Here is a 57,349-nt window from a genome sequence, read left to right on the forward strand (position 1 = left end):
CATCCTGATTGAGCACGGCGTCAAGCACGCCTTCCCGCAGCGCATTGGCGGTGTTTTCCGTCAGTTCATGGGCAATGACAGACAGCGACCTTTCACCGCCGGCGGCTCGGAGCGCCCGGATGAGGCCGCGATTGCCGGCGCCGAGACTGTAGATGCCGGAGAGTGCAGCATTGCCAAGCGCTCCGGCAACCAGCGCCTCGACGGTTGCCGGGTCATCCTTGCCCTCCAGCACCGGCAGAAGCCGCAATTGCGGAAATTCGGCTTCGATGACCGCGCGAAAACCCTCCAGACGTTCGCGATGGTCGCGCACCAGCATGGAACCGGCGACAACAGCGATATCGCCACCGCAGCTGGAGAGGAAACGTCCCATCAGGCTCGCCGCCGTGCGTCCCGCCGCGGCATTGTCGACACCGGCATAATGGTCGCGGCGCGAGCCGGAAAGATCGGACACCAGCGTCACCGTGGCAATGCCGTCTTCCGCCAGCCGGTCTGCCGCTTCCGCCACATCTTGCGAATCCGTGGCGACGAAAGCCACGCCCGACGGTTTTTCCCGCCGTGCCACCTCCAGAGCCTCGGTCAGCGCCGCGGCATTAAAGGGCGGCACCTCGATGATGCGGATCGCCGTGCGTTCCAGATGGGAGCGGGAGGCGGCGGCCCGAACCTCGGCCCTCAGCGTTGCCATGAAGGAATTGTCGTTGCCCGGCAGGATGAAGACCAGCGAATAATTACGGCCCTTGGCCAGATTGGCAGCGGCGATATCGCGCACATAACCAAGCTCGGCAATCGCCGCCTCCACGCGGGCGCGGGTGGCGGCGTGAACGCCCGGACGCATGTTCAGCACCCGGTCGATGGTGGCGAGGCTGACGCCTGCGCGCTCGGCAATATCATGAACTGTCGGCTTCATGGCTCCTCCCCTCGCCTTTGAATATCCAGCTTTGAGGCCGAGGTAAACCGAAAAATGATGTACGTACCTCATATTTCTTCGGAAGGCGGTATCGGGTTGGCGGCTCTTGGCGAAACGGTGCCGCGCGTTTCTTCTCCCCGCCGGGGAGAAGGTGGCCCGAAGGGTCGGATGAGGGGGCTAGCTCTCGGTCTATCGCTACCGTCGCCCCCTCATCCCGCTGCCGCGGACTTCTCCCCGACGGGGAGAAGAAATGTGCCGCCCCCCGCTCGCTCCATATTCAAAACAAAAAAGGGGCCGTCATTTTCGACGGCCCCAGCTCTGCGGTGGATGGGAGGGGATTTTTATCAGTGCGCCGCATCTGGCGGCGGCGCTGCCTTGGGTTTCTGGATCAGGATTGTCATGAAGATGAGGCTGCCGAACAAAAGCGTCAGCGCGAAGAACACATCCGCGAAGGCCAATATCCATGCCTGCTGCGAGACCATGCCGACCAGTTTCTTGATCGCGACGGAAGCGCCGTCCAACCCGTAGGAATCGTAGTTCGCGCCGACATTGTTCAGCCATTCCAGCGCCTGCGGATTGGAATAGCTGATATGTTCCGCCAGCCGCACATAATGATCGTCGGTGCGCTGCGACAGCAGGGTGTTGATGACGGCAAGGCCAACCGCGCCGCCGAGGTTACGGGTGAGGTTGAACAGGCCCGATGCATTGCGGATACGGGCGGGCGGCAGCGTGCCGAGCGCGATGTTGTTGATCGGCACCATGCACATCATCAGGCCAAAACCGCGCAGGATCTGCGGGATCAGCAGTTCATAGAAGTCCCAGTCGGTCGTCACATAGGTCATGATCCACGTGCCGCAGCCGAAGCTGATGAAGCCGATGGCCATCATCGCCCGCGGGTCGAGCTTGGTGGAGACCTTGCCGGCAATCGGCGCGGTGAAGAACATCGCAAGGCCGGAGACGAACATGGTCTCGCCGATCATCAGCGCATCATACCCCCTCACCCGGCCGAGATAGAGCGGGTAAAGATAGGTCAGCCCGTAAAGCCCGATGCCCATGACGAAGGAAAACAGCGAGCCGATGGAGAAGTTTCGGTCGGCGAAGGCGCGAATATCGACGACCGGGAATTCCACCTTGAAGGCGCGCCAGAAGAACACGACGGCACCGATGACCATGGCGACGGAGCCAAGGACGATATGCTCGTCGTTGAACCAGTCCTTGTTATTGCCCTCTTCCAGCACATATTCCAGCGAGCCGAGGAAGACCGCCATGGAGATCAGCCCCCACCAGTCGAACTTCTTCCAGAGCGACTTTTCCGGCTTGTCGAAATCGATCAGGCTCCAGGTGAGGATGGTGACGATGATGCCGGGGATGATGTTGACGAGGAACAGCCAGTGCCAGGAAAAGGCATTGGAGAGATAACCGCCGACCGTCGGCCCGATGGTGGGCGCAAGCGTGGCGACGAGACCGATGATCGGCGAGACGACTGAGCGCTTCGAGGGCGGGAAGATCGTAAAGGCGGCAGCAAAGACCGACGGGATCATGCCGCCGCCGATAAAGCCCTGGATCGCGCGGTAGACGATCATCTGGTCAATATTGGTGGCGGTGGCGCAGAGCGCGCTCGAAAGCGTGAAGCCGGCCGCACAGGTGGCGAAAAGCACGCGCGTGGAGAGAATGCGCGCCAGCGTGCCGGACAGCGGGATCATGATCACTTCGGCGATCAGATAGGAGGTCTGCACCCAGGCGATCTCATCCGAGCCGGCGCCGAGGCCGGCCTGGATTTCCGCCAGCGAGGCGGAAACGATCTGAATATCGAGAATGGACATGAACATGCCGAAGACCATCGCGAAGAACGCGATGAGCCTGCGCCTGTCCATCGGAGGATCGGCGGGGATCGACGCCCCGCCCGTACCGACAACCGTAGCCGCCATGATCTTGCCCTCGACGACGCTTTACTTGGCTTGCGCCGTTTTCGTATTTTCAGGCGCCGTGCGCGTGTCGACATCAACGACAACGCTCAGGCCCGCACGCAGATTGTGCTTTGCAAGATCGTCCTTCGAGAAGACGATACGAACAGGCACGCGCTGGATGACCTTTGTGAAGTTGCCCGTGGCATTTTCCGGCGGCAGCATGGAGAAGACCGAACCGGAGCCGGGCGAGATCGACTGCACCGTGCCTTCAATGGTCGCATCATCGAAGGCGTCCACATGGACACGAACCTTCGAGCCGGGAACAACGCTGGCCAGCTGCGTTTCCTTGAAATTGGCGTCGATATAAAGCTCATTCATCGGCACCAGCGAAGCCAGACGCTTGCCGACTGAGACGAGATCACCCGTCTGCACCGCCAGATTGCCGATGACGCCATCATAGGGCGCTTTCAGCACGGTGAAGGACAGGTCGCGAGCAGCCTTGTCGCGGGAAAGCTGCAGCGAGCGGATGGTGCTTTCGGCCTCTTCGCGTTGGGCGCGCAGAAGCTCGACATTGGCTTTCGCGGAAGAGATCGCCGCATCACCGGCCACGACATTCGCCTTGGCCTGATCGAGCGCAACCTGGGCATTGTCGGAAGCGGCAACGGTGCCGACGTCCTTCGCCTGCAATTCGCTGGCACGCTTCTGGGTGATTTCCGCGCCGCGAAGGGCGGCATCCAGCGCACCCTTCTGGGCAACGGCCTGTTCCTGCGATGCCTCGCCGCCAATGATCTGCGCATCGATACGCTTCAGCGACAGCTCCTCTGTGCGGATCTGCGCCTCAGCCTGTTCAAGCGCAATGCGATAGTCGCCATCATCCAGCGTCACCAGCGGATCGCCCGCCTTGACTTCCTGGTTTTCAACCACGTTCACCTTGGCAACGTAACCCGACACCTTGGGCGCGATGACCGCGATGTCACCTTCTATATAGGCATCATCGGTCGAGACCATGAAGCGGCCATCGATCCACCAGTTGTAACCGTACCAGCCGGCACCGGCGAGAAGGGCGACGGCGATGACCGGCAGAAGCTTCGAACGCTTCTTCTGCTTCGGAGCAGCGGTTGTCTGGGGCGGCTGTTGCGGCGGGGCATCAGCCGGCTTTGCCGGAGAGGTCTCGGCCTTGGCGGAGATATCCGCCTCTTCCGCATCGTTGACGGCGCGAACCGCGCTATTCTTCTGGGCCGACATGAGAGTATACCGTGATAGATTGAAGAAAGTTTTTCGAACTGAACCGTTCGGTTCGATTGACTTAATCTCTTTCCTGACACATATCAAGTGTTATCGAACCGATTGGTTCGACGTCTGGTTAATTTTTTTTACGCCATTGTGGTGCTAGGAGGCGATAACGATGGCAGGGGGAAACATGGATATGGAAGCGGACATGGAAACGGGCTGTCCCGGAAACCCCGCCGGGCGCTTTGCGGCGGGTGAGGACCCGGCAAAGCGCGAGCAGATTCTGGCCGGCGCCTGGCGCGTTTTCAAGCGCAAGGGCTTCGACGCCGCCAGCATGAACGACATCACCCGGGAAGCGGGCGTTTCCAAGGGTACGATCTATGTCTATTTCTCCAACAAGGAAGATCTTTTCGCCGCCCTCGTCGATCAGCACCGGCAGGAATTCGCCACCTCCATGCGCAACATTCTGGCCGGCACCGAAGAGGTGCGCGAAGGCCTGAAGCAGTTCGGCAAGGCCTTCGCCAACAAGATGATCTGTTCGGACATGGTCCCTGCCATGCGCTCGGTCATCGGCGTCATCGACCGCATGCCGAAGCTGGCGCAGCGTTTCTTCATTGCGGCGCCCAATAATGTGCGCACCGTGCTTCAGGATTTCATCGAGCACCACGTGGCGCTCGGACACCTGAAAGTGGATGATGTCGAGCTTGCCGCCCGGCAATATATAGAGCTTTCCACCGGCACCTTCTTCAAGCTGCGCCTGTTCGGAGAAATCGACGGCCCGGTTCCCGAAGAGGAACTCGACCGGGTGATCAACAGCGCCATCACGGTATTCATGGCGGCTTACGGAACCAACAGGGCCTGATTTCATTCAGCAACGGCACCAGCGCCGACACCCGGCCTGCGCGAAATTTCGATGAAATCTTGCGTGGTGGGGGCCTCATGCGCTTGTTTCTCGCGTATTGCGCTATAAATTCCACCCACCGAATGTTTCGGCTGGCCTTGTTGCTGAAAGGAAAACTTACCTGATGGAGTCCATTCTCCCTCTTCTATCTGACCCCGCCGCCTGGGTGGCGCTCGTCACGCTGATCGTCATGGAGGTCGTGCTCGGCATCGACAACCTGATCTTCATCTCCATCCTCACCAACAAGCTGCCGCCTGAACAGCGCGAAAAAGCCCGCAAGATCGGAATCGGCCTTGCCCTCGTCATGCGTCTCGGTCTGCTCGGCACCGTTGCCTGGATCGTGCAGCTCACCACACCGGTGTTTGAAGTCTTCGGCCACGCCTTCTCGTGGAAGGACATGATCCTGATCGCCGGCGGTCTCTTCCTCGTGTGGAAGGCCACCAAGGAAATCCACCACAATGTCGATCCTGAAGATCACAAGGAAGACATGGTGGGTGGCCCGGTGGCGATGAACTTCGGCGCGGCGATCGGCCAGATCCTGCTGCTCGACCTCGTCTTTTCGGTCGACAGCATCATCACCGCCGTTGGCATGACGCCGCACCTGCCGATCATGATCGTCGCCGTCGTCGTCGCCGTTGCCGTCATGCTGCTCGCCGCAACCCCGCTCGCCAACTTCATCGAGCGCAACCCCACCATCGTCATGCTGGCGCTCGCCTTCCTGATGATGATCGGCACGACGCTGATCGCCGAAGGCATGGGCTTCCATGTTCCCAAGGGTTATGTCTATGCCGCCATGGCGTTTTCGGCGCTGGTGGAGGTGCTTAACATGTTTGCGCGCAATGCGCGGCAGCGCAAGAAGGCAGAAGCTTCGGGCGACACCCGGCATTAACGCCCGGATATCAACGCCATTGTCCCTGTCATGCCGGATCAAGCCCCGGCATGACAGGAGAGATATGAAGCTCCGGCCCGGAACCGCATGACCCCGCCTTGCGTTCTTCGACACCATCACCGATAGAGCCCTCTATCGGCGCCTCTCCTTCGAAAGCATAGGCAAGCATGACGACTGACCAGATCCTCGCCTTCACCGTGATCGCCGGCATGATGGCAGCATTCATCTGGGACAGGTTCCGTTACGACGTCATCGCCTGCAGCGCATTGCTGGTGGCGGTGGCGCTTGGCGTCGTGCCTTTCAACAAGGCTTTCTCCGGTTTTTCCGACGATATCGTCATCATCGTCGCAAGCGCGCTGATCGTCAGTTCGGCCGTGGCGCGTTCGGGGGTCGTCGATATGACGATCAAGAAATATTTCCCGGAAATGCATTCCAAGGGCCTGCAACTGGCCTTTCTGATGATCGTCGTCGCCATCATGTCGGCCTTCATCAAGAATATCGGCGCACTTGCCATCATGATGCCCGTCGCCTTCCAGTTTGCCCGCAAATCCGGCAGCCCCGTTTCTTATTATCTGATGCCGATGGCCTTTGCCGCGCTGCTGGGCGGGTTGATGACGCAGATCGGCACCTCGCCCAACATCGTCGTTTCCCGGCTGCGGGAGGAAATGACCGGCCAGAGCTTTTCGATGTTCGACTTCACCCCCGTCGGTGCGGGGCTGACCGTGATCGGCATCATCTTCCTGACCTTCGGTTACCGGCTGCTGCCGGTGCGCAACCGCCAGCAGGCATCGGTGGAGGATGCTCTCGACCAGGCGACCTACACGGCGGAGGCAACGCTGCCGGCCGACAGCACCTTTGCCGACAGGCCGCTGCGCGAACTTTTGAAACAGGCCGATGGCGACGTGATCGCCAGCACCATCCTGCGCGGACCGCGGCGCATCTCCCCCTTCCCCGACGTCAAGCTGAAGGCCGGAGACACGGTTCTGCTTGAAGGCAGCCCCGAAGGGTTGGACCGCATCGTTTCGCAGGCGAAACTGCTGCTGTCCGGCAAACCGCTAACCGAAAACGGCCAGAAAACCGGCGATCTCATCTCCATGGAAGCGGTGATCAGCAATGAATCGGTGCTAACAGGCATTTCAGCCCGCGAACTTTCCCTGTCCTACACGCGCGGCGTCAATCTGATCGCCGTCAGCCGTCGCGGCCAGCGCGTCAGCCAGCGGCTTTCCGACCTGACCTTGCAGGCGGGCGACGTCATCCTGCTGCAGGGCAGCCGCAAGAACCTGCCGCACGTATTGCAGGAGTTCTCCCTTCTGCCCTTGGCCCAGCGGGAAATCCTGCTCGGCGTGCAGCGCCGTGCGCTTCTGCCCGTCATCGTGCTGGCCGCGGCCATGCTTGCCGCCGGCAGCGGGCTGGTGCCGGTCTCGGTCGCCTTTTTCGCCGCCGCCTTCCTGATGATCGTCGTCGGCGCCATTCCGCTTGCCGAAGTCTATAAATCGATCGACGGGCCGATCCTCGTCATGCTCGCCGCCCTTATTCCCGTCAGTGACAGTCTTCGCACCAGCGGCGCCAGCGAATTGATCGCCGCCTGGCTGGGCCAGGCAGCGCAAGGGCTGCCGCCTTTCGCGGCGCTCGGCATGATCCTCTTGACCGCCATGGCAGTGACGCCCTTCCTCAACAATGCCGCCACCGTGCTGGTCATGGCCCCCATCGCCGCCGGTTTCGCCACCACGCTCGGGTTCCGGCCGGAGGCCTTCCTGATGGCGGTGGCGATCGGCGCCGGCTGCGATTTCCTCACCCCCATCGGCCACCAGTGCAACACGCTGGTCATGGGCCCCGGCGGTTACCGCTTCAGCGACTATCCGCGCCTCGGCCTGCCGCTGTCGATCATGATCGTCATTGCCAGCATTCCCATGCTCCTTTACGTCTGGCCAGTGAACTAGGACTCTGGGCCAGGACGCTGAACCAGCGCGTCCCGTCGCCGTGCGAAGACAGCGCAGGCTTCGTATTTCCTTGACGCCTGCGGCAGAATATGGCCTAAGCCGAAGCCGAACGGGAATGTGCAAAAGACGCTTTCATTGCGTCTTCCAACATGATTTCCTGCCGCATCCAAACGAAAACATCGTGACAGAGGGATGAAACCGCCCCGATGTCACTGCCACGTCACGACGAGTGAATTTCATGACCACTTCCGGCGTTCGCGTCCGCATCGCACCTTCCCCCACCGGCGAGCCGCATGTCGGCACCGCCTATATCGCGCTGTTCAACTATCTCTTCGCCCAGAAACATGGCGGCGAGTTCATCCTGCGCATCGAGGATACCGACGCCACCCGCTCGACCCTTGAATATGAGCAGAAGGTGCTGGAAGCCCTGCGCTGGACCGGCCTCACCTGGTCGGAAGGCCCCGATGTCGGCGGACCTTACGGTCCCTACCGCCAGTCCGAGCGCAAGCCGATGTACTGGCCCTATGCAGAAGAACTGCTGGAAAAAGGCCATGCCTTCCGCTGTTTCTGCACGCCCGAGCGGCTGGAAGAAATGCGCGAAGCGCAGCGCGCCGCCGGCAAGCCGCCGAAATATGACGGCCATTGCCTTAACCTGAAGGCCGAGGAAGTCACCGCCCGCGTCGCCGCCGGCGAGGCCAATGTCGTGCGCATGAAAATCCCGACCGAAGGCTCGTGCGATTTCCATGACGGCGTTTATGGCGATGTCTCGATACCCTGGGATTCGGTTGACATGCAGGTGCTGATCAAGGCCGATGGCATGCCGACCTATCACATGGCCAACGTCATCGACGACCATCTGATGAAGATCACCCATGTGGCGCGCGGCGAGGAATGGCTGGCCTCCGTGCCGAAGCACATCCTGCTTTACCGTTATTTCGGCTGGCAGGAGCCGGTGTTCATGCATCTTTCGCTGATGCGCAACGCCGACAAGTCCAAGCTTTCCAAGCGCAAGAACCCGACCTCGATCTCCTATTATTCTGCGCTCGGTTACCTGCCGGAAGCGCTGATGAACTTCCTTGGCCTGTTCTTCATCCAGATCGCCGAAGGCGAAGAACTTCTGACCATGGACGAGCTGGCGGCGAAGTTCGATCCCGAAGCGCTGTCCAAGGCCGGCGCCATCTTCGACATCCAGAAGCTGGACTGGCTGAACGGCCGCTGGCTGCGCGAAAAGCTTTCGCCGGAAGAATTCATTTCCCGCACGCTGGAATGGGCGATGGAAAATGCCCGTCTGACCGAAGGCCTGAAGCTTGCGCAGAGCCGCATTTCAAGACTCGGCGAATTGCCGAACCTTGCCGGCTTCCTGCTCGCAAGCGATGTCGGCCTGACACCGGCCTCCTTTGCGGGCCTGAAGAGCAAGCCGGAGGAAATCCACGAAATCCTCACCACGGTTGCCGCAGACCTCGAAAAAATGCCGGACTGGAATGTGGAAGCGATCGAGGCCGAGCTGCGCGATGTGGCCGAACGGACCGGCAAGAAGCTGCGCGTCGTGACGCCGCCGCTGTTTGTGGCCATGTCCGGTTCCTCGCGCTCGCTGCCGCTGTTTGACTCGATGGCGCTGCTTGGCCGCTCCGTGGTGCGCCAGCGGTTGAAGATGGCGATTGCCGTTGTGGCCACGATGGTTGGCAGCGGAAGCTGATAGTTATGTGCTGGCGGCGACGGCAGCATTCTAGAATACCCGAAATACCCCCCTCTGCCCTGCCGGGCATCTCCCCCACAAGGGGGGAGATCAGATGCCGCACCCGCTCGTTCCATGGGCAAGGTGTAAGCCACTTGTCGATCTCCCCCCTTGTGGGGGAGATGCCCGGCAGGGCAGAGGGGGGTAACCGCAACGAACAAAGCCCTCTTAAGGCAAAAAACAATGACCGACACCAAGACCGAAACCACCGCCCTCTCCTCCGACGCCACCGAAGTGCGCCGCCAGAAACTTGCGCTGCTGCGCGAGCAGATCGGCGATGTCTATCCGGCGCATTTCCACCGCACGCTGACCAATGCGGAGCTTTCGGAAAAATACGCCGATATCGAAGCCGACGTTGAAACCGGCGATACGGTGACGGTGGCCGGCCGCGTTTATTCCTCGCGCAATTCCGGCATGTTCATGGATATCCATGACGCCTCGGGCAAGGTGCAGATCTTCTCCCACAAGGATACGACGCCGGAAGCGGCGCGCAACCTGCTGCCGATGATCGATATCGGCGACATCATTGGCGTGACGGGCAAGGTGCGCCGCACCAAGCGCGGCGAGCTGACGATCAATGCCGAAGAAATCACCATGCTGACGAAGTCGCTGCTGCCGATGCCGGAAAAGTGGCACGGCGTCTCCGACATCGAGCTGCGTTACCGCAAGCGTCATCTGGACATTCTCTCCAACGAAGAATCCAAGCTGCGCTTCCTGCAGCGCTCGAAGATCCTCTCCGGCATCCGCCGCTTCATGGAGGCAGAAGGCTTCCTCGAAGTGGAAACACCGATGCTGCAGACCATCTATGGCGGCGCGACGGCCGATCCGTTCAAGACCTTCCACAACACGCTGAAGATGGACATGTATCTGCGCATCGCGCCGGAACTGTACCTGAAGCGCACGCTGGTTTCGGGCCTGACCGACAAGGTCTTCGAAATCAACCGCAACTTCCGTAACGAAGGCGTTTCCACAAGGCACAATCCTGAATTCACCATGATGGAGTGCTATTGGGCCTATGCCGACTACGAAGACATCATGGGTCTCGTGGAGCGGCTGTTCGAGACGCTGGCAATAGCCTTGCACGGCACGACCGAAGTTGAATTCCAGGGCCAGACGATCTCCTTCAAGGGCCCGTTCAAGCGCGTACCGATGCCTGATGCTGTGAAGGAAGCGACCGGTATCGACTTCCTTGCCATCAAGACCGACGAAGAAGCCCGCGCTGCCGCCAAGGCTGCAGGCTTTGCGGTGGAGAAGGACTGGACATGGGGCGAATGCCTTGCCTTCATCTTCGAAGAGAAGGTGGAAGGCACGCTGATCCAGCCGAGCCACGTCACGCATTTCCCGAAGGACATTTCGCCGTTTGCCAAGGAAGTGCCGGGCGAGCCGCGCCTCGTCGAGCGTTTCGAAAGCTATTGCAACGCCTGGGAAGTGGGCAACGCCTTCTCCGAACTCAACGATCCGGAAGAACAGCGCCGCCGCATGGTGGAACAGCTGGAACAGGCGCACGCCCGCGGTGAAAAGGACAAGCAGCTGGACGAGGAATTCCTCGATGCCATCGACCAGGGCATGCCGCCCGCCGGCGGTCTCGGCATCGGCGTCGATCGCCTGATCATGCTGCTCACCAACGCCCCGTCGATCCGTGACGTCATCCTCTTCCCGGCCCGCCGCAACAAGGCGGATTGAACGCACGAAAACGAAGGCGGCCTCACGGCCGCCTACTCCGGATGAGATTTTCTTCATCGCCATGCTTGGGACAGGCCCACTGCTGTCCGGTTTAAATTTTCGCGCGCCGCCTATAACATAGATTTTTAATGATGGTCAGACGTCACGCGCCCTTCGGACACGAATGAAGTATGGGCGTCCTTCGATGAAGGGCAAACCTCGCCAGACACTCTGACGTCATCCTCGGGCTTGTCCCGAGGATCTGCAATGGTTTGATTTTGTTCACGTGTTTAGATCCTTGGGACAAGCCCAAGGATGACGTCGTTACAATTGGCCTGACTCGCTTTTCTATCGGACAACGGCCTCCGTTTAAAACGGACGCCCCTAGTGCCCGGCCTTGCCCGCACCCGGCTCCTCAGCCGCCGGTTTTTCCTCCGCCGCCTGCGCGGTCGTCGAGCCTTTTCCGAAGATCAACGATTTCAGATAGGTCAGGCTGAAGATGCTGCCGCCATCGGCTTCCGGTGTCGAAGTCAGCAATTCATCGGCACCGGGTTCGCCCCGCGCTTCGGGAGACGGCTGTTCTCCGTGCGCTTCCGCACCGGCCCCGCCTTCATCCGTTTCCGCGGGTGCTGCACCATGGCCGCCACCCTCGTCCTTGGCTTCGCCATGTCCGGCCGCGCCTTTCGCAGCCTTGCCTTCATGGCCTTCAGCAATGGTATTCGAAGCCGGCGTCGCGCAATCGGCGGTATCGCTCAGGCTTGCGGCCATGGTTTCGGCGTCCTCAAGCGGTAGATCGATACGCAGCCCATAAAACTGGCCGCTGCCATTGGCCGCGCCATCATAATAAAAAGCGGAATAGCGCTGGGCATCGGCGCCCTGCGGAATTTTGGCGGGATCAGGAATGAAGACGACCTGTGCGGCAATGGCCCGGCCGCGCATTTCCGAGCGTAATTGCGGGCCATTTCGGTCAAGCACCGACACCTGTACCAGATCGGGCTTCTGTTTATCGTAAACTGCCTTGGCAACGCGGAGTGCGGTTTTCAACCGCTCCGTGCCATCACCACCTGCGGTGCGGATGAATTTCCGCACCCATAAGGAACCGTTCTTGCGGATGTTGACCGTCTGGACTGCGTCGCAGGAAAGCCCGTTGGTGGAAGCGTAGGATGGGCCAAGCAGCCGATCGCTGCCGATGAACACGGCAGCAGAACCGGTCGCACCCGCCAAAAGCAGGATCCCGCCTACGATCACAACGAGTTTGCGCGAAAACCGCATTCGTCCGAATACAGCTTTCACCCGCAACATCCTGACATCAAGTACCCCGCCTTATCGCCCTCACCCCGAAACGTGGCTCTGATGATGAGGAACACACGCGGGATAAAGCTCGCAACCTCGTTGTCCGAGCCTTACGATACTGCCGCTTTCTCATTGAAAAAAGTTTAACCACCCCGGCGCAACGCCGGCAAAAACGCACCATTTTCAGACATTTTCAAATGACGCTAAATTGCGAATGATTTGCAATAGCGTTGACAAGTGTGATTTTATAACAGATGGTATTGCGAATTAATCGCAACAAACATTCGGTGACAGACGTGAACTTCCAGAAAATCCGGCATGCTCTTTTTGCTTTTTCACTTTTTCTCCCCGCCGCCGCAGTGGCACAGGAAAAACCAAAGGTGGTGACGACCTTCACCATCATCGCCGACATGGCTCGCAACGTGGCGGGCGATGCGGCCGAAGTGGAAAGCATTACCAAGCCGGGTGCTGAAATTCACAACTATCAACCAACCCCGCGAGACATCCTCAAAGCCCGCAAAGCCGATCTGGTGCTGCGCAATGGTCTCAATCTGGAATTGTGGTTCGAGAAATTCCTGGCCAACCTCTCCGGCGTGCCGAGCGTGACGGTGAGCGATGGCGTGACGCCGATGGCGATCAGCGGCGGGGCATACCAGGGAAAACCCAATCCGCATGCCTGGATGTCTCCCGATAACGCCTTGATCTATGTGGAAAATATCCGCAAGGGCCTTGCCGGGATCGACCCCGCCCATGCCGATGTCTATGCCGCCAATGCCAAGGCCTATTCGGATAAGATCAAGGCTACCGTCCAGCCCATTCGCGATACGCTTTCCGTTCTGCCGGAAAACAAGCGCTGGTTGGTAACGAGCGAAGGCGCCTTCTCTTATCTTGCCCGCGATTTCGGGCTGAAGGAACTGTTCCTGTGGCCGGTCAATGCCGACAGCCAGGGCACACCGCAGCAGGTGCGTGGCGTGATCGACGCCATGCGCGAGCACAATATCCAGGTTATCTTCAGCGAAAGCACGGTGTCCGCCGATCCCGCCGAGCAGGTGGCCAAGGAAACCGGCGCAACCTATGGCGGCATACTCTACGTGGATTCGCTGAGCGAAGCGGATGGCCCGGTTCCGACCTATCTCGATCTGCTGCGGGTGACGAGCGAAACCATCGCAAAAGGCCTGTCATCATGAGAATGGGCGGTAAAAAAATTGCCGGCGGCCTGGCGGTTCAAAATGCGACAGTGACATATCGCAACGGCCACACAGCATTGAGAAATGCCAGCTTCTCCATCCCCCGCGGAACGATCACTGCACTTGTCGGCGTCAATGGCGCCGGCAAGTCCACGATTTTCAAGGCGATCATGGGTTTCGTGCCGCTGGCCGCCGGTTCCGTCTCGATCTTCGACCTGCCGGTGAAAGAGGCGCTCAGGAAAAACCTCGTTGCTTACGTGCCGCAGGCCGAGGAGGTGGACTGGAGCTTTCCGGTGCTGGTGGAGGATGTGGTGATGATGGGCCGTTATGGCCACATGAACTTCCTGCGCATCCCGTCCAAACGCGATCACCAGATGGTGGAAGAGGCGCTGAAACGCGTCAACATGCTCGATTATCGCAAAAGGCAGATCGGCGAGCTTTCCGGCGGGCAGAAGAAGCGGGTATTTCTGGCCCGCGCACTGGCGCAGGAAGGCCAGGTCATCCTGCTCGACGAACCCTTCACCGGCGTCGACGTGACGACGGAAGAACAGATCGTCGCCCTTTTGAAGGCATTGCGCGACGAGGGCCGCGTCATGCTGGTTTCCACCCATAATCTCGGCAGCGTCCCTGAATTTTGCGACCGCGCAGTCTTCGTCAAGGGCACGGTGCTGGCGTCAGGTAGAACCGAGGATACCTTTACCGAGGAGAACCTGCAAAAAGCCTTCGGCGGCAGCCTGCGCCACTTCATCCTCGGCGGGGCCGACCTGCATGACGATGCCGATCCACGCCGGGTGAAGGTCATCACCGATGACGAACGGCCTTTCGTGATTTACGGCAAGAATGGCCAGAATGGGCATGATCCTGAGGCTCCGAAGGAAAAAGTCGATGATAAACAGCCTTCTTGAGCCCTTCACCTATGGCTACATGCTGAACGCCATCTGGGTCAGCGCGCTGGTCGGCGGCGTCTGCGGCTTCCTGTCTGCCTATCTGATGCTGAAGGGCTGGTCGCTGATCGGCGACGCGCTTTCCCATGCCATCGTTCCGGGTGTTGCCGGCGCCTATATGCTCGGCCTGCCCTTTTCCCTTGGGGCCTTTCTCTCAGGCGGGCTTGCCGCCGGCTCCATGCTGTTCCTGAACCAGAAGACGAGGCTCAAGGAAGACGCGATCATCGGCCTGATCTTCACCTCGTTTTTCGGGCTGGGGCTGTTCATGGTTTCGCTGTCGCCCACCTCGATCAATATCCAGACCATCGTGCTCGGCAATATTCTGGCAATCACCACCGAAGACACCATTCAGCTGGCGCTGATCGGCGGCATCAGCCTTTTGGTGCTGGCGTTGAAATGGCGCGACTTCATGGTCGTCTTCTTCGATGAGAACCATGCCCGCACCGTGGGGCTGAAACCGGAAGTGCTGAAAGTGATCTTCTTCACCCTGCTCGCCGCCTCCACGGTTGCCGCCCTTCAGACCGTCGGAGCCTTCCTCGTCGTCGCCATGGTGGTGACGCCGGGCGCCACCGCCTATCTCCTGACAGACCGTTTCGAGCGGCTGATCCTGATGAGCCTCATCATCGGCGCGGCCACCAGCTTCGTCGGCGCCTATCTCAGCTATTTCCTCGATGGCGCCACCGGCGGCGTCATCGTCGTGCTGCAAACGGCGATTTTCCTTGCCGCCTTCGTCTTTGCACCCAAACACGGGCTGCTCGCCTCCAGAGCCAAGGCCCGCAAGGCGCTCGGAGAAACGCCATGAGTGAATATCTCGAACTCGCCATCCTGCCGTTTCAACTGCCCTTCATGCAATATGCCTTCGTGATCACCCTGATGATCGCCGTGCCGATGGCGATGCTCTCGTGCTTTCTGGTGCTGAAGGGCTGGTCGCTGATGGGGGATGCGGTTTCCCATGCCGTGCTGCCGGGCGTGGTGATCGCCTATATCATCAACATTCCGCTTTCCATCGGCGCCTTCATCGCCGGCATGATCTGCGCGCTCGGCACCGGTTTCATCAAGGAAAACAGCCGCATCAAGGAAGATACGGTGCTCGGCATCGTCTTTTCCGGCATGTTCGGGCTGGGGCTGGTGCTTTACGTGAAGGTGCAGAGCGACATGCACCTCGATCATATCCTCTTCGGCGACATGCTGGGCATTGCCCCCTCAGACATGCTGGAGACCGGCCTGATCGCGCTTTTCGCCACGCTGTTCCTCGGACTGTTACGCAAGGATCTGCTGGTCAATGCTTTCGATCCGCAACATGCCAAGGCGATCGGCCTGCCGGTGCGTATCCTGCATTACGGTCTGCTGATGGTCCTGTCGCTCACCGTGGTCGGCGCGCTGAAGGCGGTGGGCATCATCCTCTCGGTCGCCATGCTGGTCACGCCGGGCGCAATCGCCTTTCTGCTGACACGGCGCTTTTCCGCCATGCTTGTTGTGGCCATCATGGTGGCGGTCGTCTCATCACTGTCAGGCATATGGCTGAGCTTCCTGATCGACAGTGCACCGGCTCCCACCATCGTGCTGTTCATGAGCATCGCCTTCGTCGCAACCTTCATCCGCACCACCTGGAAAGCCCGCCGGATCGACGCGGCGGCTGAAAAAGGGATTTAAAACAACGATTTTTGCGGGCGCATGGAACATTTTCGCCTTTTGCGCGTCATTTTCGAGAGTCCGCTGCGAGACGGCAGACTCTTGAAAATTAAGCGAAAGGGGAAGCTCCATGCTGAAATGGGCTCTTATTTTCTTTGTTATCTCTTTGATCGCGGGCGTATTCGGCTTTACCGGCATTTCGGCAGCGGCGGCGGGCGTGGCCCGAATCCTGTTCTTCATCGCCGTGGTGATCTTCCTGGTCTTCCTCGTGCTTGCACTGATGGCCGGAAGCGCCGTCGTCTGAATTAAAAAAGGCGACCGGCTGTTCGGCCGGTCGCCTCTCGTCTTTCTTTAAAAAAAGATCAGCCTGTCCAGCCGCCGTCGATCACATGGATCTGGCCGGTGGTGAACCCTGCCTCATCCGAAGCAAGATAAGTGACGAGCGCCGCGATTTCTTCCGGCGTGGCGATGCGGCCCATCGGCTGGCGGGCAATGAAGTCCGCGAGCGCCTGTTCGTAATTGCCGGTGGCGCGCAGGCGGTCATGCAGGGACGGGCTATCGACCGTGCCGGGGCAGATGGCGTTGCAGCGAATGCCCCTGGTGACGAAATCGGCGGCAATGGCCTTGGTCAGACCCACGACGGCCGCTTTGGATGCGGTATAAGCGAAACGGTTCGGCACGCCCTTCACGCTTGATGCAACCGAGGACATGTTGACGATCGCGCCCTTGCCCTTTTCCAGCATGCCGGGCAGAAAGGCGCGGCAGGTGCGGTACATGGCCTTGGCATTGAGATCGAAGGAGAAATCCCAGTCCTTTTCCTCGCAGTCGAGAATGGTGCCGGAATGAACGAAACCGGCGCAGTTGAACAGCACGTCGGCATGGCCGATATCGGCGGCGAAATCCTTGACGCCTTCGCCATCCAGCACATTCAAAACCCGGGTTTCCGCACCCTTCAGGGTGGAAAGCGCCTGTTCGTTGATATCGGTGGCAATGACGCGCGCGCCGAGCGATATGAACCGCTCTGCCGTCGCCCGGCCGATACCCTGACCGGCGGCGGTGATCACCACTGTCCGGCCGTTAAAATCCTGCACCATGAATAGCCTCCCGCTATAGCGCGCCCGCCCACCGGGGTTCAGGCCGCTGAATTTCAGTGATCTCAAATATGGATCGACAATTCATATGTAAACGCGGTATTCATATGGCGTCAAGCAAACTTGCGCCGTAACCGCGCAAAACGCATCGAGGCCAGATGACAGACGACGACAGCGAAAGATACCGCGCCCCCGCCCTCGACAAGGGCCTGGACATTCTCGAGCTTCTGGCCCGCACCGATGGCGGGCTCACACAGATCGAGATCGCCAAGGCCGTTGGCAAAAGCCCCAACGAACTTTACCGCATGCTGGACCGGCTGGTGCGCCGCGGTTACGTGCGGCGGCTTGAGGGCGACCGGTTTTCGCTGACGCTGAAAATGTTCGGGCTGGCGCATTTCCACGCGCCGATCCGCCGGCTCGTCTCTTTTGCCGCCCCTGTCATGCGCGATTTTTCCGCAAGCGCCGAGCAGGCCTGCCATCTGGCCGTTTATGACCGTGGCAGCGTGGTCGTCATCGCCCAGCAGGAATCCTCCACCTATTGGGCCATGTCAATGCGGGTGGGCGCGCAGATGAGCCTGTTCCACACCGGCTCCGGCCATGTGCTGCTGGCTTTCCAGACCGAAGCGCAACGCCAGATCATGATCACCGAGCAGGTGCGTGGCAGCGGCGAGACCGTGCCCCCCGATCTGACCGAGCGGTTAAGGCAGGTGCGCAGCAACGGTTTCGAATCCATGGACAGTCTTCAGACTGCCGGCGTGCGCAATATTTCCGCTCCCGTTCTGACGTTGGACGGAACGGCTCTCGCCGTTATCACCTGCCCCTACATCACGCCGCTTGGCGGCAAGGCGCCGACCCGTGAGGCCTGTGAAGGGCTGATCCGCGATGCTGCAAAGCGCATTTCCGAAGTGGCGACCGGAAACGAGAACAACTGAGACGAACAAAAAAACGCGACCGGCAGGGACCCGATCGCGTTTTGAGTGACTGGAGATTTATATCTCTTAAACGCAAGGGGAACGTGGATTGTTCCCCTTTTTTTATCAGGCGGCGGCCAGCGTCAGTTCCTTGCGGACCATTTCGCGCAGCGTCACCAGATCCTTGGCGAACAGGCGAATGCCTTCCGAGAGCTTCTCGGTTGCCATCGCGTCTTCGTTCATTGCCCAGCGGAATGCCTTTTCGTCCAGCGACTGCAAGGGCTCGGGCTTGGCATTGTCGGGCGAAAGCTTGCGAGCAAGCGTGCCGGCGTCCTTGTCCAGCTCTTCCAGCAGCGCCGGGCTGATCGTCAGGCGGTCGCAACCGGCCAGCGCTTCGATTTCGCCGACATTGCGGAAGGACGCACCCATGACGACGGTGCTGATGCCGTTAGCCTTGTAGTAATTGTAGATGCTGCGCACCGAAACAACGCCCGGATCGGTTTCGGCGGTGTAGGTCTCGCCGGTCGACTTCTTGTACCAGTCGAGGATACGGCCAACGAAGGGCGAGATGAGGAAGACCTTGGCTTCCGCGCAGGCAATTGCCTGAGCCTGCGAGAAGAGCAGCGTCAGGTTGCAGTCGATACCTTCAGACTGCAGAACTTCGGCTGCCTTGATACCTTCCCAGGTGGAGGCAAGCTTGATGAGGATGCGCTCGCGCTCGATGCCGCGCTCCTTATAGGCCGTGATGATCTGGTGCGCCTTGGCGATGGAAGCCTGCGTATCGAAAGAAAGGTCGGCATCCACTTCGGTGGAGACGCGGCCGGGAACGAGACCTGCAAGTGCTGCGCCCACAGAAATGGCAAGACGATCAGCCACGGCGGCAACCACGGCGTCGGACTGGCCGCCCTGCGTCTTGCCCCAGGCAACGGCTTCCTTCACCGCATCCGCAAAGGCCGGCGTGCCGAGTGCCTTCAAAACGATGGTGGGGTTGGTGGTGCAATCCACCGGCTTCAGGCGCGCAACCGCCTCGATATCGCCGGTGTCGGCAACAACCGTTGTGATGGCGCGAAGTTGTTCGAGTTTGGACGTCATATCGAATGATCCTTCATGATCTCTTGAAAACTTGCTCACCCGTTTTTTCGTTCCCGCACCATGGGTGCGCCCAAGGCCGAAATCGCGGTTTGTCCGGCTCCGACTATCGCAAGCGGCATGGTCGAAAGTCAAGACATTTGCGCATCGCAATTGACATAAGTTTCACGCCTGCGATACTCCGTACCATAAAGAGAATGGCGGAAACCGTGGCGAAACTGAGAAGAGAAACCCATACGGCCTATTCGGAAGCGGCTTCGCTGAGGCTGCGCGCCGCGTGGCTCTATTATAATCAGGGTATGACGCAAAAAGACGTCGCCGAAAAACTGGGGATCAGCCGCTCCACCGTCATCCGCCTGCTCGACGAGGCGATGAAACGCTCGGAAGTGCAGATCTGGATCAATGAGGGCATCGAGGACTTCGTCGCTTTGGCCAGCCAGCTGGAAGCGGCCTACGGGCTGGATGAGGCCGTCATCATCCCCTGTCCCGAGAAGGCAAGCGCCGAAAGCACCGCCAAGGCAGTCGGTCTGGCGCTCGGGCAATTCCTCTCAGAAGTGGTGCCGAACGGCGCCACCATCGGTGTCGGCTGGGGCCGCACCATGACCGCTTCGCTTTCCAGCTTCCGCCCGCCGCGCCGGGAAAACTGCAAGGTCGTCTCGCTGCTCGGCGGTATTGTCGCCGTGCACCAGACCAACCCGCTCGACTACACCTGGCGGCTGGCAAGCGCGCTTGGGGCGGAATGTTACATGTTTCTGGCACCGCTGCTGGTGGATTCCGTCGAGACCAAACGGGCGCTGATCGAAAAATGCGGGCTCGCCACACTTTACGATCTGGCCGAGACGCTGGACCTTGCCATCGTCTCCTGCGGCGATATCGGCCCGCATTCCACGTCACTGTCGGAAGGTTTCATCTCGAAGGAGACGTTGCGCGAGCTCATCGATGCCGGCTGCGTCTGCGACACGATGTTTAATTTCATCGATGCGGAAGGCCGCTCCGTCGACCACCCGATCAACCAGCGCGCCATGGCGATCGATCTCGATACGTTGCGAAAGGCCAAACACATCGTGCTGGCCTCCGGCGGCGCCCACCGCGCCATCGCCATCCGGGCCACGATTAAACGCACCGGCTGCAACACGCTGATCACCGATGAGGCGGCGGCACGGGCGTTGATGGAGCTGGTTTAGGCCTCATCAGGCCATTCGCGGGCAGCATGCTGCACGAAAAGGATTTCGACCTGTCGCTCCGTCACACGATAGGCCACGATGTAGGGTAGGCCGGAAACAACCAACTCCCTAGTCCCTTCTATTTCGCCGCTGCGGCCAAGATAAGGACTGTGAGATAAAAGACGTGCAGTGGTCTCATGAATTACCCTGACGACTTTTGCCGCCGCACGCGGATTACGCTCGGCGATATAGTCGCCTATAGCGTCAAGCTCCCGAAGATAACGCCGCGTCCAAACCAAACGCACGCTTTTCAGGCCTTGGCGTACTTATTAAGAACGGCGTCGATCTCTTCTTCAGTGACAAACTCCCCGGCATCGGCCTCCACCATCCCAGCCCTTACACCGCTCGTCCATTTTTCCTGCCATGCCAGAGAACGTCCAAGCGAAAGCGCATCCTCTATGATGCGACTTGGTGTCGAATTCGAGCGCTCGGCCAGAATATCCAGCCTGCGTTTGAGATCGTCAGGAATTTCAATCGTGCTTTTCATGGGCCAAGAATAACCGATCCCAGATAGATCGGCAAAGACAATCCGACCTCGTCACACCTTACCCGTCTCCCAACCAAGCATCGCCCGCTTGCGGGTCAGGCCCCAGTGATAGCCCGTCAGCGCCCCGCTTTTGCCGACGGCGCGATGGCAGGGGACGACGAAGGAGACCGGGTTGGCACCGACCGCCGCACCCACGGCGCGGGACGCGGTCGGCTGACCGATATCACAGGCGATGTGGGAATACGTGACGGCGCGGCCCATCGGGATTTTCAAGAGGCTTTCCCACACCCGCACCTGAAAATCCGTGCCGAGCAGCACGACGCGCAGCGGCCTGTCCGCCGACCACATGGACGGATCAAAGATGCGCGCGGCGTAGGGCGCCGTCGCTTCGCGATCCTCGAGATATTCCGCATTCGGCCAGCGGCCGGCCATGTCCTCGAAACAGGCCCTTTCCTCGCCCGGATCGGCAAAGGCGCAGCCAGCAAGGCCACGATCGGTCACCATGACCAGCGCAAGCCCGAAGGGCGAGGTGTGGAAACCGTAACGGATCGTCAGCCCGCCGCCCTTGGCCTTCCATTCGCCGGGCGACATGGCCTCATGGGTGACGAACAGATCGTGCAGGCGTCCGGGGCCAGACATGCCGACCTCGATCGAGGTTTCCAGCAGCGGCAAATCCTCTTCGCGCAACAGCCGCTTGGCGTGATCCAGCGTTACGGCCTGCAGGAATGCCTTGGGTGAAAGGCCGGCCCAGCGGGTGAAGGTCTTCTGCAATTGCGTCGGCGACTGGCCGAGCCTTGCGGCAATGGCTTCGAGGGAGGGCTGCTCGCGATAATCCAGCGTCAAAAGCTCGATAACCCCGCGCACCGTCTCGTAATCGGTTCCGATCGGGGTGATGTCTTCGTTCAGCATGATGTTGGCGTTCATTGCATTTCTCCTAACGCCTCACAGAAAACCACTAAAGCGCGTTCGTCTCCACCCGTTTCTTGCGTCCAACACTCTTCGATCTGGAGCAGCGCAATTTTCCACTTATGGTCCGATTGACAGCACCGCATAAATGTTCCCTAATGAAATTGGTAAGACAATCTTACCGCTTGCGCGATCGAGGGAGACTTTCGCGCTGGGAGGATATCATGTTTGTGGCTCTGGAGCCGCGCCGCCTATACCGGCTGGTCGCGGAACAAATTCGTTTGCTCATCGAGAGCGGGGAACTGACGGATGGTCAGCGCCTGCCGGCGGAACGCGACCTTGCCGAACGCTTCGGCGTATCCCGCCCAACGGTGCGGGAAGCGCTGATCGTGCTGGAAGTGGAAGGCCATATCCACATTCGCATGGGTTCGGGCGTCTATGTAAACGCATCACGCAAAGCGGACACGCAAAAGCCGCCGCTGCCGGATGCGCATGGTCCGTTCGAAATCCTGCAGGCGCGCTGCATCATCGAAAGTGCGATTGCGGAAGAAGCCGCAAGGCTCGCCACGCCGGAATGCATCGTCAAGCTCGACGACATCATCGAGCGCATGGCGGGCGCGCTCGACAATTCACCGCAGGCGCTCAATCTCGACCGTGCCTTCCACACCGCCATTGCAGATATCATCGGCAATTCGGCGCTCAATCGCTTTACCGGCCTGATCTACGACGAGCGCAGCCTGTCACCCTATTTCGAGAAGCTCGCCAGCTATTTCGAGGGACCGCATACATGGATCCTCGCCGTGCAGGAACACCGGGTGATCCGCGACGCGATCGCGGCGAATGACCCGGAAGGCGCACGCGAGGCCATGCGACAGCATCTGACGCTGTCGCAAAAAAGATTTTCCGAAAGTTTCGGGGAGGAAACGATCGGAGAAGAGTGACCGCGCCGCAACCGGCGACGGGAAAAACAGAAATCTGACTTTAATTCGGGAGGAGTTAAGAATGAAAATCAGATTGTCGACTTTGATGGGTGCAACCGCTGCCATTCTGCTTTCAGCCTTGGCGGCACAGGCGCAAACGGCGCTGAAATGGGCGCATGTCTATGAGACGTCCGAACCGTTCCATACGGATTCGGTATGGGCCGCGGAAGAAATCGCCAAGCGCACGGACGGCCGTTACAAGATCGATGTCTTTCCGGCCTCACAGCTCGGCAAGGAAGCCGATATCAACCAGGGTTTGAAGCTCGGCACGGTGGATATCATCATCTCCGGCTCGAGCTTCGCCGCGCGCGACCACAAGCCGATCGGCGTCACCTATTTCCCCTATATCTTCCGCGATCCGAGCCATCTGATCGCCTATACCAAGAGCGATGTCTTCAAGAAGCTTGCGAAAGGCTATGAAGACAAGACCGGCAACCACATCGTCGCCGTCAGCTATTACGGCACGCGCCACACCACCTCCAACCGGCCGATTGAAAAATGCGGTGACATGGCCGGCCTGAAGATGCGCGTTCCCGACGTTCCCGCCTATCTGGCCATGCCGCGCGCCTGTGGCGCCAACACGACGCCGATCGCCTTTGCGGAAGTCTATCTGGCGCTTCAGAACGGCACCGTCGAGGCTCAGGAAAACCCGCTGACGACAATCGAGGCGAAGAAATTCTACGAGGTCCAGAAGAACATCGTTCTGACGGGCCACATCGTCGATCACCTCAACACCCTGGTTTCCAAAACCCGTTGGGCGAGCCTTTCGGATGAAGACAAGAAAATCTTCACCGAGGTGATGCAGGAAGCGGCGGCCCGCACGACGAAGACGATCGAAGCCCGTGAAAAGGCGCTGGTCGACGAGTTCAAATCCAAGGGCATCACTGTCGCCGAGGTGGACAAGGCCGACTTCGAGAAGAACGTCATCGACAAGGTGAAGCTTGAAGACTTCGGCTACGAAAAGGCCGATTGGGACGCCATTCGCGCCATCAAATAATGCGTGAGCCTTTCCCGGCGCTCTCAGGCGCCGGGATATCCTCAACCGAGACATTCGGACTGGAGTTCCCGCCAATGACCGACCATCAAAACGCACCCATCAGTGTGGAAGAAATGGCGCATGCCTTCGAAGAAGATACCGGCCCCGTCGACCTTTCGCCCTATGCCGTGGAAGACTGGATAACCCTTGCCGTTTTCTGGGGCATGGGCCTTTCCGTCTTCCTGCAATTCTTCACCCGTTACGTGTTGAACGACAGCTTCGCATGGACGGAAGAAATTGCCGCCAATTGCCTTGTCGTCGTCGTCTTTCTCGGCTCGGTCATGTGCGTTCGCATGTTCCGGCATATTCACGTCGACCTGATCTACCGCTTCGTGCCGAAATCCGTCGGACGACTTCTGGAACTGATCGTCGATCTCATCACCATCGGTTTCTTCGCCTACATCACCTGGCTGATGTGGCGTTATCTCGAAATCGTCGGCGATGAGCGCATGGTCACCGTCGACCTGCCGCGCGGCATTGTCTTCTACACCGTTTTCGCCGCTTTCGCCCTGATGTTCCTGCGTGCCCTGCACAATTTCATCAAGGACATCACCGGCAAGCAAACCGTGCGTGAAAAGGCTCAGGAAGCCGTAAGCACACAGGGAATCTAGTCCATGCTTTTGCTCATCGGTTCATTTCTTCTGCTTCTCATCATCGGCACGCCGGTGGCCGTTTCCATGGCCGTCAGTTCGCTTCTTTATCTCATCCTCTACGACGTGGCACCCGATATCATCGCGGCCCAGCGCATGATCGCCGGCGTCGAAAGCTTCCCGCTCATTGCCGTGCCGTTCTTCATCCTCGCCGGCAATCTGATGAACATCGCCGGGGTGACAAGCCGCATCTACCGCTTCGCACTGGCGCTCGTCGGCTGGATGAAGGGTGGCCTGGCACAGGTCAACATCATCGGTTCGGTGGTTTTTTCCGGCATGTCGGGGACAGCACTTGCGGATGCCGCAGGCATCGGCACAATCGAGATCAAGGCCATGAAGGATCACGGTTATCCCGTCGATGCCGCCGTCGGCGTCACCGCCGCCTCGGCGACGCTCGGCCCGATCTTCCCGCCTTCACTACCCTTCGTGATCTACGGCATGATGGCCAACGCCTCGATCGGCGCGCTGTTCATGGCCGGCATCATTCCCGGCGTCGTCATGACAGTACTGATGATGGTGACGGTCTATATTTTCGCAAAACGAAAGGGCTGGGGGTCCGACACGCCCTTCCAGCTGAAGCAGCTGCTTTCAGCCTCCATGGAAATAGTGATCGTCTTCAGCTTCCCGGTCGCTGTGTATCTGATGATACTTGCCGGGTTGTCGCTCAATGTCGCGGTCCTTATCGGCCTCGCCGTGCTGGTCGCACTGGACTGGTATTACGATTTCTCCGCCGTCATGGCCTTGATGACGCCGGTACTTTTGATCGGCGGCATGACGATGGGCTGGTTTACCCCGACAGAGGCGGCGGTCGCTGCAGTTCTCTGGTCGCTTTTTCTCGGGCTGGTGCGCTACCGCACGATGACGTTTAAGACATTGGCCAAGGCCAGCTTTGATACGATAGAGACCACGGCTTCGGTTCTCTTCATCGTGACCGCGGCGTCGATCTTCGCATGGTTGCTGACGGTGAGCCAGGCGGCGGCGCTGTTCTCCGACTTCATGTTCTCGATGACGGACAACTGGTGGACCTTCCTCATCATCGTCAACATCCTGCTTCTGATCGTCGGCGCATTCCTCGACACCATCGCTGCCATCAGCATTCTGGTGCCGATCCTGATGCCGGTCGCTGCCCGCTACGGCATCGATCCCGTCCACCTCGGCTTGATCGTGACGCTGAACCTGATGATCGGTCTCCTGACCCCGCCCGTCGGCATGGTGCTGTTCGTGCTGTCGCGTATTTCGAAAATGTCGGTGGAGAGAACCACCCTCGCCATCCTGCCGTGGATGATACCGCTTTTCGTGGCGCTGGCCCTCATCACCTTCATACCGGCGATCACGCTGTGGCTGCCGACCCAGCTCGGCCTCATCCGCTGAACGAACAGGAACTGCGCGGCCCGGCGCCGCGCAGATTTCCGACATGAATGCATTTGAAAGGATCCCGTCATGCAGACACGCGTGGCACGTCTATACGGCCGTGAGGATATCCGCGTCGAAACGCAGGACATGCAGCCCCCCGGTCCCGGCGAAGTGCTGCTGACCATGGCAGCGGGCGGCATTTGCGGCTCCGATCTTCATTATTATCAGGATGGCGGTTTCGGCCCGGTGCGGGTGCGTGAGCCGATCATCTGCGGCCACGAGGCATCCGGCCATGTGGCGGCTTTGGGCGCGGGCGTCAGCGGGCTCGCCATCGGGCAGCTCGTCGCCGTCAACCCCTCGCAGCCCTGCGGCCATTGCCACTTTTGCCTGAAGGGTGAGCCGATCCATTGCCTGGAAATGCGCTTCATGGGTAGCGCCATGCGCCTGCCGCACGAACAGGGCATGTTCCGCGACCGGCTGGTGGTTCCCGCCAGACAATGCGCGACATTTGCAGACGAAACATCGGCTGCGGAAGCCGCCTGCACCGAGCCGCTCGCCGTCTGCCTGCATGCCGTCGCACAGGCCGGCGACCTGAAAGGTGCAAAGGTACTCGTGACCGGCGCCGGCCCCATCGGTCTGTTGACGATCGCCGCCGCCCGCCATGCCGGTGCGGCCACCATCGTCGCCACAGACCTCACCGATGCCGCGCTGGAACGGGCACCGGCCATGGGTGCCGACCGCACCGTCAATGTCGCAAAGGACGCCGACTCGCTTTTGCCCTATCAGGAAAACAAGGGTTATTTCGACGTCATTTTCGATTGCTCCGCCGCAGCTCCAGCACTTCGCACCGCCTTTGCCTGCGTGCGCCCGCGCGGCACAATCGTTCAGGTAGGCGTCACCGGTGACATCGCCATTCCGCTCAATGCCTTGGTGGGCAAGGAAATCCTCTGGCGCGGCTCGCAACGTTTCCACGATGAGTTCACTATTGCCGCCGGGCTTATCTCCACGCGCGGGATCGATGTGCGACCGATCATTTCCCACAGCTTCCCGCTTGGCGAGGCGAAAGCGGCCTTTGAACAGGCCGGAGACCGCTCCGCCGCCTGCAAGGTGCAGCTGACATTTTCCGCAGACTGATATTTGAGGATTTAAGATGAGACATACATGGCGCTGGTTCGGCCCTGTCGACAAGGTCACGGTTCAGGATGCGGCACAGGCGGGCGCGGAGGGCATCGTCAGCGCACTGCACCACATCGCCACGGGCGATGTCTGGCCGGTGGACGAAATCACAAAACGGCATGAGGCCATCAAGGCCGGCGGTCTTTATTGGGACGTGGTGGAAAGCGTGCCCGTCTCCGAAGATATCAAGACCCAGACCGGCGACTGGAAAAATCACATCGCCAACTGGCAGGAAACGCTGCGTCGCCTCTCCGCCTCCGGCATTCGCACTGTCTGTTACAATTTCATGCCCGTGCTGGACTGGACCCGCACCGATCTGCGCTGGGAAACCAGACACGGCGCAAAGGCGATGCGCTTCGATCTTCCCGATTTCGCCGCCTTCGACCTTCATATTCTGAAACGCCCCGACGCCAAGGCGGATTATCCGGAATGGCTGCTGGAGGAAGCGGCAAAACGCTTCGCCGAAATGCCGGATACAAAAATCGCCGCCCTCGGGCGTAATATCGGTGCTGGGCTGCCTGGCTCTGCGGATGGCTATACGCTCGCCCAACTGCTCGAAAAACTGCGCTCCTATCACGGCGTCAACCGTGAAAGGCTGCAGCAGAACCTGATCGATTTTCTCTCCGAGGTGACACCGGTCGCCGAAGAAGTGGGCATCAACATCTGCGCCCATGGTGATGATCCGCCATGGCCACTGCTCGGCCTGCCGCGTATTCTCTCAACGGAGGCGGACTATGCCCACATGCTCTCAAAGGTCGACAGCCGCGCCAATGGCGTGACGCTGTGCACCGGTTCGCTCGGCGCAAGGGCGGATAACGACCTGCCCTTCATCGCCAGCCGTTTTGCCGATCGCATCCATTTCGTGCATCTGCGCAATGTGACGCGCGACACCGATACCGTGCCCTGCTCCTTCTTCGAGGACGAACATCTGGAAGGCGGCACCGACATGGTCGCCGTCATCGCCGCACTTCTGTCTGAGGAAACCCGCCGTCGCACCGAAGGCCGTGAAGACCACACCATTCCGATGCGTCCCGATCACGGGCAGGAAATCCTCGACGACCTGACGCGCGGGGCGCAACCCGGTTATCCCGCCATCGGCCGCCTTAAGGGGTTGGCGGAGCTGCGCGGCATCGAGCGCACCCTGTCACATGCTCGTTTCGGGCTGGGAACGAGCGCTGAATGAGTTGCTTAGTCCGTCATTCCGGCTCAAGGCCGGAATGACGGATGACCGAAGCTGCAGTCAATCGCGCCCTGAACTGGAGATAGGAAAGAGCAGCCAGCCCACCGGCTATGGCGCCGGCGGCTTTCACCGCGGCGTCCATCAGATGCGGATGACGTGTGGGCGACAGAAACTGCAGCGCCTCGATACCAAAAGCCGCAGTAACACCCGCGACGATGACGGCGAGCCAGTGGCGCGGATAGGCAAACACAAAAGCCGCCGAGCAGAAAGCGAAGGCGGCAGCACGGTCTATCCCCACCGTGGTCAGCGTGTGAGGCCGAAAGCCGATCGGGCAGATTGTAACGATCACGATCACCAGAAGAACCGACCAGGCGATGTATTTCGGAAGTCTATTTGTCATCATGACGTCATATAAAACGCCGTGCGCGTAAACGGAAGCGGGTCTTTTTCACGTCTCGCCTAATTAATCACACTTTTTGATCAAATAGTTGAGAAACCGCCTTTCGCTCAGGCCCCGCACGGGCTAAGGCAGAAGGCAACCGGGCGAGGATCGCGGCTGATGGCGTTTGTGCTGTCGCCTTTCGGTCCATGTCACGGTGTCGGGTGGATTTTCCACGCAGGATCAGATTTTCAGGGAAGAGCACAATGAGTTTCAAGCCGCATGGCAAACATCTGGTTGCAGGAGAATGGGTCGCAACGGATGCAAAATTCCGCAGCGAGCCTGCACATGGCGAGGCTTTCGATTTTTCGGTCGGCACCGTTGATCTGGTGAACAAGGCTGCGGAAGCTGCCGAAGACGCCTTCTGGAGCTACGGCTACACCACCCGCGAAGAGCGCGCCGCATTCCTCGACACCATCGCCGATGAGATCGAAGCACGCGCCGACGCCATCACCGAAATCGGCTCATCCGAGACCGGCCTGCCTGCAGGACGCCTGCAGGGCGAACGTGGCCGCACCGTTGGTCAGCTTCGCCTTTTCGCCTCGCATATCCGCAAGGGCGACTATCTCGACCGCCGCCACGACGAAGCCCTGCCGGATCGCCAGCCGCTGCCGCGCCCGGATATCCGCCTGATGCAGCGTCCGATCGGCCCTGTCGCCGTTTTTGGCGCCTCCAACTTCCCGCTCGCCTTCTCGACGGCCGGCGGCGACACCGCAGCGGCTCTCGCAGCCGGCTGCCCGGTGGTCGTCAAGGGCCATTCCGCCCATCCCGGCACCGGTGAAATCGTTGCCGAAGCCGTTCTGGCCGCCGTCAAGAAGCACAATCTGCATCCCGGCGTGTTTTCGCTGATCCAGGGCGGCCGCCGCGATGTCGGTTCCGCGCTCGTGCAGCATCCGCGCATCAAGGCGGTCGGTTTCACCGGTTCGCTCGCCGGCGGCCGCGCGCTCTTCGATCTCTGCGCACAGCGCCCCGAGCCTATCCCCTTCTTCGGCGAACTCGGCTCCGTCAACCCGATGTTCCTGCTGCCGGAAGCCGTTTCCGCCCGTGGCGAGGCCATCGCCAAGGGCTGGGCCGGTTCGCTCACCATGGGTGCGGGCCAGTTCTGCACCAATCCCGGCATCGCCGTCATTCTCTCCGAGCAGGCGGATGCGGTTGCTGAAACCGCGCGTGCCGCGCTTTCCGAAGTCGGCCCGCAGGTCATGCTAACCGACGGCATCGCAGCCGCCTATCGCGACGGCCGTGACCGTATCGCCGCCGGCAACGGCGTGCGCGACGTGCTGACCACCACCTGCGATCTTCGCAACGCAACACCTTACCTGTTCCGCGTTTCGGGCAAGGACTGGGTTGCCAACCACGCGCTTGCCGAAGAAGTCTTCGGACCGCTTGGCCTGATCGTCACGGTCGACAGCCCGGAAGAAATGCTGGAAGTCGCAAAGAGCTTCGAAGGCCAGCTGACCGCAACCCTGCATCTGGATGCCGGCGACGCCGAGCTTGGCCGCAAGCTGCTGCCGATCCTGGAGCGCAAGGCCGGCCGCGTTCTCGCCAACGGTTTCCCGACTGGCGTGGAAGTATCCGAAGCCATGGTTCATGGCGGCCCATACCCGGCATCGACGAACTTCGGCGCAACCTCTGTTGGCACCATGTCGATCCGCCGCTTCATGCGCCCGGTTTCCTACCAGAACATCCCTTCGGACGTTCTGCCTGACGATATCCGCTAAAACGGATGAAGGCAGGCGCAGCGATGCGCCTGCCTGTTTTACCCGGCTTTATATCCCTTCGGGAAATACGGCCTGACGCTGAAGCGTCACCCGCTTCCTCTTTCCTCCCTCCTCCGCCTAACAGCCCCATCCAGATTTTTCCGTGCCAGGATGTCCGCATCGGTTGACATCGCCCCCGCACGTAATGCTAATACGCAATCTCGTAACGTAATAACATTACAGTCATCCTTCAGAACCGAAACCGGTTCGTATCCACACAAGGATGATAACGTCTGGAAGGAACACCATGAGATTTTCCCTTCAACAGCACCTTGGCATGAGCGCGCTTGCTACGTGCCTTGCCCTTACCCTGCCGCTGGCCTCTGGCGTGGCGCAGGCGGACGAAAGCGGCGACAGCGTCAAGGAATGGCGGCTCTTCATCGCCGATCACACCCAGCCGGTGGTGCGGGCGATCAACTTCGAAACCGGCAAGGAACTCGGACGCTACGACCTCAAGGGCTATGCCGCGCTGACCGCCAGCGCGTCCGGCAAGACTGTTTTCGCCACTCAGTCAGATTCGGATATCGTGCATGTGATCAAGACCGGCATCGTCTTTTCCGACCACGGTGAACATCGCGATCTGGATGTGGAAGATGCGGCGCTGCTGCCCGTCACCTTCGAAGGCAAACGCCCGTTCCATGTCGTGCCGCATGATGACCATGCCATCCTCTTCTACGACCGCGGCGGCAAGGCTGACATCATCGACGAGGCAGCCCTGCTGGACGGCCAGGCCAAAGTCCGCACCGTCGACACGACCGCGCCACATCATGGCGTGGCGGTGACGATGGGCCGTTACGTTCTGGTGTCCGTACCGAATATGCAGAGCGAAACCAAACCCGACACGCTGCCGCCCCGCATCGGGCTGCGTATTCTCGACAGGGAGGGCAAGCAGGTCGGCGAACAGGCGACATGCACCGATCTGCACGGCGAGGCGACATCCGCACGGCTTGCGGCTTTCGGTTGCAAGGAAGGCATTCTGGTTGCCCGGCCGGGCGGCACGGATGGCCCGAAGCTCGAAATGCTGGCCTATCCGGAAGAATTCCCGACAGCCTATACCGGCACGCTGCTCGGCGGCAAATCCATGCAGTTCTTCCTCGGTAACTACGGTGAGGACAAGGTTGTCTTGATCGATCCTGACAGCAAGGACGCCTTCCGTCTGGTGGAGCTGCCGACCCGGCGCGTCGATTTCATTCTCGATCCCGCCAATCCGCGCAACGCCTATATCCTGACGGAAGACGGCGACCTGCATGTGCTTGACGTGCTGGAAGGCGCCATCACCCGCAAGGCGAAGGTGACCGAACCTTACAGCAAGGATGGCCATTGGCGCGATCCGCGCCCGCGTCTCGCCGTTGCCGACGGGCAGGTTGTGATTTCCGATCCGCGCCATTCGCTGGTGCGCGTGGTGGACGCGGAAAGCCTGAAGGAAACCCGCACGCTTGCGGTGGAAGGCCAGCCCTATTCCATCGTCGCCGTTGGCGGCTCCGGCGCTTCGCACTGATACCGAACAAAAGAAACCCCGTGCGCCCGAAAGACGCACGGGGTTTCCTGATTTTGAAAGGCCGTATTATCAGGCCGACTGCACAGCCTGTATCTTCTCGATGCCGCCGACAATACCGGCGAAATCCTGCCACACACCCTGAGCGCCCTTGCGCCATTCGTCCAGTGCTTCCGGCTGCAGCACCTTGCCGCCCTTCGAAAGCGCAAGCTCGACGGACTTCACTTCGTCCTCGACAATCAGCTGGTTGAAATATTGCGCGCCTTCGCTCGATGCTTCCAGGAGAACCTTCTTCTCTTCGTCATCCAGCTGGTTCCAGAAGGTCGCACCGTAATAGACGACGCCTGAAGCCCAGATGTGGCCGGTTTCCGTCAGATAGGGCACGACCTCGTAAAGCTTGAAGCCGGCATAGGCGGACTTGGTGAGGTCCATGGCATCAGCCACGCCTGTTGCCAACGCATTATAGGTCTCGGTGATGGGAATACCCACCGGCGTGGTGCCGAAGGCGCTCCACAGCTTGGTGTGCAGCGGACTCTGGATGACGCGGATTTTCTTGCCTTCCAGCTGCTCCGGCCGGGTGACGGGTTCCTTGGTCAGAAGATGTCGTGCGCCGTAATTGATGAAATCGGCGGCGATGAATTGCTGGGCGGCGAGCTTCGTCTTCAGATCGGTACCAGTCTCGCCCGTCACCACCTTGCGCACATGGTCGGCATCGCGGAACAGGAAGGGCAGATCGAGGATCTGCAGTTCCGGCACCCAGCCGGAAAGCGAGGAAACGGTGGAAAGGCTCGCCTGAACCGATCCCAGACGGATATTTTCCGCCACTTCCTTTTCACCGCCCAGCGCACCGCTCTTGACGATATTGAAACGGAAGCGGCCGGGCAGCTTCGCCTCTACCAGTTCGCTGATCTTCACCCAGATTTTCGTCTCCGGCTTGTCATCGGCAAACAGCGAGGCAACGGTGATGCTGCGGGTTCTGGCATTTGCCGTGCGTACGAAGGCGGGCGCGGCGAGCGTTGCGGCGCCGATGGCGGAGAGTTTGAGGAGATTGCGGCGATCGATAATAGTCATGAATGAAACCCCTGACTTAGAAGAAAATGGCCCAGGCGCACAAAATGGCGAGGGAAACGAGAAGGGAAACGAGATAGGGAACGACGGCCCGGAAAAGTGCTGTCGCCGGAATGCGGGTGACGCCGCTGACGACGAAGATCAGCATGCCGAGCGGCGGCGTCAGGCCATGGATCATCAGGTTGACCACGAGGATGACGCCGAAATGGATCGGATCGATGCCGGCCGCCACGGCGGCGGGCAACAGGATCGGCCCGAACAGCAGGATGGCAGCACCGATATCCAGCACCAGACCAACCACGAGCAGGATGAGGTTGGAGAGCAGCAGCACCGCAATCTTGCTGCCGCCCAGAAGCGTGACAAAGTCGGTGACGAGGCCGGAAACATTGTCCACCGCCAGCAGGAAGGCGAAAGGCCCCGCCGTGCCGATCAGAAGGCCGATGGCCGCCGCCTCACCTGCTGATTGGCGGAAAGTCGCGAAAATGCGGCCCGCGCCCAGCCGATAACCGAAACCGAGAAACAGCGTGTAGAGGGCGGCAAGGGCCGCAGCTTCCGTCGTGGTAACGACACCGATGCGGATGCCGACCACCACGATGACGCCGAGCCCGAAGGCGGGTATCGCGGCGATGGCCGAGCGCCAGCGTTCGCTGCCTGTGGCGCGCGGCAAGGTATTGACGCTGCGCACGCTGAGATGGATCGCCACCGCAAGGCAGATCGCCATCAGCCCGCCCGCGAAGAAGCCGCCGACCAGCAACGAGCCGACAGACAGGTTGGTGGCCGTTGCGAGGATCAGGAAAGCGATGGAAGGCGGGATGACATTGTCCAGCACCGAGGTGGCGGCAATGATCGCACCCGCCTGCGCCGGCGGATAACCATGCTTGACGAGTTCCGGCTGGAAGGTGGACGCGCCGAAGGCGGCGTTGGCGACCGAAGAGCCGGATGCGCCGGAAAACAACACGCTGGTCAACAGTGTCGTCTGCGCCAGCCCCGCCCGCCGATGCCCGACCATGGAGGCGGCAAAACGAACCAGCTGGTTGGCGACGCCCGATTCCGTGAGCAGGCTTCCGGCCAGCAGGAAGAAGGGAATGGCAAGCAGCAGGAATTTCGACATGCCTGTCACCGTCGAGGAAACGATGGCCGGCTCCGGCAAGGTGCTGCCGAAGGCAATCGCCACATAGGCAGCGGCAAGGAAGGCATGGGCGAGCGGTGCCGCCAACACCAGCCCCAACGCCGCCGTCAGCGCCAGAAACAGGCTCGGCGGCAGGCTCGTATCGATAAACAGTTCCGGCAGGCCGACATAGGAAACGACCGCGATGGAGACGGAGAGCAGAACGGCAAGCGCCTTGCCTTCACCGACCCGCTGAAGCGCCAGATAGACAAAGATCAGCGCGCCGCCTGCACCGAGAAAACCGAAGCGCACCCATTCCGGCAGGCCGAGTGTTGGCGACGTGCCGCCCAGCATGGCCGCGATCTCCACCCCGCCGAAGGCGAGGATGAGGGCTGCGACGAAGGAAAAGGCATCGGCCAGAACTTCGGTTGCGGCTTGAAAGCGTTCCGGCAGGAAGCGCACGAATACATCCAGCCGCATGGCCAAAGCACTCTTGAGGCTGAGCGGCGCGCCGACCGCAATCATTGCCACATTGAGCCAGATGCCAAGATCTTCCGCGCCGATGAAACCGGTATGGAACAGGTATCGCAGGGCGACATTGACCAGCACCACCACAAGAAGCGTCGCAAGGATCGCGGCGGCGACCGCACCGAGCGCCTTGTCCAGAACGGCAAGCGCCCGCTCGGCCACACGTTGTGGACCGAAGCGCCGTTGCGAAATTGTTGTTGCCGGACTTGCCGTCATGTCTTGTCTCTCCACTCCCGCACCATGCTCAGGAGGCCTTGGCCGAGAGGTCGCGATCGAACAAAGTCGACCAGGTAAATTGTTTGGCTGCCGAGACTTCCCGCGACACATCGAGACGCGGCAGAACCTTTTCCCCGAAGCGGAAGGCTTCTTCCAGCAATGGCATACCGGAAAGGATGAAGGTATTCACGCCCGCCTTCTTATAGGCTTCCAGCGTGCGGATGACAGTATCCGGCGAACCGACAATCGCGGTTCCCGGGCCCGGACGGACAAGCCCGATGCCGGCCCAGAGGTTGGGGGCGATTTCGAGATCGCGCAGGTTTTCCGGCTTCTGCCCGCCATGCATCGCTGTCATGCGCTGCTGGCCGACGGAATCGGTCTTGCCGACGAAACGCTGGTTGGCGGCAATCGCTGCCGCATCCATGCGCCCGTAAAGATCGGCGGCAGCAGCCCAGGCTTCTTCATCGGTATCGCGCACGATGACGTAAAGGCGAATGCCATATTCCAGTTCGCGGCCAAGCTTTTCCGCCCGCGCCTTGACGAGATCGACCTTCGCGCCGATCTGGTCCGGCGTTTCACCCCAGGAGAGATAGGTCTCGACATGTTTGGCCGCAACGTCGATGGCCTTGTCGGAAGAACCGCCGAACCATAGCGGCGGCGGCTCTATGCCATGCCCCACCGGCAGCGCGAGTTTTGCACCCTCGGTCTGGAAATGCCGCCCTTTGAAATCCACCGTCTCGCCGGCGAAAAGCCGGTGCCAGATCTGCAGATATTCATCCGCCATATCGTAACGCTCATCATGCGGCATGGTCATGCCGTAAGCGCCGAGCATCTTCGCATCGCCAGAGACGACATTGATCAGCAGGCGGCCGCGCGAAAACTCCTGAAGCGTCGCCGCCATCTTGGCAAGCAGCGTCGGCGCGATCAGGCCCGGATGGATGGCGACCAGCAGTTTCAGCCGCTCGGTATAGGAGAGAAGCGCGCCCGCCAGAACCCAGACGTCATGCGCCCCGGTGGCAAACAGAGCGCCGGTGTAACCAAGCTGATCGTAAGCGAGCGCCAGCTGCTTGTAGTAACCGAGATCGACCTTGCGGGAGCCTTCCGGCTGCCAGGGATAGGCACCGTCGGGCGCGCACATATACCAGAAAATATTCATCGGTCGCCTCCCGCGCTGGCTGATTGTGGGATTGGGCTTTGTCCAGTCAGAACCGGTAAAGAGAAATGACCGTGCCTGTAAAGCGTATCGGCCTCCTCCTGCTGTTCGGCAAGGATATTTTCGGTGGCGGGCACCACGGAAAGATCGCGCGAGCGCAGCACCTTCGCCCAGGATGCCGCATCACCCTCGCTGCCCGGCTCGGCGGCGAGCAGGGCAGCAGCCTTGTCGATATCCGCCATGACAGCCCGGCCGACGCGATCCAGTTCGGCCGCAATCGCCTGCCGTGTCTCCTGCGCCATGTTGTGACGCGCCAGCGTCCAGAACAGCGAGCGGTTGGGAATGGTTGAACCACAACGCACAAGAAGGCTGATCTCCTCATGGGTCAGGGCCTTTTCCAGCCGTGGCGACATCGTCACCCAGGCATCAACGCGGCCTTCCACGAGGTCAAGCAGGCTGTCGCTATCACCGCTTTCAATGCGCGTCACATCGACAAGGCCAAGACCCGCCCCTTCCAGGCTACGGGCCAGAAGATAGGTGTGAAACGATCCGTCGATCAGCGATATGCGCTTTCCCGAGAGGTCGGCGGCGGAACGGATCGGGCTGTCGCGCCGCACGAGGATTGCGCCATTGGCGGGCCTCGGTGCGGAAGCGGCGATATATATTGCCGAAAGCCCGCGCGCATCCGCTTCAATGGGCGGCGTAGAACCGGTGCCGCCGAAATGGATGTCGTCCTTTTCCAGAAGCGCCGCCGTATCGCGCCCTTCGCGATATGTCACGAATTCCGGATCAAATTGCTTGAAAGCGCCGGGCCAGAGCCGGGCGAGCCGTAAATGCAGATTGTTGGGATGGACCCCGATTTTCATGTCGACACCTCATTTCACAATCAATCTACTTTTTTATAGAGTGTTTTCGAGGAACGTTTTGGCGATCCTCAGCCAGAAAGCGAAAGAGAAATCTACTAATCCTGTAGATTTTAAAAATTTTGCAACCGACTGAAAAACGACCACATCAAGCCATTGAAATTTATCGCTATACAATTTACTTTTTTATAGTTTGAAAAATGGGCCTTCAGTCGTGACGAAACCGGTTTCCAATCTCATCTGCCGCAGCGTGGTCGAAGCGAGCGAGCTTTTGAAGCTTGTTGCCAACGCCAACCGTCTGGCCATCGTCTGTTACCTCATGGAAACGGAAGCGTCCGTTTCCGCGCTGGAATATGAACTCGGCATCCAGCAGCCCACACTTTCGCAACAGCTTGCCGAATTGCGCGACGCAGGTGTCATCGAAGGCACGCGGGAAGGCAAGGCAGTGATCTATCGTGTCACCGACCCCCGCATTATCCAGCTGGTTTTGACCCTGCGTGGTCTTTACAAGGACCTTTCCGATGTGACGGGCAAGAAAGGCCGGCGCGCGTTGCCGCTGGATGAGGCGATGTTCGACTAACATGATCGATCTTTACACCTGGATCACGCCGAACGGCCTAAAAATCTCGGTTGCGCTGGAAGAACTCGGCCTGCCCTATCGCAGCCACGCCATCGACATCGAAAAGGGCGAGCAATTCGCGGCCGATTACATCCGCATCAATCCCGGCTCGAAAATTCCGGCAATCATCGACAATGACAACGGCACGGTTCTGACGGAATCGAACGCGATCCTCATCTATCTCGCCGAAAAGGCCGGCCGGCTTCTGCCCGCCTCCGGGGCCTCCCGACTCGAGGTCACCGAATGGCTGATGTGGCAGGCCGCCAATTTCGGCCCGACACTCGGTTATGCCCATTATTTCCTGACTTATCATGCCGGAGAGGCCCCCTTTGCCGAGACGCGTTTTGCCGCGGATGTGGAGCGCCTCTATCGGACATTGAACGACCGTTTAACGGGGCTGGAGTATGTGGCCGGCAATTTTTCCATAGCCGATATCGCCATCTGGCCATGGGTCTCGCGTTTCGCACGCCACAAAATCAATCTCGATGATTTTCCGGCGATACAGCGGTGGTATCGCCAGCTTGGACAGCGGGAAAGTTTTAAGCGCGGTTATCGCGTACCCTTCGCAACGTCGGACGTACCGAGGCTTTAACAGGCGACGAGGTGACCGGGCGAAACCTCGCGATATTCACGCGGCTTGACGGCATAATCGACAGCACGGATCGGGCTTTTCAGCTCGTCATTCGCCGCACCGCGCCTTGTGTTGCGGCGGTCCGGGTCCGGCACCGGCACCGCGGCCATCAGCTTGCGGGTATAATCATGCTGCGGATTTTCGAAGACATCAGCACGCGGGCCGATTTCGACGATCTCGCCGAGATACATCACCGCCACCCGGTGGCTGACGCGTTCCACCACCGCCATATCATGGCTGATGAACAGGAAAGCGAGGTCGAGGCTCTGCTGCAAATCCAGCATCAGGTTGATGACCTGCGCCTTGATCGAGACATCCAGCGCCGAAACGCTCTCATCGGCGACAATCACCTTCGGCTGGAGTGCAAGCGCGCGGGCGATGCAGATGCGCTGGCGCTGGCCGCCGGAAAACTCATGCGGGTAACGCGCCGCCATATCCGGCGAGAGGCCGACCTTTTCCAGCATGTCGGCCACCACGTTCTTCGCCTCGCGGGCGCTGCCCATGCGATGCTCCAGAAACGGTTCGGCAATCGCCGCACCCACCGTCATGCGCGGGTTGAGCGAGGCGAAAGGGTCCTGAAAGATCATCTGCACCGTCTTGCGCATTTCGCGCATGCCGGATTTGTCGAGGGTGAGAATATTCTCACCATTGACCACGACAGAACCGGCATCCGGCTCGATCAGCCGCATGATGGCACGACCGGTGGTGGATTTGCCGCAGCCGCTTTCGCCCACCAGCGACAATGTTTCGCCGGCCCTCAGATCGAAGGACACATTCTCCACCGCGTGTACGCGGCCACTGAGCCGACCCAAAAGGCCGGAGTGGATATCGAAGCGCTTGGTCAGCCCCTCCACCTTCAGCACCGGCTGCGCGCTTGCGTCAACGGTATCGGCCGGACGCGCCGGTTCCTGCGTTTCACCCGTGGTGGTGTTGACGATGGGAAAACGGAGCGGCCTTTCCTCGCCCTTCATCGAGCCGAGAACCGGAACGGCGGACAAAAGTGCACGGGTATAGGGATGTTTGCCACGATGGAAAATATCCGCCGTCGCACCGACTTCCACCTGCTCACCGCGATACATGACGACAGTACGGTCAGCGATCTCAGCCACAACGCCCATGTCATGGGTGATGAACAGGACGGAGGTGCCCTCCTCTTCCTGAAGCGTTTTGATGAGATCGAGAATCTGGCCCTGAATCGTCACATCGAGCGCTGTCGTCGGCTCGTCGGCGATCAAGAGCTTCGGCCGGGAAGCGAGCGCCATGGCGATCATCACCCGCTGGCGCATGCCGCCGGAAAAGCGGTGCGGATATTCATCGAAACGTGAGGCGGCCGAGGGAATGCGGACCTTTTCCAGCAGGCGGATCGTCTCGGCCCGCGCATCGGCTTTCGACATCGGCTGGTGGCACAACAGAGCCTCGGAAATCTGGTCGCCGATGGTGAACAGCGGATTGAGGCTGGTCATCGGCTCCTGAAAGATCATGGCGACCTCGTTGCCCCGCACCCGCCGCATGGCGTCTTCGGAAAGGGAGAGCAGGTTGTGCCCGCCCAGCAGGATCTCACCCTGAACCCTGCTGCTTTCCCGATCCAGCAGCCGCATGATGGAGAGCGAGGTGACGCTTTTGCCCGAGCCGCTTTCGCCAACGATCGCAACCGTCTCACCCGGCCCGACATCGAAGGAAATATCACGCACCACGGGTTTCCAGCCGCCATCCACGTGAAAGGACGTGGTGAGATTGCGGACGGAAAGCACGGCATCTTCTGCACCAAGCGGTGCTGCCTGCGGCATGGTCATGATCGTTCCCTTCTTTTCTTCTCGTTTGAACTGTTCAGGCACGGCGTTGCGGCAAATTTCTTCTCCCCGAGGGGGAGAAGGTGGCACGAAGGGTCGGACGAGGGGGCGACGTTAGTGATAGACCGCACCCTTGCCCCCTCATCCCGCTGCCGCGACCTTCTCCCCCCTCGGGGAGAAGAAATACGCGGCACCCGCTCGTTCCATTTAGTCCGGCCAGCGCAGCATGCCGTCGAAACGGTGGCGACTGCGGTCTTCGAACGGTGTTGCGATCACCTCATTGGAAGCCCGCGCCTTATCCAGCTCTTCCGCCAGACGGGAAGCCACGATGGTCTCCTGCCCGGGATGCAGGTTGCAGGGGTCGAGATAAAAATAGCGGTGTTCCACCTCGTGATCGCGGGCAATGATGGGCGGATTGCCTTTGGCCAGCGCCGTTGTCAGATCCCATGCCGTGATATGCGCTTCTTCGGCATCGATGATGACGCGCAGCCGGTCGAGCGGGTTGTCGGTCGGGTCGGGCTCGATTAGCGCCGTCACGCCGGGGCGCCCGTCCAGCGTCTTTTTCCAGAGGTTGAGATAGCCGGTCTCACGCTCACGGATGCCGTCATGGTCGCGCTTTTCCCAAGCTTCCAGCGCCGCCATGACGCCATAGATGCTTTCCTTGCCGACCTTCATGCCGCGGCCGACACCCATATTCTGCAGGAAGGCATGGCGCACCAGTTCCTTCTTGCCAGCGACGATGCCGGAAGTGGGGCCGCCGAGGAACTTGTGGCCGGAATAGAGCACCACATCCGCGCCCGTCGCCAGAAACCGCTTGAGATCATATTCGGAAGCCGCATCCACAATGACAGGCACGCCCTTGGCATGAGCGATTTCGACGAATTCGGAAAGATGCAGCAGGCCATAATCGACCACATGATGCGAGACGACATAGACCGCCGCAGCCGTCTTTTCGGTGATGGCATTTTCCATGTGGAAACGATGGGTCGATGTTGCCTGACCGATCAGCACCACCTTGCCACCGCCGAGGCGGATCGCCTGATCCACCGGCGCGCCGTAGCTCACCACATGTCCCATCTGCACCAGCACTTCGTTCTTCTCTGGCGCGACATCGGGCAGCTTTTCGATGGCCAGCAGATTGTTGCCGGTGATCGCACCCGCCACAGCGAGGCTGATGCCGGAAGAGCAGGACGCCGTGACGAAACCGGCCTCGCCGCCCGTCAGCCTTGCAATGATCGCGCTCGCCTTGCGTTGCAGATCATTGATCTCGACGAATTGCGGCAGGATGGCCGCCATGGCCTGAACGGCCTCGGGAACGACAATCGACGCGCCGAGCGAGGTCATGGTGCCCGAGACGTTGATGACCGGGCGAAGGCCGATCCTGCTTCTGATATCCTCGGTCATGTCTTTCTCCTGTCTTTGCGATGCGATGGGCATCGACATATATGCCATAATAATGTAATAGCTTCTCAAAACCCATGAGGAGCCAAAATTGGACGCCCATAGACTGGACGAAATGTCTTCAACCGCCGTATCTCCCACGGAGGAAAATCCGGACGCGAAGGCGGCCAAGCGCTCGCGCGTCAGCGGCATCGACCGTGCGCTTCAGGTGATTGATTACCTTTACGAAACCGGATCGCCGGCCGGTGCTTACGCCATCGCCAAGGCGATCAAGGCGCCGCTTTCCACCGTCTATGTGATCATCGACGATCTCGTCGAAAAGAACATGCTGGCGCGCAATGCCGATGGCAGCATCTGGCTCGGCGCGCGGCTTTACCATTATGGCCTGGCTTACGCCCGCTCGCTGGATTTCATGGGTGTCGCCACCCACGAAATGCACGATCTGTGCCGCCATGCGGGCGAGACCGTGCAGCTTTGCGGCCGCGATGGCGACCATATGCTTGTTCTGGCAATGGCCGATGGTCCAAGCCATTTTCAGGTCGCGTCGCGCGTCGGCACCCGTGTTCCCCTGAACTGGACGGCCTCCGGCCGCCTGCTCGTCGGCCATCTGCCCGAGGCCGAACGCGTCGAGCTTTTTCGGCGCTGCGCCCGCACGTCGCCGACCGGCCGCGCGGAAATCAACCCCGAAACCCTGTCGCAATCGGCGGCTGCCGCCTTCCATGACCGGCTGTCGATACAGGTCGCCGAATCCGATTACGCCGTCGCCTGCATTGCCTCGCCGATCTGCGACAGCCACGGAGAATGCGTCGCGACGATTTCCATCGTGCTGCCGGAGCAGAAGGTGCTGGCGGACGAAAACCATTATACCGAACAGGTCAGGGTCTCGGCGGAACGGATCGAAAAGCTGATGGGCTGGCGCAACCATTAATCGGCCTCACCCCTTGAGCGCGACGATGGCTTCGATCTCGACGGTGATGTTGCCCGGCAATGAGCCGAAACCCACGGCGGAGCGGGCGTGTTGTCCCGCATCGCCGAACACATCGATGAAGAGATCGGAACAACCATTGATGACGCTCGGGTGATCGCGGAAATCGCTGACGGCATTGACCATGCCGAGCAGCTTGACCACCTTTTTCACCCGCGACAGATCACCCAGCGCCTCATGCATGACGGCAAGCAGATTGATGCCGGTGAGACGCGCATGGTTATAGGCCTCTTCCAGCCCGATTTCCGCACCCACCTTGCCGGCATAGAGATGGCCGTTTTCTTCCCGAGGCCCTTGGCCCGAAAGATAAAGCATGTTGCCTTCCACCACATGGGTGACAAAATTGGCAATCGGCGGCGGCGGCGGCGGCAGGGAGATGCCGAGCGCAGCGAGCCGGTCATAGGGCGAAAGGTGCCCTTCTGCATCAAGCGAAGACTGTTTCACGCGAATTCCTCATAATGCCGGGACCTGTATCCCGTAATGTCTGCGGAAGGCGGAGGGCATACCCCCGCCTTTCCATCCGGGTTCAGCGCCAGGAATAACCATGGCTGTGGCGCACCAGCTTGCGCGCCCTTGGAATATAACGGCTGGCGGCAATCGCCTCGGCACCGATCACCGCGTAACGCGGCTCGAACAGGCGCGTCAGGCGCGCCACGTCGCCATTGGAATCGGTCGCTTCCAGATCGGAATCCACTAGATCGAAAATGGTGAAGTCGGCGCGCTGGCCGACATCAAGGCGGTTTTCCATATCGAGCCGAATGACGGAGGCCGGATTGCGGGTAACGGCCTCGATGACATTTTCGAAGGGCATATCAACCGACAGCAGCTTCGACATGGTCGTGGCCAGATCCCAGACCGGGAAATTCATCGAATGGCCATGCAAATCCGTCGAGATCGAGAACGGCAACAGGCCGCGCGCAATCGCCGCTTCCGCCACCTTGAAAGAGAAGGAGGCGCCGCCATGGCCGATATCCAGTCGGATGCCTTCACCGGCGCAGCGTTCGGCAAGGTTGAACAGGTCCTCGTCTTCCATGATGCTGGAGCCGGACTTGCCGTTGAAGCAATGGGTCACGACATCACCGGGGCCGAGAATTTCCAGCACCTCGTCATAAAGTGCCGGCGGTTCGCCCACATGCACCATCATCGGCACTTTCAGGATCTTGGCGATCTTCTTGCCGAGCTTGACGGGCGTCACACCCCAGGAGCCGGTGATGACATGGCTCGCCCGCACCTTGAGGCCGACGATATGTTCGCTGTTCTCAGCGTAACATTCGAGGATGCGATCAAGGTCGATATCCTTGATGTCGCGCAATTCCGGTACGCGGTTGCAGGCGACAAGGCCGATGGAGCCGAGATTGAGGAAGGCCTTGATGCGCTCTCTCGAAGGCTCGATGATATATTCCCGGAAACCGTGGAAATTCGCCTCACCCGCCGAACCGGCATCCACCAGCGTCGTCACGCCCCGTTCCGCCCCGCATTCGGAGGGGCGGATGGAGATATCGGTGCCGCCGTGCCAGATATGCACGTGTAGATCCACCCAGCCGGGCGAGATGAAGGCACCTTTGGCATCAATGCGCTGCGCATCCGCAGGCGCCTGCAGGGCAGAGCCTACCGCGGCGATCTTGCCGTCGCCGCCGATCAGAATATCGGTCGAGGCCTGGGACGCCCCCTTTCCGAAACCGACGGGTTTGACATTGGTGAGAAGAATGGGAGCTTGAAGAAGCGTTTTCGCCTGTTCACCTGATGTCATCTTACAAATCCCTTCGCAGTCTTGGGTCGAGCATGTCCCGCAGCCCGTCACCGACCATTTGCAGCGACAGCACGGAAAGAATGATGGCAAAGCCGGGGAAATAGGTCATCCAGTCGGCTTGGCCGATATATTGGCGGCCGGCGGAGATCATGGTTCCCCAGGTTGGAATTTCGGGGCTGACACCAAGCCCCAGAAAGGAAAGCCCGGCCTCGGCCAGCATGGCGCTGGCGAAAAGGAAGGTGCATTGCACGAGGATCGGCGAGACCAGATTGCGCAGCACATGCCGCGTCATGATGTGGAAGGTGGAGATGCCGAGCGCCTTGGCCGCCTCCACATAAGGTAACTCGCGGATCACCAGCGTCGAGGCGCGCACGATGCGGGCAAGACGCGGCGAATAAACGACGGCAAGCGCGATGATGACAGTTGTGAGCGACGGACCGAGTGCCGCTACCAGCGCGATGGCCAGCAGAATATCCGGAAAGGCCATCATGGCATCGATCAGCCGCGCGATCGGTGTATCCAGCTTCTGGAAGAAGCCAGCGAGCAGGCCGAGCGTGATGCCGATCAGCGCCGAAAGCGCCACAACGGCGGCACCGACCAGGAGCGACAGTCTTCCGGCATAGATGGTGCGGGAAAACACGTCGCGGCCGAACTCGTCCGTGCCGAACCAGTAAATTTCACTCGGCGGCTTCAGGCGATTGACGATCGACAGTTTCGACGGCGAATAAGGCGCAATCATCGGCGCGAAAACGGCAAGCAGTACGAAGACGACCAGAACGACAAGACCGGCAGCAACCGTCTTGCGCTTCAACAGGCGCCGAATAAACAGGATGGTCGGGTTGCGCGCCGGCGGGGTGGTGGAAACAATATCGGCCATCAGTAACGAACCCTCGGATCGACCAGCAGGTAAAGCATGTCGATTGCAAAATTGATGAGCACGTAAAGCCCGGCGATGATGAGAAGCGCACCCTGGATGACCGGATAATCTCGCCGGAGCACGGCCGACACGACAAGATTGCCGACGCCCGGCAGGCCGAAGACGGTTTCCGTCACCACTGCACCGGAAATCAACACGGCGGCGGTGAGGCCAAGCACGGTGAGGATGGGGATGAGCGCATTCTTCAGCGCGTGTTTCATCACCACGCGGCGCTCCTTAACGCCCTTGGCACGGGCGGTGCGGACATAGTCGTCGCCTAAAACATCCAGCATCGAGGCGCGGGTGAAACGCAGAATGAGGGCCGAAGAGACGAGGCCGAGCGCGATTGCCGGCAAGGTCAGGTGATACATGCGCTCCATGAAGCTGGCACCCGGCCCGCCATAACCCGACACCGGGAACATATCGAGCCGCACGGCAAAGACCTGCATGAGGATGAGGCCGAGCCAGAAGCTCGGAATGCTCGCCGCAAGCATCGCAATGGTGGTCGCGGCCTGATCCACGAAGGAACCGCGCCGGTAGGCGGCGTAGATGCCGATCGGCAGCGCGATGACGCTGGCAATTAGCAGCGAAAAGATCGTCAGGAAGAAAGTCGGCTCCGCCCGGTCCAACAGCGCGGATCCAACAGGCATGTTGAGGAAGATCGACTGGCCGAGATCGCCCTTCAGCAATTGACCGATATAATAGAGATATTGCACGCCAAGCGACTGATCGAGACCGAGCCTTGTGCGCAGCTCCGCAATATCCTGCGCCGAGGCATCCGGCCCCAGCATCACGGCGGCCGGATCTCCTGGCGTGACGCGCAGGATGACGAAAACGATGGTGACGACGAGGAACATCACCACGATCATTCCGGCAAGTCTCTGGAAAATATACCGTATCACGTATGAAGGCTCCGAAGCGCGTGATGGGCCGCCATCAGGCGACGGTTGAACAGAGTTGTCGATGAGTGCCGGTAATTCCGGCACTCACGGTCGGAAAACACTTGCTTCCGTTATGCCGGTCCTCGGGTCAGGCCCGAGGATGATCCGGCATCCAGCCACCACGCGTCTGCGTGGTGAAAGGCTCCCTTGCGATCAAAGACTTGATCGCGCTGGACACCGGCTCGAGGCCGGGGTGACGGTGTGCGGATGTCATGCCCGATATCCACGGCGAGGCTGGTCTTACTTCGTGACCGAAGCGTTCCAGAAATAGGGCCAGGGAGCCGGATCGACGCCTTCCAGCTTGTTGGACTTGGCCGCCACCGCGTTGAAGTCGCCGATCTTGATGAGCGGAAGCTCGGCATACATCGTTTTCTGTACATTGGCCCAGAGTGCGACGCGCTTGTCCGGATCCGCCTCAGACGTGAAGGCATCAACCGCCGCCTTGCGCGCCGGCGTATCCCACCAGCCGGGCGAGCCGGTGGAGAGCGCACCGATCAGTGCCGGTTCCGGCAGGAAGGGGCTGTGGGTGATATAGATATCCCAGAGCTTCGGATCGGCGCGGCGCTGCGTCAACGTCGCCCAGTCCACCACCTGCATATCCACCTTGAAACCGGCGAGTTTCAGATATTCGGCGGCAACCTGCGCCATCTTGTAATGGAACTCGTATTGGCGGCTGGTGAGGATGCGCAGCGGCTCGCCATTATAACCGGCAGCCTTCAGCTTTTCGGCGGCGGCTTCCGGGTTGCCGACATTATAATTGCCCTCGACGCCCTCTTCCGTGTGCCAGGAAAAATTGTCGGGGTAATAGGCACCATCAAGCGCGTAAAAATCTGTGCTACCGAAGGCGGCTGCCAGCATGTCTTCCATGTTCAGCGCTTCGGTCACCGCCTTGCGAACCTCCAGCTTGGAGGACAGCCCCTCCTTGGTATTGAACACGAAGACCGGATAACCGAAGGGCTTCAGCATCAGCGGCTGCGAGGCGGAAGAAGACTTCACCTTATCGAAGGATTCCACCGGAATGGAATCGACATAGTCATATTGGCCGGAAACGGCAGCTTCGACGCGGGTATTCGGATCAGGCACCGGAACGAAACGAATTTCATCGAGATATTGATGACGGGCACCACCATAACCGTCGCTTTCGCCATCACGGGATTTGTAACCGTCAAAACGCACGAGCTGGATATATTGGTCCGCCTTGCGTTCCTTCAGCATATAAGGACCGGTGCCGACAAATTCGGCCATCGGCTCAGCCTGTTTTTCAGCCGGCAGAATGATAGCGGCGGAATTGTTGAAAGCCAGAAGCGAGGTCAGCGGCGCATAGGGCTGCTTGAGGGTGATCGTCACCGTTCCGGCATCTGGCGCGGAAATATTGTCGATGAAACCGGCGGCCTGCTTGCCGCGCGAGGCGATCTTCATCCAGCGGCCGAGCGAGGCGACGACATCTTCCGAAGTCATGTCGCTGCCATCATGGAACTTGATGTCCTGCCTGAGCTTGATGGTGTAAGTTTTGCCATCCGCACTGATTTCGGGCAGGCTTTCGGCCAGAAGCGGCGTCACCTTCCAGCCCTTGTCGAAGGTATAAAGCGTTTCGAAAATATGCTGCGTGACGATGCCGACGAGATCGGCGGTCGAGGCCATGGGGTCGAGTGTCGGCGGCTCGCCGATCGTCGCGACGTTGATGACGCCACCCTTCTCCGCAGCCATCATCACACCCGGCGCCAGCAACAGCGCGGCGGTGGCAAGAAATGCAATTTTACGTCTCATGGTCAAGCTCCCAGCTCTTTTTTTCAACTCGATGTTCCATTATTATGTTATATGCATCTTTATAACAGAATATCTCGATAAGACGCCTTGTCAATGACCTTGCGACGACATGAGAAGATTCAAGGTTGGGGAGAGGAGCTTCAGCAAGGCAGCAGCGGATATCCGCCTGGTGGCTTGAGCGCACAAATCCACGCCACCACCAGCTCAATGCAGCATGAACGGCTTTTGAAAGTGTAGACATTTCAATCACGTCGGCGACCAGTACAAATGGGTTGCGCTGATTGATTTATGCAGGTTTATACATCTGGACGACATTATGCATTCGGCGCATTAATCAGTTTTTCCAGATCATCTTTAAACAGCATTGCCTAATTTCACTGATCGTGCGATTTTCGCGCAGTTTTAGGTGTTGATATGTTTTTATTTAATTCTTTTTTAACAAAAAATAGGCGCGCTTTTTTCGCTGTCGGCCTCGCCAGTGCGCTGATGAACATACTTAATCTTTCCGGCTCGCTCTTCATGCTGGAGGTTTACGACCGCATTTTGCCCAGCAAGAGCATCCCTTCGCTTGTCGCGCTGGTCGTTCTCCTCATCATCCTCTACGCCTTTCTGATGGGTTTTGATGTCTTGCGCAGCCGGATATTGGCCCGTATCGCCGATAATATCGACGACGCGCTCAATCAGAAGCTTTTCAGGGCATCGATCGGCGCTCCTCTTCTTGCCTCCGCCAAGATCGACGGATTGCAGATCGTCGGCGATCTCGATCAGATACGTCAGTTTCTGTCCGGCCCGGGGCCGGGAGCATTTTTCGACATTCCGTGGCTACCCATCTATCTGCTGATCTGTTTTGCCCTGCATCCATGGATCGGCTTTGCGGTGCTTGGCGGCGCCGTCATTCTTGTTGTCCTGACACTTTTGACCAATTGGCTCACCGAAAAAGCGACCAAACAGGCTTATGCCGCGCGTGGACAGAGAAACGCACTCGTTGGCAATAGTCAGCGCAATATTGAATCCATCAGAACCATGGGGATGATGGGTGCGGTAACGTCGATGTGGAGCGAACTGCATTCGCGATATCGCGCCGTCACACTGTCGACATCCGATACGGCGGGCATGCTTGGCGCGATATCGCGCACATTCCGCCTGCTGCTGCAATCCGGCGTCATGGCGATCGGCGCCGTGCTGGTCATCGAGGGCAATGCATCAGCGGGCAGCATCATCGCAGGCTCGATCCTTTCGGCAAAGGCGCTTGGCCCCGTCGAACATGCGATAGCCAACTGGCGCAGTTTCATGACGGCGCGACAGGGCTGGAAACGCATCAACGAATTTCTTGAACTTGTGCCGGAGCCGCCACCGCCACTTTCCCTGCCGCGGCCGCAATATACCGTTGCCGTCGATCGCGTGACGGGTGGGCCGCCGAGTGCCGCGCGCGACACGGTTGCCGATATTTCCTTTACGCTGAATGCTGGCGACGGGCTTGGGATCATTGGCCCAAGCGCCTCTGGAAAATCAACGCTGGCGCGCCTGATGACGGGAATCTGGCCCTATGACCGCGGTTCCGTGCGCTTCGATGGTGCCGCGTTGAACCAATGGGATTTCGAGGTTCTCGGCAAATCCATCGGCTACATGCCCCAGCAGGTGGAATTGATGGCGGGAACCGTCGCGCAGAATATCGCGCGTTTTGACCGTGATGCGACAGCGGAAGCAATCGTTGCAGCGGCCAAGGCCGCTCAGGTTCATGACCTGATCCTGAGCCTGCCCAACGGTTACGACACCTATATCGGCGATCGTGGCGAGGCCTTATCAGGCGGGCAGAAGCAACGCATCGGCCTTGCGCGCGCGCTTTTCGGCGAGCCATTTTTTGTGCTTCTCGATGAGCCCAACTCCAATCTGGACAGCGAAGGCGAGATGGCGCTGCGCAATGCAATCGGCGACATCAGGGCGCGAGGCGGCATCGTTGTCGTCATCGCCCACCGCCCCAGCGCCATCGAAAGCGTCAATCTCGTCATGGTCATGAGCGGCGGCCGGATGCTTCGCTTCGGCACGAAGGAAGAGGTGCTGGCGCAAATCCTGCGGCAAAACCTGCATCAGGTGCCAGTAGCGGAGGAAGAAACGCGCAAGATCGAAAACCGGGTGGGCGAAAATGGTTGAGCAGGAAAAAGCCGGCGTCACGAATGCGTCTCTCGTAAAGCACTCCTTGGCAGTGATGGTTCTCGCCATCGGCCTTCTCGTCGGATTGGGTGGCTGGGCGGCCATGGCAAAGCTTGCCGGCGCAGTCGTCGCCACGGGACGGGTCGTCGTCGAAGGAAACTCCAAGAAAATCCAGCACCTTTCCGGCGGGATTGTCAGCGAGATCAAGGTCGCTGAAGGCGACAGGGTCGATGCAGGGCAGATTTTGCTGCGGCTGAGCGACACGATCGTTCAGGCCAATTTATCCATCGTTGAGAACACGCTTGCGCAACTTTATTCACGCCGTGCGCGCCTGCGCGCCGAAATTACCGAAGCCTCATCTTTCACCGTGCCGGAAGATCTGGTGGAATTGACCAATCCGAAAGCCGCCAGGACATTCATCGACAGCGAACAGGGGCTTTTCAACAGCCGCCTCAGCGCGCTGACCGGCATGAAAAAACAGCTGGCAACGCGCAAGGAGCAACTTCTTGATGAGGCGCGAGGCATGGGCGTTCAGGTTGAGGCAACCGAAAACGAGCTTGCCATCGTCAAGGAAGATGTTTCCAAGACGCAGGAACTTTACAGCAAGGGGCTCGTAACGCTTCAGCGGCTCAATCTTTTAAAGCGGCAGCTTTCCAACCTCGAAGGCCAGCAGGGCCAATATATGGCGGCCCGCGCCCAGACGGTGGGCAAGATGAGTGAAATGGACCTGCAGCTGCTTCAGCTTGACGAAGACCGCAAGTCCGAAGTTACCAAAGACCTGACATCGGTCGAGGCAACGGTCGCCGAATATGAAGAACGGCTTGCCGCAACCCGCGATCAGCTGGATCGCCTTGATATTCGTTCACCAATCACCGGGCGTGTCTATCAGCTTTCAGTGCACAATATAAACGGCGTCATTCAGCCGGGCGAAGTGCTGATGCTGGTGGTGCCGGAGAAGGACGATCTTGCAATCGAAGCCGACATACTTCCGCGAGACATCGACCAGATTTACGTCGGCCAGCCGGTCACCATCCGGTTCACGGCCTTCAACCAAAGCACGACGCCTGATGTCGTTGCCGAAGTCGCCGTCGTCGCTCCCGATCTGCAGACGGATTCCAGAACCGGCGCATCCTTTTACACCCTGCGAATCAAACCGGATAAAATCGGGATGCAACATCTTCCGGGCGGGAAACTATACCCCGGAATGCCGGCGGAAGTCTTCATACAGACAAGTGAGAGAAGCGTTCTATCCTATTTCGTGAAACCGTTTCAGGACCGGCTTAATAAAACCTTCATACAGGAATGAGCTTCTTTATACCGAATGCTATCCAAATGAAAACATTCGTAAATATCCAGATAGATGCTCAATATACTTTTAAAAATAGCGTAATTTAGTCTCTTGTTTTATTATTTTTTATGGATTAAATGTCGCATGCATTGCTAAGTTTAAAGTAAATTTCAATTCATTTCAGTCTCAAAAAATTTATGGGAGAGTAACATGGCTCTAACTGTCACTTTCGGTAATGGCGGCGCTTCAACAGTTTCGTCGCTCACAAATCTTGTCGATCAGGAAGCTTACGAGCTCCTCACGGAATCGACGACGCAGACCAAAATCGGCTCCTCCCTCGACACCGGCGTGGTCAATGTCGGTGCGGTTACCGTTCCTGGCAGCGGTACGGGCGGCAAGGTCGATGTCGGATACAACGCCGGCACGAATGGTTTCACCTTCGACGTGTCGTCGGCATGGAATTCGGTCAAGAATGCTCTCGCCAAGTCCGACTCCTCTGAAAACCTTTCGTTCAAGGATTTCGTTCAGGTTGACGTTCATCTCGGCGGCACGGGTTCTTCCAGTGTTGAAGTCCTCAATGCCAAGCGCGGCAACATCTCCACCGGTGCGGGCAACGACACGGTCGTGCTTTCTGTCGTTTCGAACGACAAGGGCTGGGTAAACGCCTTCAATATCGATACTGGCGCAGGCAACGACACGATCATCGTCAAGGCCGGTACTGCATTTAACGACGCTTCCGGTTCAGGCATTGTCGGCACCCAGGCTGTGAATGGCGGCGCTGGCGTCACCGACGGCAGCTTCACCTCCGTCAAGATCGATGCCGGCGACGGCAACGACACGATCGATCTAAGCGGCGTCAAACTTGCCTCCTCGCTGGTAACCGGCGGCAAGGGCATCGATCACATCATCGCCAGCAGCGGCGCCGATACTTTCGTGTTCAATCTCGGCGACATGGCCAAGAGCCTTGCCACCGACACCATCACTGGTTTCAACGCCAGCATGGACAAGCTCAAACTGGTTGGCACGACTATCTCGAACTGGACGCTGTCGAACTTTGATGACGACACCATCCTCAGCTACAATGTGGATGGCGCACACAAGGGTGAGAAGATCGTCGTTTCGGGCGTTCACCTTACTGGCAGCGACTGGTTCACTGCATAATTCTCTCAAAGAGAATTTGCGCTAGCAGCCTCATCGCCTAAAAATAATCGTGGTCCGGATTTCTGGACCACGATTTTTTTGTAGGACACAAAGAAGCAATCAAGAAACAACTCGTAACTGATGTGAACACACTGCGCTTAATTCAGCGGCTTGAACAAAAATAACTTTTCAAAAGCAATTGATTAATCTGAACCGATATCAAAAAATGAAGAAACTGCGCGAGCGTGACAAAACTGCACTAGCGCAATGCAGCAATCGAAGAGATTATGACCTCCGACTGAATATTAAAACAATTACATCAACGCTCCTCTGAACCGTGAATTGCAGATGATTGCAGCTTTCTGGCAAAGATGATCGATGAAGAACTTGAAGCATCACCTGGAATTCGGCATATGCCCAATGCAGGTGGAAGCAGTTTCTAAATACGATTCTGCTTAAGGGATATAATACCGGTTGAGGTTCCTTTACCGGCGCTGTTTATGACGTGTCTATTTTTTAAAATTATACGATGTCCGGACTGTTTTTACTTTTTGGACGAAATTCATTTTGAGGACCAAATGCGTTTATTGAATGTTTCGATTCTGCTTGCCTCCGCAGCGCTGGCGGGCTGCACGGTCACAGCGGCGTCCGGGCCCGATGCGGCGTCAATCGAATCCAACGCTTCGGTCAAATTCGGTTCCAAGGACAAACAGAAAACCGCAGGCGTCGACTACGCGCTGATCGACATAAACAGTTCCGTCCTGAATTATGTCGGCGACACCACGACGACGACCCTGCTCGGCAGCTTCGGCGGTGGCAAGGGCGGTGTGCCTGCGCTGCCAATGGGTGTCGGCGATGTGGTGCAGGTGGCGATTTTCGAAAGCCAGGCAGGTGGTCTGTTTATTCCGAACGATGCGGGCAGCCGCCCCGGCAACTTCATCAGCCTGCCGAACCAGACGGTGGATCGGGAAGGCAATATCAGCGTGCCCTATGCCGGCAAGATCCGCGCGACCGGCCGCAATGTCGAGGATGTACAGAGCGAAATCGAGGAGCGACTTGCCAACCGCGCCATCGAACCGCAGGTTCTCATCACCAAGATTTCCAGCCGTTCGGCGCAGGCCTCCGTGCTTGGCGACGTCAAGGAACCGACAAAGGTCCAGCTTTCGGAAGCGGGCGATCGCGTTCTTGACGTGATTTCCTATGCCAAGGGCCTCAGCGCCCCCAATATCGAATCCTATGTGACGCTGATCCGCCGCGGCAAGACTGCGCGCGTCAACTATAATCACCTCGTCAGCACGCCGACCGAGAACATCTATGTGGTTCCGGGCGACACGATCATGGTGGAACGTGAGCGCCGCACCTATCTGGCCTTCGGCGCTTCCGGCCTCAACGGCCGTTTCGAATTCGAGGACGCCGATCTCAAGCTTTCGGATGCGCTTGGCAAGGCGGGCGGTTTGCTCGATTCCCGCGCGGACCCGGCCCAGGTCTATGTCTATCGCACCGTCAAGCGCGACCTGCTGGTCAAACTCGGCATCAATACGTCGAAGTTCCCCGGGCAGGACGTTCCGGTCATCTTCCGCGCCAATCTGCGCGATCCGTCGACCTTCTTCGCCAGCACGAAGTTCCCGATGCAGGATCGCGACATCATCTACGTCACGAATTCGCAGGCAACCGAACTTTACAAGTTCCTCGATCTCGTCGGCTCCGTTCCCGCAACGACGGGCAATGTGGCCGAGGATGTCCTTGCGACGCGCAACGCCATCCGGGCCTTCTGACCCATGGCATCGCCCCGCTGACACCAAAGCCGCCCCGGAAACGAGGCGGCTTTTTTTGGCTGAAACCGACAGGGGAAATAGTCTGCCGGTCAGCATGCATATCGACGACATTTCGCTCCATCAACTGATGGCACTAGTGAACACAGATGCTGATCTTTGAGGCACAGTCCGAAGCGTGGGCAGCGGCTGTCCTGCGGTCAGCCCGGTGACCTGCATAGGCCGAAAGCCGCCACACCCCCTGCTTCGCAAGGCGTAGCGCCGTGGACATTGTCGCCGCCATTACAAAAGTTTAAGGTGATTTCGCAGCGCAATGGGTATCTTCTGGGTGGCAAGCTGCTCCCAAAGCTTGCCGCACATGTTCGGGAAAGCATGTATCGCTCTCATTATGCGGAACCTTCAGATGAAACGTTTCTGGACCGCCTTCAGCGTTCTTGCCATCGCAGCCATCGGCGCGTGGTATTTTAGGGATCGCCTGCCGCTCGATCAAATTCCCTATCTCAAGCAATTCGCCAGCGTCTCGCAAAAGACGGAACCTGCCGCAACGGATACCAGGGCGCAGCACGCACAAAACGGCCAGTCCGCCCCACAACAGGGCCAAAGACAAGGGGGCGGACGGCGCAATGGCGGACCGCCCACCGTCAGCACCATCGCCGTCGACAAGGCGACCCTGCCGATGGATGCCATGGCAACGGGTTGGGCGGTTGCGGCCGATATTACCAATATCGCCCCGCTTCAGGCCGGTCTCGTCACCGAAATCGCGGCAAAGGACGGCCAGCATATCAAGGCCGGCGATCTGATCCTGAAAATGGATGACCGCATTGCCCGCGCGGCCGTCGACAAGGACAAGGCCAATATTGCCGCCGATCAGGCGACGCTCGATCAGGCAGAGGCGGCCTTCCAGCGCGCCGCCAATCTGGTCAAGCAGAATGCCGAAGCCCAGCAGGTGCTGGATCTGGCCAAGGCGGCGCGGGATTCGGCCAGCGCCAAGATCAACGCTGACCGTGCGGCACTGGCCTCCGACCAGGTGACGCTCGAGAATATGGAGATTCGTGCGCCTTTCGATGGGCGGCTGGGCGATATCAGCGTCAGCCCCGGCGCTTATCTCAGCGCCGGCGTCAATATCGTGACGATCACGAAATACGACCCCATCGACGTCAGTTTCCGCCTGTCCCAACGTTACCTTCCGCAATTGCGCGAGGGCCTGGAGAAAGGCACAGCTGTAAATGTCGACCCGGCGGCGACCGGCGGCGAGGCCATGCAGGGCGTGTTGCGCTTTTACGACAATACGGTGGACCAGACCTCCGGTACCGTGCTGGCGAAAGCGGAATTCAAGAACGACCGCGGCCTTTTATGGCCCGGCCAGTCCGTCAACGTCACCGCCCACTTCGTTTCGGATGAGGAGATGATCGTCGTGCCGACGGTGGCGGTTCGGCCGGGGCCGAAGGGAAGTTTTGTCTATACTGTCGATGAGAACCACCGGGTCCACATGACGACGGTGGAAGTCGCCCGATCGAACGGCGATCTCACCGCCATCGCCAGCGGCCTGTCCGGTGGAGAGCATGTGATCGTCGAAGGCCAGTCGGAACTCACCGACGGCCAGCAGGTTGTCGAGCAGTTTTCCGACAAGGGTGGCGCAGACGGCAATCTGGCCGCCAATGTTCCGCAGGAAGGGGCTGGCAAACCATGATCTCCAATTTCTGCATCAACCGGCCCGTCGCAACCACTCTTCTCGCCATCGGCCTCGTGCTGGCCGGGCTGGCCGGTTTCCGTCTGCTGCCCGTCGCCGCACTGCCGAAGGTCGACTTTCCGACAATCAGCGTCTCGTCGTCGCTATCAGGCGCTTCGCCGCAGACCATGGCCACATCGGTCACCACCCCACTGGTCAAGCAGTTCGAGACCATTCCGGGCGTCAGCGAGATCAGCGCCACCAATACGTTGGGCAACAGCTCGATCGTACTGCAATTCGACCTCAACCGCGATATTGATGCGGCGGCTGCCGACGTTCAGGCCGCAATTTCGCGGGCGCAGCGGCAATTGCCGAGCAACATGACGACAACGCCGAGCTACCGCAAGACCAACCCGGCCGATGCGCCGGTGCTGCTGCTTGCCGTCAACAGCAAGGAAATGCCGACCAGCAAGGTAGATGAAATCGCCGAAGATATTATCTCGCCGCTTCTGTCGACCATTTCCGGCGTCGCGCAGGTGAGCATCTACGGCGCGCAGACCTATGCCGTGCGGATCGGCCTCGATCCGGCGCAACTTCAGGCAAGAGGGCTCGGCGTCGATACCGTGACAACGGCCATTGCGCAGGCGAATAATCAGGTGCCTGTCGGCGCGTTGCAAAACGACAATCAGCGCCTGACGATCGAGGCGGATACCCAGCGCACCGATGCTGCTGCCTTCCGCTCGCTGGTTGTCGCGACGAACAACGGCGCGCCCATCCATCTCGGCGATATCGCAAATGTCACCGATAGCATCGACAATACCAACGCAGGCAGCTGGTTTGATGGCGAACAGGCCATCGTGCTTGCCGTGCAGCGCCAGCCGGACGCCAATACCGTTGATGTTGTGGATGCCATAAAGGCCAAGCTGCCGGCACTTCGCCAGCAATTGCCGCCCTCGGTGAATATCAATGTCATGAACGATGCCTCGACAGCCATCACGGACGCGATCTCCGATGTGCAATTCACGCTTTTCCTTACCATCGGGCTGGTCGTCGCAGTCATCTATCTTTTCACCGGCCACCTGACGGCGACCATCATTCCAGGCCTTGCCGTGCCGCTGTCGCTGATCACCGCCTTCGGTGCGATGTATGTGCTGGGTTACAGCATCGACAATATCTCGCTGCTTGGTCTGACATTGTCCGTGGGGCTTGTGGTCGACGACGCCATCGTCATGCTGGAAAACATCTTGCGCCTGCATGAAAAAGGGCTGACCATGCGGGAGGCGGCGCTTCAGGGGGCGGCGGAAGTCAGCAACACCATCCTGTCCATGTCCATCTCGCTGGTTGCGGTGTTCATTCCCATCCTGTTGATGGGTGGGGTGATCGGCAGGTTATTCAACGAATTCGGCATGGTCGTCACGCTCGCGATCATGGCATCGGCGCTGGTATCGCTCACGGTAACGCCGATGCTCGCCTCGCGCCTTTCCGGCAATTCGTCGAGACCGCCAGCCATTGTCCGATGGTTCGATGCCGGTTTCGAGCGCACGCTGCGTGGTTATGGCCGTGCCGTCGGCTGGTGCCTTGCCCACCGCCGTGTGG

51 protein-coding genes (2 of these 51 cut by a window edge) are annotated in these 57,349 nt (G+C 59.5%); 29 read left to right on the forward strand and 22 right to left on the reverse strand.

Annotated features, from left to right (window positions below):
• The 3 genes from ACQZ5F_RS14055 to ACQZ5F_RS14065 all read right to left on the reverse strand — a co-directional run.
• Positions 1 to 904 carry the 5' portion of a LacI family DNA-binding transcriptional regulator gene (locus tag ACQZ5F_RS14055; protein WP_225338522.1) on the reverse strand. 119 nt of this gene lie to the left of the window's left edge, so only the first 904 of its 1,023 coding nucleotides appear in the window; the start codon lies at positions 902 to 904; the stop codon falls past the left edge of the window.
• A gap of 344 nt (positions 905 to 1,248) precedes the next feature.
• The gene (locus ACQZ5F_RS14060; RefSeq protein ID WP_052820792.1) at positions 1,249 to 2,832 is read right to left on the reverse strand and encodes a DHA2 family efflux MFS transporter permease subunit; all 1,584 of its coding nucleotides are present in this window, start codon (positions 2,830 to 2,832) and stop codon (positions 1,249 to 1,251) included.
• A gap of 21 nt (positions 2,833 to 2,853) precedes the next feature.
• Positions 2,854 to 4,056 carry an HlyD family secretion protein gene (locus ACQZ5F_RS14065; RefSeq protein ID WP_052820791.1) on the reverse strand — a complete coding sequence of 401 codons (1,203 nt, stop codon included), beginning with the start codon at positions 4,054 to 4,056 and terminating at the stop codon, positions 2,854 to 2,856.
• A gap of 160 nt (positions 4,057 to 4,216) precedes the next feature.
• Here ACQZ5F_RS14065 and ACQZ5F_RS14070 point away from each other — a divergent pair, with 160 nt between their 5' ends.
• From ACQZ5F_RS14070 to lysS, 5 genes are all read left to right on the forward strand, one after another.
• Positions 4,217 to 4,903, forward strand: a complete 687-nt coding sequence (locus tag ACQZ5F_RS14070) for a TetR/AcrR family transcriptional regulator (RefSeq protein WP_046800821.1) — start codon at positions 4,217 to 4,219, stop codon at positions 4,901 to 4,903.
• Between the two features lie 163 nt (positions 4,904 to 5,066).
• The gene (locus tag ACQZ5F_RS14075; RefSeq protein ID WP_046800820.1) at positions 5,067 to 5,831 is read left to right on the forward strand and encodes a TerC family protein; all 765 of its coding nucleotides are present in this window, start codon (positions 5,067 to 5,069) and stop codon (positions 5,829 to 5,831) included.
• A gap of 167 nt (positions 5,832 to 5,998) precedes the next feature.
• Complete coding sequence (locus tag ACQZ5F_RS14080; RefSeq protein ID WP_225338523.1) at positions 5,999 to 7,771, forward strand: SLC13 family permease; 1,773 nt, start codon at positions 5,999 to 6,001, stop codon at positions 7,769 to 7,771.
• 238 nt (positions 7,772 to 8,009) lie between these two features.
• On the forward strand, positions 8,010 to 9,467 hold the full coding sequence (gene gltX / locus ACQZ5F_RS14085) for a glutamate--tRNA ligase (RefSeq protein ID WP_225338524.1): 1,458 nt from the start codon (positions 8,010 to 8,012) through the stop codon (positions 9,465 to 9,467).
• Positions 9,468 to 9,689: 222 nt separating this feature from the next.
• Positions 9,690 to 11,189, forward strand: coding sequence for a lysine--tRNA ligase (gene lysS, locus ACQZ5F_RS14090; RefSeq protein ID WP_225338525.1), 1,500 nt, complete (start codon positions 9,690 to 9,692; stop codon positions 11,187 to 11,189).
• Positions 11,190 to 11,552: 363 nt separating this feature from the next.
• Here the strand turns inward: lysS and ACQZ5F_RS14095 are convergent, their stop codons facing one another.
• Positions 11,553 to 12,470 carry a hypothetical protein gene (locus ACQZ5F_RS14095; protein ID WP_225338526.1) on the reverse strand — a complete coding sequence of 306 codons (918 nt, stop codon included), beginning with the start codon at positions 12,468 to 12,470 and terminating at the stop codon, positions 11,553 to 11,555.
• 287 nt (positions 12,471 to 12,757) lie between these two features.
• Here ACQZ5F_RS14095 and ACQZ5F_RS14100 point away from each other — a divergent pair, with 287 nt between their 5' ends.
• The 5 genes from ACQZ5F_RS14100 to ACQZ5F_RS14120 all read left to right on the forward strand — a co-directional run bounded on the left by ACQZ5F_RS14100 (position 12,758) and on the right by ACQZ5F_RS14120 (position 16,528).
• Positions 12,758 to 13,648, forward strand: coding sequence for a metal ABC transporter substrate-binding protein (locus tag ACQZ5F_RS14100; RefSeq protein ID WP_046800816.1), 891 nt, complete (start codon positions 12,758 to 12,760; stop codon positions 13,646 to 13,648).
• Positions 13,645 to 14,553 carry a manganese/iron ABC transporter ATP-binding protein gene (locus ACQZ5F_RS14105; protein ID WP_312359578.1) on the forward strand — a complete coding sequence of 303 codons (909 nt, stop codon included), beginning with the start codon at positions 13,645 to 13,647 and terminating at the stop codon, positions 14,551 to 14,553. The genes ACQZ5F_RS14100 and ACQZ5F_RS14105 overlap by 4 nt, the downstream gene beginning before the upstream one ends.
• A complete protein-coding gene (locus tag ACQZ5F_RS14110) occupies positions 14,534 to 15,394 on the forward strand; it encodes a metal ABC transporter permease (protein WP_052819063.1) in 861 nt (286 codons plus the stop codon). The genes ACQZ5F_RS14105 and ACQZ5F_RS14110 overlap by 20 nt, the downstream gene beginning before the upstream one ends.
• Positions 15,391 to 16,245: a metal ABC transporter permease gene (locus ACQZ5F_RS14115; protein ID WP_225338527.1), complete on the forward strand. Its 855-nt coding sequence runs from the start codon at positions 15,391 to 15,393 to the stop codon at positions 16,243 to 16,245. The genes ACQZ5F_RS14110 and ACQZ5F_RS14115 overlap by 4 nt, the downstream gene beginning before the upstream one ends.
• Positions 16,246 to 16,354: 109 nt before the next feature.
• Positions 16,355 to 16,528 carry a DUF1328 domain-containing protein gene (locus ACQZ5F_RS14120; RefSeq protein ID WP_003499086.1) on the forward strand — a complete coding sequence of 58 codons (174 nt, stop codon included), beginning with the start codon at positions 16,355 to 16,357 and terminating at the stop codon, positions 16,526 to 16,528.
• 58 nt (positions 16,529 to 16,586) lie between these two features.
• On the opposite strand, the gene ACQZ5F_RS14125 is transcribed toward ACQZ5F_RS14120, so the two are convergent.
• Entirely contained in the window at positions 16,587 to 17,318 is a 732-nt protein-coding gene (locus ACQZ5F_RS14125) for an SDR family oxidoreductase (protein WP_225245736.1), read from the reverse strand.
• Between the two features lie 155 nt (positions 17,319 to 17,473).
• On the opposite strand from ACQZ5F_RS14125, the gene ACQZ5F_RS14130 reads away from it, so the two are divergent.
• Positions 17,474 to 18,247: an IclR family transcriptional regulator gene (locus ACQZ5F_RS14130; RefSeq protein WP_225338528.1), complete on the forward strand. Its 774-nt coding sequence runs from the start codon at positions 17,474 to 17,476 to the stop codon at positions 18,245 to 18,247.
• Between the two features lie 105 nt (positions 18,248 to 18,352).
• Here ACQZ5F_RS14130 and tal read toward each other — a convergent pair whose 3' ends face one another.
• Positions 18,353 to 19,318, reverse strand: a complete 966-nt coding sequence (gene tal / locus ACQZ5F_RS14135; RefSeq protein ID WP_225338529.1) for a transaldolase — start codon at positions 19,316 to 19,318, stop codon at positions 18,353 to 18,355.
• Between the two features lie 206 nt (positions 19,319 to 19,524).
• Between tal and ACQZ5F_RS14140 the strand changes: the two genes are divergently transcribed.
• Complete coding sequence (locus ACQZ5F_RS14140) at positions 19,525 to 20,499, forward strand: sugar-binding transcriptional regulator (RefSeq protein WP_046801095.1); 975 nt, start codon at positions 19,525 to 19,527, stop codon at positions 20,497 to 20,499.
• Here the strand turns inward: ACQZ5F_RS14140 and ACQZ5F_RS14145 are convergent.
• Genes ACQZ5F_RS14145 through ACQZ5F_RS14155 form a run of 3 tightly spaced genes read right to left on the reverse strand, consistent with a single transcriptional unit; the run spans position 20,496 to position 21,949 of the window.
• Complete coding sequence (locus ACQZ5F_RS14145; RefSeq protein ID WP_052819058.1) at positions 20,496 to 20,783, reverse strand: type II toxin-antitoxin system RelE/ParE family toxin; 288 nt, start codon at positions 20,781 to 20,783, stop codon at positions 20,496 to 20,498. The two genes, ACQZ5F_RS14140 and ACQZ5F_RS14145, sit on opposite strands and share 4 nt — an antisense overlap.
• A gap of 5 nt (positions 20,784 to 20,788) precedes the next feature.
• Complete coding sequence (locus tag ACQZ5F_RS14150; protein WP_225338530.1) at positions 20,789 to 21,025, reverse strand: CopG family ribbon-helix-helix protein; 237 nt, start codon at positions 21,023 to 21,025, stop codon at positions 20,789 to 20,791.
• A gap of 51 nt (positions 21,026 to 21,076) precedes the next feature.
• Positions 21,077 to 21,949 (reverse strand): methylated-DNA--[protein]-cysteine S-methyltransferase, encoded by an 873-nt coding sequence (locus tag ACQZ5F_RS14155; protein WP_046800809.1) that lies wholly within the window; start codon positions 21,947 to 21,949, stop codon positions 21,077 to 21,079.
• 206 nt (positions 21,950 to 22,155) lie between these two features.
• Between ACQZ5F_RS14155 and ACQZ5F_RS14160 the strand changes: the two genes are divergently transcribed.
• From ACQZ5F_RS14160 to uxuA, 6 genes are all read left to right on the forward strand, one after another.
• Positions 22,156 to 22,872: a FadR/GntR family transcriptional regulator gene (locus tag ACQZ5F_RS14160; RefSeq protein ID WP_046800808.1), complete on the forward strand. Its 717-nt coding sequence runs from the start codon at positions 22,156 to 22,158 to the stop codon at positions 22,870 to 22,872.
• 61 nt (positions 22,873 to 22,933) lie between these two features.
• A complete protein-coding gene (locus ACQZ5F_RS14165) occupies positions 22,934 to 23,908 on the forward strand; it encodes a sialic acid TRAP transporter substrate-binding protein SiaP (RefSeq protein ID WP_046800807.1) in 975 nt (324 codons plus the stop codon).
• 74 nt (positions 23,909 to 23,982) lie between these two features.
• Complete coding sequence (locus ACQZ5F_RS14170; protein ID WP_046801094.1) at positions 23,983 to 24,558, forward strand: TRAP transporter small permease; 576 nt, start codon at positions 23,983 to 23,985, stop codon at positions 24,556 to 24,558.
• Positions 24,559 to 24,561: 3 nt separating this feature from the next.
• Positions 24,562 to 25,968 carry a TRAP transporter large permease gene (locus tag ACQZ5F_RS14175; RefSeq protein ID WP_046800806.1) on the forward strand — a complete coding sequence of 469 codons (1,407 nt, stop codon included), beginning with the start codon at positions 24,562 to 24,564 and terminating at the stop codon, positions 25,966 to 25,968.
• A 69-nt stretch (positions 25,969 to 26,037) separates the two neighbouring features.
• Complete coding sequence (locus ACQZ5F_RS14180) at positions 26,038 to 27,084, forward strand: L-idonate 5-dehydrogenase (protein ID WP_225338531.1); 1,047 nt, start codon at positions 26,038 to 26,040, stop codon at positions 27,082 to 27,084.
• A gap of 16 nt (positions 27,085 to 27,100) precedes the next feature.
• Positions 27,101 to 28,309 (forward strand): mannonate dehydratase, encoded by a 1,209-nt coding sequence (gene uxuA, locus ACQZ5F_RS14185; RefSeq protein ID WP_137086351.1) that lies wholly within the window; start codon positions 27,101 to 27,103, stop codon positions 28,307 to 28,309.
• A 13-nt stretch (positions 28,310 to 28,322) separates the two neighbouring features.
• On the opposite strand, the gene ACQZ5F_RS14190 is transcribed toward uxuA, so the two are convergent.
• Positions 28,323 to 28,706 (reverse strand): antibiotic resistance protein VanZ, encoded by a 384-nt coding sequence (locus ACQZ5F_RS14190; protein WP_225245729.1) that lies wholly within the window; start codon positions 28,704 to 28,706, stop codon positions 28,323 to 28,325.
• A 245-nt stretch (positions 28,707 to 28,951) separates the two neighbouring features.
• Between ACQZ5F_RS14190 and ACQZ5F_RS14195 the strand changes: the two genes are divergently transcribed.
• Both ACQZ5F_RS14195 and aztD read left to right on the forward strand, forming a co-directional pair.
• A complete protein-coding gene (locus ACQZ5F_RS14195) occupies positions 28,952 to 30,463 on the forward strand; it encodes an aldehyde dehydrogenase (NADP(+)) (RefSeq protein ID WP_046800802.1) in 1,512 nt (503 codons plus the stop codon).
• Positions 30,464 to 30,779: 316 nt separating this feature from the next.
• Positions 30,780 to 32,000 (forward strand): zinc metallochaperone AztD, encoded by a 1,221-nt coding sequence (aztD, locus tag ACQZ5F_RS14200; RefSeq protein ID WP_225338917.1) that lies wholly within the window; start codon positions 30,780 to 30,782, stop codon positions 31,998 to 32,000.
• Positions 32,001 to 32,069: 69 nt separating this feature from the next.
• On the opposite strand, the gene ACQZ5F_RS14205 is transcribed toward aztD, so the two are convergent.
• The 4 genes from ACQZ5F_RS14205 to ACQZ5F_RS14220 are packed head-to-tail and all read right to left on the reverse strand — an operon-like array spanning position 32,070 to position 36,936.
• Positions 32,070 to 33,068, reverse strand: coding sequence for a TRAP transporter substrate-binding protein (locus ACQZ5F_RS14205; RefSeq protein WP_046800800.1), 999 nt, complete (start codon positions 33,066 to 33,068; stop codon positions 32,070 to 32,072).
• 16 nt (positions 33,069 to 33,084) lie between these two features.
• The gene (locus ACQZ5F_RS14210) at positions 33,085 to 34,917 is read right to left on the reverse strand and encodes a TRAP transporter large permease (RefSeq protein WP_225338532.1); all 1,833 of its coding nucleotides are present in this window, start codon (positions 34,915 to 34,917) and stop codon (positions 33,085 to 33,087) included.
• Positions 34,918 to 34,945: 28 nt separating this feature from the next.
• On the reverse strand, positions 34,946 to 36,073 hold the full coding sequence (locus ACQZ5F_RS14215) for an LLM class flavin-dependent oxidoreductase (protein ID WP_225338533.1): 1,128 nt from the start codon (positions 36,071 to 36,073) through the stop codon (positions 34,946 to 34,948).
• A complete protein-coding gene (locus tag ACQZ5F_RS14220; protein WP_225338534.1) occupies positions 36,070 to 36,936 on the reverse strand; it encodes an ABC transporter substrate-binding protein in 867 nt (288 codons plus the stop codon). Before ACQZ5F_RS14220 ends, ACQZ5F_RS14215 begins: the two co-directional genes overlap by 4 nt.
• Positions 36,937 to 37,147: 211 nt before the next feature.
• On the opposite strand from ACQZ5F_RS14220, the gene ACQZ5F_RS14225 reads away from it, so the two are divergent.
• Entirely contained in the window at positions 37,148 to 37,513 is a 366-nt protein-coding gene (locus tag ACQZ5F_RS14225; protein WP_046800796.1) for an ArsR/SmtB family transcription factor, read from the forward strand.
• 1 nt (position 37,514) lies between these two features.
• Positions 37,515 to 38,144 carry a glutathione S-transferase family protein gene (locus ACQZ5F_RS14230; RefSeq protein ID WP_225338535.1) on the forward strand — a complete coding sequence of 210 codons (630 nt, stop codon included), beginning with the start codon at positions 37,515 to 37,517 and terminating at the stop codon, positions 38,142 to 38,144.
• On the opposite strand, the gene ACQZ5F_RS14235 is transcribed toward ACQZ5F_RS14230, so the two are convergent.
• Both ACQZ5F_RS14235 and ACQZ5F_RS14240 read right to left on the reverse strand, forming a co-directional pair.
• Positions 38,141 to 39,976 carry an ABC transporter ATP-binding protein gene (locus ACQZ5F_RS14235; RefSeq protein ID WP_225338536.1) on the reverse strand — a complete coding sequence of 612 codons (1,836 nt, stop codon included), beginning with the start codon at positions 39,974 to 39,976 and terminating at the stop codon, positions 38,141 to 38,143. The two genes, ACQZ5F_RS14230 and ACQZ5F_RS14235, sit on opposite strands and share 4 nt — an antisense overlap.
• Positions 39,977 to 40,180: 204 nt before the next feature.
• The gene (locus tag ACQZ5F_RS14240; protein ID WP_046801092.1) at positions 40,181 to 41,377 is read right to left on the reverse strand and encodes an aminotransferase class V-fold PLP-dependent enzyme; all 1,197 of its coding nucleotides are present in this window, start codon (positions 41,375 to 41,377) and stop codon (positions 40,181 to 40,183) included.
• An 88-nt stretch (positions 41,378 to 41,465) separates the two neighbouring features.
• Between ACQZ5F_RS14240 and ACQZ5F_RS14245 the strand changes: the two genes are divergently transcribed.
• Positions 41,466 to 42,302 carry an IclR family transcriptional regulator gene (locus ACQZ5F_RS14245; RefSeq protein WP_225338537.1) on the forward strand — a complete coding sequence of 279 codons (837 nt, stop codon included), beginning with the start codon at positions 41,466 to 41,468 and terminating at the stop codon, positions 42,300 to 42,302.
• A gap of 6 nt (positions 42,303 to 42,308) precedes the next feature.
• On the opposite strand, the gene ACQZ5F_RS14250 is transcribed toward ACQZ5F_RS14245, so the two are convergent.
• The 6 genes from ACQZ5F_RS14250 to ACQZ5F_RS14275 form a co-directional block, all read right to left on the reverse strand.
• Complete coding sequence (locus ACQZ5F_RS14250) at positions 42,309 to 42,803, reverse strand: RidA family protein (protein WP_020011822.1); 495 nt, start codon at positions 42,801 to 42,803, stop codon at positions 42,309 to 42,311.
• Between the two features lie 82 nt (positions 42,804 to 42,885).
• Positions 42,886 to 44,109: an amidohydrolase/deacetylase family metallohydrolase gene (locus tag ACQZ5F_RS14255; protein WP_225338538.1), complete on the reverse strand. Its 1,224-nt coding sequence runs from the start codon at positions 44,107 to 44,109 to the stop codon at positions 42,886 to 42,888.
• A gap of 1 nt (position 44,110) precedes the next feature.
• A complete protein-coding gene (locus ACQZ5F_RS14260; RefSeq protein WP_052819044.1) occupies positions 44,111 to 44,986 on the reverse strand; it encodes an ABC transporter permease in 876 nt (291 codons plus the stop codon).
• Positions 44,986 to 45,927: an ABC transporter permease gene (locus ACQZ5F_RS14265; protein WP_046800791.1), complete on the reverse strand. Its 942-nt coding sequence runs from the start codon at positions 45,925 to 45,927 to the stop codon at positions 44,986 to 44,988. Before ACQZ5F_RS14265 ends, ACQZ5F_RS14260 begins: the two co-directional genes overlap by 1 nt.
• A 127-nt stretch (positions 45,928 to 46,054) precedes the next feature.
• Positions 46,055 to 46,180 (reverse strand): hypothetical protein, encoded by a 126-nt coding sequence (locus ACQZ5F_RS14270; protein ID WP_263647217.1) that lies wholly within the window; start codon positions 46,178 to 46,180, stop codon positions 46,055 to 46,057.
• Between the two features lie 26 nt (positions 46,181 to 46,206).
• A complete protein-coding gene (locus ACQZ5F_RS14275) occupies positions 46,207 to 47,733 on the reverse strand; it encodes an ABC transporter substrate-binding protein (protein WP_046800790.1) in 1,527 nt (508 codons plus the stop codon).
• 414 nt (positions 47,734 to 48,147) lie between these two features.
• Here ACQZ5F_RS14275 and ACQZ5F_RS14280 point away from each other — a divergent pair, with 414 nt between their 5' ends.
• From ACQZ5F_RS14280 to ACQZ5F_RS14305, 6 genes are all read left to right on the forward strand, one after another.
• A complete protein-coding gene (locus ACQZ5F_RS14280) occupies positions 48,148 to 49,884 on the forward strand; it encodes a type I secretion system permease/ATPase (RefSeq protein WP_225338540.1) in 1,737 nt (578 codons plus the stop codon).
• Positions 49,877 to 51,190, forward strand: coding sequence for an HlyD family type I secretion periplasmic adaptor subunit (locus ACQZ5F_RS14285; RefSeq protein ID WP_225338541.1), 1,314 nt, complete (start codon positions 49,877 to 49,879; stop codon positions 51,188 to 51,190). The genes ACQZ5F_RS14280 and ACQZ5F_RS14285 overlap by 8 nt, the downstream gene beginning before the upstream one ends.
• 192 nt (positions 51,191 to 51,382) lie before the next feature.
• Positions 51,383 to 52,333, forward strand: a complete 951-nt coding sequence (locus ACQZ5F_RS14290) for a rhizobiocin (RefSeq protein ID WP_225338542.1) — start codon at positions 51,383 to 51,385, stop codon at positions 52,331 to 52,333.
• Between the two features lie 557 nt (positions 52,334 to 52,890).
• The gene (locus ACQZ5F_RS14295) at positions 52,891 to 54,087 is read left to right on the forward strand and encodes a polysaccharide biosynthesis/export family protein (RefSeq protein ID WP_046800786.1); all 1,197 of its coding nucleotides are present in this window, start codon (positions 52,891 to 52,893) and stop codon (positions 54,085 to 54,087) included.
• Between the two features lie 400 nt (positions 54,088 to 54,487).
• Positions 54,488 to 55,774 carry an efflux RND transporter periplasmic adaptor subunit gene (locus tag ACQZ5F_RS14300; protein ID WP_225338543.1) on the forward strand — a complete coding sequence of 429 codons (1,287 nt, stop codon included), beginning with the start codon at positions 54,488 to 54,490 and terminating at the stop codon, positions 55,772 to 55,774.
• Positions 55,771 to 57,349, forward strand: the 5' portion of a protein-coding gene (locus tag ACQZ5F_RS14305; protein WP_225338544.1) for an efflux RND transporter permease subunit. It continues 1,562 nt past the right edge of the window; the window shows 1,579 of its 3,141 coding nt (coding positions 1-1,579); its start codon is at positions 55,771 to 55,773; the stop codon falls past the right edge of the window. Before ACQZ5F_RS14300 ends, ACQZ5F_RS14305 begins: the two co-directional genes overlap by 4 nt.

The sequence above is a fragment of the Agrobacterium sp. 22-210-1 genome (assembly GCF_053522525.1).

Excerpts from the sequence above, each read along its gene's own strand:
- ACQZ5F_RS14060 (WP_052820792.1), bottom strand. The coding sequence starts at position 2,832 with ATGGCGGCTACGGTTGTCGGTACGGGCGGGGCGTCGATCCCCGCCGAT.
- ACQZ5F_RS14065 (WP_052820791.1), bottom strand. The coding sequence starts at position 4,056 with ATGTCGGCCCAGAAGAATAGCGCGGTTCGCGCCGTCAACGATGCGGAA.
- ACQZ5F_RS14070 (WP_046800821.1), top strand. The coding sequence starts at position 4,217 with ATGGCAGGGGGAAACATGGATATGGAAGCGGACATGGAAACGGGCTGT.
- ACQZ5F_RS14075 (WP_046800820.1), top strand. The coding sequence starts at position 5,067 with ATGGAGTCCATTCTCCCTCTTCTATCTGACCCCGCCGCCTGGGTGGCG.
- ACQZ5F_RS14080 (WP_225338523.1), top strand. The coding sequence starts at position 5,999 with ATGACGACTGACCAGATCCTCGCCTTCACCGTGATCGCCGGCATGATG.
- gltX (WP_225338524.1), top strand. The coding sequence starts at position 8,010 with ATGACCACTTCCGGCGTTCGCGTCCGCATCGCACCTTCCCCCACCGGC.
- lysS (WP_225338525.1), top strand. The coding sequence starts at position 9,690 with ATGACCGACACCAAGACCGAAACCACCGCCCTCTCCTCCGACGCCACC.
- ACQZ5F_RS14095 (WP_225338526.1), bottom strand. The coding sequence starts at position 12,470 with ATGTTGCGGGTGAAAGCTGTATTCGGACGAATGCGGTTTTCGCGCAAA.
- ACQZ5F_RS14105 (WP_312359578.1), top strand. The coding sequence starts at position 13,645 with ATGAGAATGGGCGGTAAAAAAATTGCCGGCGGCCTGGCGGTTCAAAAT.
- ACQZ5F_RS14110 (WP_052819063.1), top strand. The coding sequence starts at position 14,534 with ATGATAAACAGCCTTCTTGAGCCCTTCACCTATGGCTACATGCTGAAC.
- ACQZ5F_RS14115 (WP_225338527.1), top strand. The coding sequence starts at position 15,391 with ATGAGTGAATATCTCGAACTCGCCATCCTGCCGTTTCAACTGCCCTTC.
- ACQZ5F_RS14120 (WP_003499086.1), top strand. The coding sequence starts at position 16,355 with ATGCTGAAATGGGCTCTTATTTTCTTTGTTATCTCTTTGATCGCGGGC.
- ACQZ5F_RS14125 (WP_225245736.1), bottom strand. The coding sequence starts at position 17,318 with ATGGTGCAGGATTTTAACGGCCGGACAGTGGTGATCACCGCCGCCGGT.
- ACQZ5F_RS14130 (WP_225338528.1), top strand. The coding sequence starts at position 17,474 with ATGACAGACGACGACAGCGAAAGATACCGCGCCCCCGCCCTCGACAAG.
- tal (WP_225338529.1), bottom strand. The coding sequence starts at position 19,318 with ATGACGTCCAAACTCGAACAACTTCGCGCCATCACAACGGTTGTTGCC.
- ACQZ5F_RS14150 (WP_225338530.1), bottom strand. The coding sequence starts at position 21,025 with ATGAAAAGCACGATTGAAATTCCTGACGATCTCAAACGCAGGCTGGAT.
- ACQZ5F_RS14155 (WP_046800809.1), bottom strand. The coding sequence starts at position 21,949 with ATGAACGCCAACATCATGCTGAACGAAGACATCACCCCGATCGGAACC.
- ACQZ5F_RS14160 (WP_046800808.1), top strand. The coding sequence starts at position 22,156 with ATGTTTGTGGCTCTGGAGCCGCGCCGCCTATACCGGCTGGTCGCGGAA.
- ACQZ5F_RS14165 (WP_046800807.1), top strand. The coding sequence starts at position 22,934 with ATGAAAATCAGATTGTCGACTTTGATGGGTGCAACCGCTGCCATTCTG.
- ACQZ5F_RS14170 (WP_046801094.1), top strand. The coding sequence starts at position 23,983 with ATGACCGACCATCAAAACGCACCCATCAGTGTGGAAGAAATGGCGCAT.
- ACQZ5F_RS14175 (WP_046800806.1), top strand. The coding sequence starts at position 24,562 with ATGCTTTTGCTCATCGGTTCATTTCTTCTGCTTCTCATCATCGGCACG.
- ACQZ5F_RS14180 (WP_225338531.1), top strand. The coding sequence starts at position 26,038 with ATGCAGACACGCGTGGCACGTCTATACGGCCGTGAGGATATCCGCGTC.
- uxuA (WP_137086351.1), top strand. The coding sequence starts at position 27,101 with ATGAGACATACATGGCGCTGGTTCGGCCCTGTCGACAAGGTCACGGTT.
- ACQZ5F_RS14190 (WP_225245729.1), bottom strand. The coding sequence starts at position 28,706 with ATGACAAATAGACTTCCGAAATACATCGCCTGGTCGGTTCTTCTGGTG.
- ACQZ5F_RS14195 (WP_046800802.1), top strand. The coding sequence starts at position 28,952 with ATGAGTTTCAAGCCGCATGGCAAACATCTGGTTGCAGGAGAATGGGTC.
- aztD (WP_225338917.1), top strand. The coding sequence starts at position 30,780 with ATGAGCGCGCTTGCTACGTGCCTTGCCCTTACCCTGCCGCTGGCCTCT.
- ACQZ5F_RS14205 (WP_046800800.1), bottom strand. The coding sequence starts at position 33,068 with ATGACTATTATCGATCGCCGCAATCTCCTCAAACTCTCCGCCATCGGC.
- ACQZ5F_RS14210 (WP_225338532.1), bottom strand. The coding sequence starts at position 34,917 with ATGACGGCAAGTCCGGCAACAACAATTTCGCAACGGCGCTTCGGTCCA.
- ACQZ5F_RS14215 (WP_225338533.1), bottom strand. The coding sequence starts at position 36,073 with ATGAATATTTTCTGGTATATGTGCGCGCCCGACGGTGCCTATCCCTGG.
- ACQZ5F_RS14220 (WP_225338534.1), bottom strand. The coding sequence starts at position 36,936 with ATGAAAATCGGGGTCCATCCCAACAATCTGCATTTACGGCTCGCCCGG.
- ACQZ5F_RS14230 (WP_225338535.1), top strand. The coding sequence starts at position 37,515 with ATGATCGATCTTTACACCTGGATCACGCCGAACGGCCTAAAAATCTCG.
- ACQZ5F_RS14235 (WP_225338536.1), bottom strand. The coding sequence starts at position 39,976 with ATGACCATGCCGCAGGCAGCACCGCTTGGTGCAGAAGATGCCGTGCTT.
- ACQZ5F_RS14240 (WP_046801092.1), bottom strand. The coding sequence starts at position 41,377 with ATGACCGAGGATATCAGAAGCAGGATCGGCCTTCGCCCGGTCATCAAC.
- ACQZ5F_RS14255 (WP_225338538.1), bottom strand. The coding sequence starts at position 44,109 with ATGACATCAGGTGAACAGGCGAAAACGCTTCTTCAAGCTCCCATTCTT.
- ACQZ5F_RS14260 (WP_052819044.1), bottom strand. The coding sequence starts at position 44,986 with ATGGCCGATATTGTTTCCACCACCCCGCCGGCGCGCAACCCGACCATC.
- ACQZ5F_RS14270 (WP_263647217.1), bottom strand. The coding sequence starts at position 46,180 with ATGACATCCGCACACCGTCACCCCGGCCTCGAGCCGGTGTCCAGCGCG.
- ACQZ5F_RS14275 (WP_046800790.1), bottom strand. The coding sequence starts at position 47,733 with ATGAGACGTAAAATTGCATTTCTTGCCACCGCCGCGCTGTTGCTGGCG.
- ACQZ5F_RS14280 (WP_225338540.1), top strand. The coding sequence starts at position 48,148 with ATGTTTTTATTTAATTCTTTTTTAACAAAAAATAGGCGCGCTTTTTTC.
- ACQZ5F_RS14285 (WP_225338541.1), top strand. The coding sequence starts at position 49,877 with ATGGTTGAGCAGGAAAAAGCCGGCGTCACGAATGCGTCTCTCGTAAAG.
- ACQZ5F_RS14290 (WP_225338542.1), top strand. The coding sequence starts at position 51,383 with ATGGCTCTAACTGTCACTTTCGGTAATGGCGGCGCTTCAACAGTTTCG.
- ACQZ5F_RS14295 (WP_046800786.1), top strand. The coding sequence starts at position 52,891 with ATGCGTTTATTGAATGTTTCGATTCTGCTTGCCTCCGCAGCGCTGGCG.
- ACQZ5F_RS14300 (WP_225338543.1), top strand. The coding sequence starts at position 54,488 with ATGAAACGTTTCTGGACCGCCTTCAGCGTTCTTGCCATCGCAGCCATC.